Below are 57,485 nucleotides of genomic sequence, written 5' to 3' on the forward strand. Positions count from 1 at the left end.
CCGGCTCCGCTCATTATCAACCAAACCTACCAGACTTCAACAAAATCAGTCAAACTCAAAAACTTTGCGACAGAACCTCTTTGAGCACCTTGCCAATGCCGATCAGTGTCGCTGTATGCAGATCATGACCACAGGCATGCATTTTTCCTGTATGAAGGCTCGCAAAAGCAAGGCCGGTTTGCTCTTCAATTGGCAGCGCGTCCATATCAGCGCGGATAATCAAGGTCGGCCCCGGACGACCACCTTTAATTAAACCCACAACACCAGTGCGTCCAACGCCTGTCTGATGCTCAATGCCTAAGCTTTCAAGCTCCCGGGCAACAACACCGGCAGTTCGTTCGACATCAAAGCCGGTTTCGGGATGGGCGTGAATATCTCGACGTAGCTCAATGAGATGCGGTTCAATATTGGTAGTCAGCTCTTGTACGAAAGATGAAAGATCGTTCAGTATATTGGGATCAGATTGAGCAGTCATTGGTGCATCCGGTTAAATCAAGGTAGATTTGTTTAGGGTCACAGAACCCATTCATTTGGCGGGAATGGTGGGAGGCCAACCATTTGCATAGTCTTCTCATTTCAGATGTCATTCTCATCAAATTATTAGGTTCTGAGCTTAGTTACTGGTTGCGTGGACGTCTATGCGTTTGTTTCTCATTATTGTCTGTATGGTTGCTCTAAACAAAGAAGGCTTTTCCTTCATTCGAAGGACAAACCAAATTTTTAGCAAATAGTTTTTGAAGGCTATCAGCTGATGGTTGTGCATGACATTATTGTTGCGAAACCGAATCCTAATGTTGGAGGAATAGCAGATGCAGAGAATTACCATAACCATCGATGATGATCTTATGGAAGAGCTGGATACTTTGATTGCTATGAAAGGCTACGCCAATCGCTTTCCCCCAATGATGACTGTTGGCACATGCTTCCATCGTCCATTAAATCAGAGCTCGATTTACAGATAGGTGAAATCATATGCTTCAAGATGTTCGAGGACCGCTTGCGGAAAGGCTTGGCGATACCATTCGACTGCCGCCTCAACATCGCTGACATGGATCAAAATGGCGGATATGGCGCCATTCATGCAGGAACAGTCACGCTTGCCGGCATGGCAAGCATCGCCATGTCGATGATTTTCTGCACGGCTTCGCGCGAGTTGCCATCGCGGGCCTCAAAAGAAATGCTCTGCTGGATCATATGATAGAATTCGGTCATCTGCGCGATGTCAGTGCTTGCAGGCAGATCTCCTGCTGCAACGGCGCGGATCAGCCGCTGTGAAAGCCGTTCGTGATTGGTGCGACGGACGCTTTGCAAGAATTCTTTCACATTGGCATTTTCCGGTTTGCACTGAATGGAACTCACGCTGATCATGCAGCCACCTGCCGGACAGGCAAAAGCGCTGTCAGCACTGAGTTCAAGCCATTGGCGCATGCCATCCTGAATAGTGGGCGCTTTTTCAAGTGCATCGAAAGAGCCAGCGCCAATCGTGCGGCTATAATAATCCACGGCTTCACGAAACGCTTGCTCCTTATTGCCAAAGGCAGCATAAAAGCTTGGCGGCGTTATGTGGATTGCCGATGTGAAATCGTTGATCTGAGCGCATTCATAGCCCTTCGCCCAGAAGACTTTCATGACTTTTTCCAGCGCAGTGTCGCGGTCGAAACTGCGCGGACGCCCACGCGGAACCATTTTTCTCCCTTTCTATAGTCGTCCTTATATAATTTGCTTGACGCTTTGGCGCAAGGCGATATGAATTATATAGTCGTGATTATATAAATAGGATTCGTCCCATGAACGAAGTGTGTGATTCTGCCATTGCGGCGGAAGGGGTTTCTGCGTCCTCAACTCAAGCGCGTGAGATTCCGCTGGTGGTTTATTGCCTGACACTGGGCATTTTTGCGCTGACCACGTCCGAATTGATGATTTCCGGTATGATGCCTGCACTTCAGCAGGCTTTTGGACGTTCCGTTTCCGATATTGGCAATTTGATTTCGGTCTATGCGCTTGGAATGACAGTGGGTGGCCCGCTGGTCACCATCTTGTTTCTGGCGCTGAAAATTGAGAATAAGCGCGGTCTGCTTTTTCTGTTGGTTTTTTATGCGCTCGCACAAAGCATTGCGGCTTCGACCAGTAATTTCCATGTCATGCTGGTTGCGCGTGTGCTGACGGGCATGGCTGCGGCAACCAGTTTTGGTCTGATGCTGGCGATCACAGCGCAGCTTGTTATACCTGAATTGCGCGGACGTGCTTCTTCGCTGGTTTTTGCGGGCTTGATGCTTTGCACGGTGCTGGGTGTACCGCTTGCAACTTTAATCACCACCAGCTTTGGCTGGCGTTCGAGCTTCTGGGCGATTGTGGTGCTGATTCTTTTTTGTGCTCTGGTGATCGCAATCAAGATTGAGGCAAGGCCAAACAGCGCCGGCATAAATTTGTCTTCTGAACTCAATGAAATGCGGAAGCCGAGGCTCTGGGCGGCCTATGCAACCAGCGCTCTGGTGATTGGCGCATCATTCTCGGTTTATAGCTATCTGGCGCCGATCACTGTGCAACTATCAGGCTTTTCCGAAGCGCAACTGCCGTTTTTGCTGGCTGTCTATGGTGCCGCCAATATCGCTGGCAATTATGTCATCGGACGCTTTGCCGACCGTCACACGATTGCAACTATCTTTACCGGCATTCTGATCATGTTGGCGGCAATGCTTCTTTTTGCCCTATTTGCGGAATTAAAAACAGCAACAATTCTTGCAATCGTCATGATCGGTCTGACGGGTATCGCGCTTAATCCAGCCTTCATTGCCCGTGTGATGCGGATTGCACATCCGGGCGCACTGGTTAATGCCATGCATGCGTCGGTTATCAATATCGGCCTTGGTGTGGGGCCATGGGCTGGCGGCTACGCGCTTTCAGCGGGCTATAGTCTTTATGCCCCGCTCTGGGTGGGTGTCATCATGACACTTCTTGGTCTGCTCACCCTTGCGCCGCGTGTCTTGCGAAAAATGTGATCCTGTCATCTCCAAAGGCCGCATCATGGTGTGGCCTTACATTTTTTGATTTAACCTGCCTCACAATCGTGCCATCCATAGTCCCGGACATTTTGCGCCGTCAAAGGCCTTGAAAAGGGATAGACATGTTTCGTTGGGGTATTCTTTCCACCGCCAATATTGGCGTTACGCAGGTTATTCCTGCACTTTGTGCTTCGGACAATGGTGTGGTTCATGCTATCGCCAGCCGCGATAAGGCACGGGCCCGTGCTGTGGCAGACAGGTTCGGCGCACCACTGGCCTTTGGTTCCTATGAGGAACTTTTGGCAAGTGATGAGGTGGACGGCGTCTATATCCCTCTGCCGACCGCGCAGCATATTGAATGGACGCTGAAAGCAGCTCAGGCTGGCAAGCATGTGCTTTGCGAAAAGCCGATTGCACTGAAAGCCGATGATATTGATCAGCTGATTGCCGCACGCGACAAGCACAAGGTGACAATTGCTGAAGCCTTTATGGTCTTTTATCACCCGCAATGGATCAAGCTGCGTTGTCTTCTTGAAGAAGGTGCGATTGGAACGCTGCGCCATGTGCAGGGCGCATTCAGCTATTTCAATAATGATCCAGCCAATATGCGTAATCAGCCGGAACTGGGCGGCGGCGTATTGCCGGATATCGGTGTCTATCCCACGGTGGTGACGCGCATGGTGACTGGCAAGGAGCCATTATCGGTTCAGGCATCGGTTGAATATGACCCGAAATTCGGCACCGACCGTTATGCCAATGTATCAGCGCGATTCGATGGCTTTGATTTGAGCTTTTATGTTGCCACCCAGCTTGCCGGTCGCCAGACAATGGTTTTTCATGGCGATAAGGGCTTTATTGAAGTTCATGCACCTTTTAATACGGGCAAATATGGCCATGGCCGCATCACGCTTCATAATGCGGGGCATACGGAAGCTACAGAATGGTCATTCTCCGATACGGATCATTATAAGCTTCAGGCCGAAAATTTTGTGCGGGCCACCAAGGGAGAAGGCGTGATGCTGTTTTCTCTGGAAAACTCAAAAGCCAATCAGAAATTTATAGATGCGATTTATCGCGCAGGTAAAAGCGATGGTTTCGTGAGCGTCTGAGATCTCGAAAGTTTAACAGGCAGGAATCTTTCCCGCTTGCAGTTTGTGTCAGGCAGGAATCTTTCCCGCCTGCAATTTGTGTCAGGCAGGAATCTTTCCCGCCTGCAGTTTGTGTCAGGCAGGAATCTTTCCCGCCTGCAATTTGTATCAGGCAGGAATCTTTCATTGTGATGCGTCTTGTGACTTGCAGTGCAAAACTGCCTTTCTTATATACGCCTCGCACAGGGCTTTGATAAAAGGCCGGGTGGCTTGAAAAATGCTTCCCGACATCACACCTTGAAGCAGGCATTGTGAAACCGATAGGAACCGCTCGTGAAACGCTCGGTAGAGGTTTTGGCGGTTTGCTGAATGGAGAGAAATATGGCTAAAGTTATTGGTATCGATCTGGGAACGACCAACTCCTGCGTTGCTGTCATGGACGGGAAAAACGCGAAGGTCATTGAAAATGCAGAAGGTGCACGCACAACACCTTCGATTATCGCTTTTACCGATAGTGACGAACGTCTCGCTGGTCAGCCTGCGAAACGTCAGGCAGTCACCAATCCTGAAGGCACCCTGTTTGCAGTAAAGCGCCTGGTAGGCCGTCGCTTTGATGACCCGATGGTTACAAAGGACAAGGATCTTGTACCTTACAAGATCGTCAAGGGTGACAATGGCGATGCATGGGTTGAAACCCACGGCAAGAAATATTCTCCATCGCAGGTTTCGGCGATGATCCTTCAGAAAATGAAGGAAACCGCTGAATCCTATCTCGGTGAAACTGTTACCCAGGCTGTTATTACGGTCCCGGCATATTTTAACGATGCTCAGCGTCAGGCCACCAAGGATGCCGGCAAGATTGCTGGTCTTGAAGTTCTGCGCATCATCAACGAACCAACGGCTGCAGCGCTTGCTTACGGCCTCGACAAGAGCGAAGGCAAGACCATTGCTGTTTACGATCTTGGCGGCGGTACGTTTGACGTTTCTATTCTTGAAATCGGCGACGGCGTGTTTGAAGTGAAGTCGACCAATGGTGATACGTTCCTCGGCGGTGAAGACTTCGATATGCGTCTGGTCGAATATCTGGTTGCCGAGTTCAAGAAGGAACAGGGCATCGATCTGAAGAATGACAAGCTTGCCTTGCAGCGCCTCAAGGAAGCTGCTGAAAAGGCCAAGATTGAACTGTCTTCGGCACAGCAGACTGAAATCAACCTGCCATTTATCACGGCTGACCAGACTGGTCCCAAGCACCTTGCCATCAAGCTTTCGCGCTCGAAGTTCGAAAGCCTGGTCGATGATCTGGTGCAGCGTACGGTCGAGCCATGCAAGGCAGCGCTCAAGGATGCAGGCCTCAAGGCTGGCGACATTGATGAGGTTGTTCTGGTTGGCGGCATGACCCGTATGCCGAAGATTCAGGAAGCTGTTAAGGCTTTCTTCGGCAAGGAGCCACACAAGGGCGTTAACCCGGACGAAGTTGTTGCCATGGGTGCTGCCATTCAGGGCGGCGTTCTGCAGGGCGACGTCAAGGACGTTCTGCTGCTCGACGTTACTCCGCTTTCGCTCGGCATTGAAACGCTTGGTGGCGTGTTCACCCGCCTGATCGAACGTAACACCACGATCCCGACCAAGAAGTCGCAGACCTTCTCGACCGCTGAAGACAATCAGTCGGCTGTGACGATCCGCGTGTTCCAGGGCGAGCGTGAAATGGCTGCCGATAACAAGATTCTCGGCCAGTTTGACCTCGTAGGTATTCCGCCGGCACCACGCGGTGTTCCGCAGATCGAAGTGACCTTCGATATTGATGCGAATGGTATTGTGAACGTGTCTGCAAAAGACAAGGGCACAGGCAAGGAACATCAGATCCGTATTCAGGCATCGGGTGGTCTTTCGGATGCTGACATCGAAAAGATGGTCAAGGATGCGGAAGCCAATGCGGAAGCTGACAAGCAGCGCCGTGACGCAGTTGAAGCCAAGAACCAGGGCGAAAGCCTCCTTCATTCGTCTGAAAAGTCGCTGAAGGAATATGGTGACAAGGTCTCGGCTGAAGACAAGCAGGCCATTGAAAGTGCAATCGCAGCTCTCAAGACCGCGCTTGAAGGCGACGATGCTGAAGACATCAAGGCGAAGACGCAGGTGCTTGCCGAGGCTTCGATGAAGCTTGGTCAGGCCATGTATGAAGCAGCACAGGCCGCTGAAGAAGGTGGTGCTGACACTGCTGAGCAGGCTTCTTCCAATGACGATGTTGTCGATGCCGATTATGAAGAAATCGACGACGACAAGAAAAAGTCGTAAGCCTTGTCCGTAAATGCTCAAGCCCGGGTCATTCCCGGGCTTTTGCGGCCTTTCGGGACGGTTGCACCGGACGGACAAACCAGAGCGCATCCCGAAAAGCGGGAACCGGTTTTCGGGATAAAATGTGCTTAAAGACAAAAAGATAGTGCATTTTCAACGATTCAATCAAAACAGAAAATGCTCTGAAAATAGTCCAGCAGGCGAAACAATGTCTGCGCCAAATGGGACCGTGGAGCTGCAAATATTGCATGCGCTCCTGCCGTCGGGATAACGAACTATGAAGATCGATTATTACGAAGCTCTCGGTGTGGAGCGAACCGCAGACGAAAAGGTGCTTAAATCCGCCTTTCGTAAGCTTGCCATGGAATATCACCCGGATCGCAATCCGAATAACCCGGATGCAGAGCGCAAGTTTAAAGAAATTGGCGAAGCCTATGAAACACTGAAAGACCCGCAGAAGCGGGCCGCTTATGATCGTTATGGTCATGCTGCTTTTGAAAATGGCGACATGGGCAATGGTTTTGGCGGCGGTGGCTTTGGTGGTGCCGGTGGCTTCTCTGATATTTTTGAAGATATTTTTGGCGAAATGATGGGTGGCGGTCGCCGCCGTTCCAGTGGCGGGCGTGAACGCGGCGCCGATCTTCGCTACAATATGGAAGTCACTCTCGAGGAAGCTTTTTCCGGCAAGGCAGCGCAAATTCGCGTGCCGACATCCATCACCTGCGATGAATGTTCAGGCTCTGGCGCAAAGGCTGGTTCACAGCCAACAACCTGCACCATGTGTGGCGGCGCTGGCCGCGTGCGTGCGGCGCAGGGTTTCTTCTCGGTTGAGCGCACCTGCCCGACCTGTAATGGCCGTGGTCAGATCATCAAGGATCCTTGTGGCAAATGTCATGGTCAGGGCCGTGTTACGCAGGAGCGTTCGCTCTCTGTCAATATCCCGGCCGGTATCGAAGACGGCACGCGCATTCGTCTTGCAGGCGAAGGCGAAGCCGGAACGCGCGGCGGACCTTCGGGCGACCTTTATATCTTCCTGTCGGTTCAGCCCCATGAGTTCTTCCAGCGTGATGGCGCTGATCTTTATTGCAAGGTGCCGATTTCAATGACAACGGCAGCGCTGGGTGGGGATTTTGAAGTCTCTACGCTTGATGGAACCAAGACGCGCGTGAAAGTGCCGGAAGGAACGCAGAACGCCAGGCAGTTCCGCCTCAAGGGCAAGGGTATGCCGGTTTTGCGTCAGCAGGCTATGGGCGATCTTTATATCCAGATCGATATTGAGACACCGCAAAATCTTTCCAAGCGTCAGCGCGAATTGCTTGAAGAGTTTGAGACACTTTCGTCCAGGGAGAACAGCCCGAAATCGGCTGGTTTCTTCTCCCGGATGAAAGAGTTTTTTGAAGGTATTGGTGATTGATAAAAAGGGAGCTTTTAGCTCCCTTTTTTGTCTTTCTTGGCAATGTCGTCTTGCTTAAGTCATTTAAAGCGGCATAAACTTGTCAGATAACGACAATGGGAGCAATGAGAATGGCAGTGCAGCTCGGCAGGAAACTGGCCGCCAAGTTCGATGAGGAAATCCGTTTTTTCAAAGGATGGATAGACGGGCCGAAAGCGGTTGGTGCGATATTGCCGACAAGTTCGATTACGGCGCGTCGTATGGCGAGCGTTATTGATACGAAATCAGGCTTGCCTGTTCTTGAGCTTGGGCCGGGCACAGGTGTGATTACCAAAGCGATTCTTGCGCATGGGGTAAAGCCATCCGATCTTTATTCGATCGAATATTCTCCTGCTTTTGTCGAGCATCTTGATAAAGTCTATCCCGATGTGAATATCATCGAAGGCGATGTATTTGATCTTGATACGGCGCTTGGTACGATGAGGGATCAGCAATTTGACAGCATCGTTTCAGCTGTGCCCATGCTGAATTTTCCGATGCCAGGCCGCATTCAGCTGATGGAAGATCTTCTGTCGCGCATTCCTCGCGGTCGTCCGCTTATACAGATTACTTATGGTCCGCGTCCGCCGGTACCTGCTGGCAAAGGCAATTATACCGTCCAGCATTATGATTTTGTCGTGCGCAATGTTCCGCCTGCGCAGCTCTGGGTCTATCGTCGTCCGATCATCTGATCGTTGGAGTAAAAATGACTGTACGAATTCTTGTATTCGCGGGTTCGACCCGCAAGGGTGCCTTTTCGGGCCATATGGCAGATGCAGCCGAAAAAGAACTTGCAAAACAGGGTGCGGAGGTCACACGCATAACGCTTTCTGATTATCCGCTTCCCATCATGAACGAAGATCTGGAAGCCGAAGAGGGTATTCCGGAAAATGCTCTCAAGCTTGGCCGTCTCTTTGCTGAGCATGATGGGATGATGGTCTGTTCACCGGAATATAATGCATCAATTCCGCCACTTCTGAAAAACACGATTGACTGGGTCAGCCGTATTTCAAAAGATGGTGACAAGCCATTAAAGCCTTATGCGGGACTGACCGTAGGACTTTGCTCAACATCAAACGGTGCGTTCGCCGGGATGCGCGGGCTTTATCACTTGCGTGCTGTACTGATGGCAGTTGGCACACAGGTTATTACCGAGCAATGCTCGGTCAGTGGCGCTGCCGATGCTTTCAATGATGACAGCACACTCAAGAACGAACGGCAGGCACAGATGCTGAGCGCTGTTTGCAAAAGCCTGATTGCGCATTCGGCCAGATAGACTAGCTGTTTTATTGATATTCAATAATTTCAGGGCGCGGTATCTTTCGTACCGCGCCCTGTTGTGCGAATAAAATAAAAATCATAGCGGAGGTTTGCATGACGATGAAAGATTTGCGTGATCAGTTGATTGTGGGCCTTGACGTGCCAACCGTTAATGAAGCGGAAAAACTGGTCGAAGAACTGGGCGATGCGGTCACTTTCTACAAGATCGGCTATCAGCTTGTGTTTGCAGGCGGTCTTGATTTCGCAAAGAGTCTGATTGCTGCAAAGAAAAAAGTCTTTCTCGACATGAAGCTTCTCGACATTGACAATACCATCGCCAAGGGCGTGGAAAATGTTGCGAAGATGGGCGTTTCCATGCTCACGCTGCATGCTTATCCCAAGGCCATGCGCGCGGCTGTTCAGGCAGCTAAAGGCTCTGATCTTTGTCTGCTGGGTGTAACGGTTCTGACCTCGATGGATGACGCTGATCTTAAAGAAGCAGGCTATTTAGACACGCCCGAAGCACTGGTGCTCAAACGTGCGCAGCAGGCTCGTGACGCAGGCATGGGCGGGATCGTCGCTTCCGCTGCCGAAGCTTTTGCCATTCGCCAGGCTATCGGACCAGATATGGCAATTGTCACCCCCGGCATTCGTCCGGCGGGGGCTGAAAAGGGTGATCAGAAGCGCGTCATGACACCAGCCGATGCATTGAAAGCCGGTGCAAGCCATCTTGTCGTTGCGCGACCCATTGTCGGTGCTCCTGATCGCCGGGCTTCGGCACTTGCCATTCTCGAAGAAATGCGCACGGTTGGATAATCATTTCCAACGGTTGGATAATCATTTCCAGAGGAGGACAATATGACAAAAGCCTATTGGATCGCCCGTGTGGATGCCCGTGATACGGAGCGCTACAAGGATTATGTATCGACCGCCAAGCCGGCTTTCGAGCGTTACGGTGCAAAGTTTATCGCACGCGGTGGCAAGGCTGAGGCCGTTGAAGGGCCGGGCCGCGCACGTAATGTCATTATCGAATTTGAATCCATGCAGCATGCGCTTGATTGCTACAATTCGCCGGAATATCAGGCTGCAAAAGCCATCCGCCAGACTGTAGCGGATGGTGAAATCGTCATCGTTGAAGGTGTATAAGCATGTCTCCCAAAAGTGGGAACCGGTTTTGGGTTAAAGACATGCGAAAGAAAAAGAACTAAAGTTTGTTACGCTTTGGTTATAGCCGAACCGGCGGGTCGTGACGGCCGCTGACAGCCAGATCAAGCAGAATGACTTTGCCTGCATGCGGATCCGCATTGCGGGCACTTTCATTCATGCCTTCATGTGCACTCGTGACGATCAGCACCGATGCATCCGCACCGATAAAGGCCGGGCAGGTCGGCTGGGTCACGGGCAATTTAATCGAGCGGATCAGCCGTCCCTGCGGTGAATAGGCATTGAGTGCACTGCCACCCCAACAGGCGTTCCAAACTGTTCCGTCTGCATCCACCACTGAACCGTCAACGCCGCCATCTTCCACACGATGATGAAACACGCTCTTTTCCGATGTCGGCAGTCCTGTTTCGGGATCGGTATCCACCCGCCAGATAATGTTGCGGTCGGTATCCGCAAAATAGGCGATTTTTCCATCTGGCGAAAAGCAGATCGAATTGGTGATTGTGATACCAGAAAAAAGTTTCTTCAGTTGCCCCTCCCGATACCACCAGATCGACCCTGCATCTTTCTCGGCTTTCTTGCCCATGGTGCCGATCCAGAATGAGCCGGATGGATGCACACGTGCATCATTGGAGCGTGTCATATCATTATCGGCTTCGAGCGGGCGATGCAGGCTCAATCGTCCGCTGGTGCGTTCGCGTATAAAAAGCCCGTGTTCACTCACGATCAGTTGCCGCTCGCGATCAATCACTGCGAGCGCACTGGCTTTCATGCCAAGATCATGTGCACGGATTTCCCCGCTATCATCTCTTTCAATCAGCCTCTGGCCCAGAATATCGAACCACCAGCATTGACCCGTCAACGGGTCGTAGCCCGGGCCTTCGCCGAGTTCCGCTATATGATCTGCAAATAGGGTTGTCTTGACTGCGCTCACCTGCTCCTCCCAGCTTTGGTACCAACAGCATAATCAAGCTGGCCGATACGATCCAGCCGCAAATATTTATGTGATCAGAAAGTCCTATGTTGCAGTCAAATTCCGTTTTAAGTTCCGGTAACGAGAGCCCCGTGCACCCATCTGGGTGCGCAAAGGACGCTCTGTCAGTTTAGACTTGCTGCATAATTTACCTTAAGTGGATTCACGTTTAAGGATTATGCAGCAAGAATCGCGAGGAAATCATGTCACTAAAAGTCGCGGTCCAGATGGACCATATCAGCACCATCAATATTACCGGTGACACCACATTTGCCCTGTCGCTTGAAGCGCAGAAGCGTGGTCATGAGCTGTATCACTATACGCCGGACCGCCTTTCGATGCGCGATGGCGTTGTTTCGGCACGTCTGGAAAAGCTGGAAGTGCGCGATATCAAGGGTGATCATTTTACACTCGCTGAGCCAGTGCGCCGCAATATGCTGGATATGGATGTGGTGCTGCTGCGTCAGGATCCGCCTTTCGACATGAATTACATCACCAATACGCATCTTCTGGAGCGTATTCATCCAAAGACGCTGGTGGTGAATGACCCTGCATGGGTGCGCAACAGTCCTGAAAAGATTTTCGTCACCGAGTTTCCTGATCTGATGCCACAAACGCTGATCACCAAAGATCCGCAGGAAGTGATGGAATTCCGCCGTGAATTTGGTGACATCATTTTGAAGCCATTATACGGCAATGGTGGTGCGGGCGTGTTCCATCTGGCTGATGGTGATCGCAATCTGACTTCGCTGTTGGAAATGTTCGGCCAGCTTTTCAAGGAGCCGTTCATTGCCCAGCGTTATCTCAAAGACGTGCGTGCCGGCGACAAGCGCATCATTCTGATTGATGGTGAGCCGGTGGGCGCGATCAACCGCGTTCCTTCGGAAAGTGACGCACGTTCTAATATGCATGTTGGTGGCCGTGCTGAGAAGACGATTCTGACAGCGCGTGAGCGTGAAATCTGCGAGCGTATTGGACCATCGTTGAAAGAACGCGGTTTTATTCTTGTCGGTATTGACGTGATCGGCGATTATATGACCGAAATCAACGTGACCTCACCAACCGGTCTTCGCGAGATTGAGCGTTTTGACGGCACCAATATTGCGGCGCTGTTCTGGGATGCGGTTGAAGCCAGACGCAAATAAGCCACCTTGATTGCATCTATTGAAAATGCTTAAATCTTTTGGTTGTATTTAAGCATTTTCTCACGTTTGAGATGTGCTGCGTATCATGCGGGGGCATATGGTAGCGCGGGTGGGAACAGTTGCCTTTCAGGGCATAGAGGCGGTGCCTGTCGATGTGCAGGTAATGGTGGCCCCTGGCAAGATGGGCATGTCGATTGTCGGTCTGCCTGATAAGGCTGTGGCTGAAAGCCGGGAGCGGGTTCAGGCTGCGTTACATGCATCCGGGCTTTCCATGCCAACCAAGCGGGTGACAATCAATCTGGCACCGGCTGATCTGCCAAAAGAAGGGTCGCATTACGACCTGCCGATTGCCGTGGGGCTTATGGCTGCGATTGGCGCTATACCGGCGGATGCCATTCAATCCTATCTGGTGCTGGGAGAATTATCGCTCGACGGCACGATCACGGCTGTTGCAGGCGTTTTGCCCGCAGCCATCAGTGCCAATCGTGAAGATAAGGGGCTGATCTGCCCTTATGCCTGTGGCTCGGAAGCTGCATGGGCAGGCGCGGACATCGATATTCTCGCGCCGCGCAGTTTAATCGCGCTGGCCAATCATTTCAAAGGCACGCAGGTTCTGACGCCGCCTGAGCCGTCAATGCGGGTTTCAAGTGAAGTGCCGCTGGATCTGGCCGATATAAAAGGGCAGGAGACAGCAAAACGCGCATTGGAAATTGCTGCCGCTGGCAACCATAATCTACTGCTGGTTGGCCCGCCGGGATCGGGAAAATCCATGCTGGCGCAGCGCCTGCCGTCAATACTGCCAAAATTAAGCCCGCGTGAGCTGCTTGATGTTTCGATGATTGCATCTATCGCCGGTGAGCTTGCGGGCGGCAAACTCTCGGATCGCAGACCATTTCGTGCACCGCATCATTCTGCATCCATGGCTGCAATGGTTGGTGGTGGCTTTCGGGCAAAGCCGGGGGAAGTATCGCTTGCCCATAATGGCGTTTTGTTTCTGGATGAGTTTCCTGAATTTTCGCCACAGGTGCTTGATTCGCTCCGCCAGCCGCTGGAGACAGGCGAGTGCATGATTGCCCGTGTCAATCATCGCACCAGCTATCCGGCACGTTTTCAGTTGATTGCCGCCATGAACCCTTGCCGTTGCGGCATGGCGGGAGAGCCGGGGCATACATGTGCACGTGGACCACGTTGCCAGAGCGATTATCAGGCGCGGATTTCCGGCCCCTTGCTGGATCGTATTGATCTGCGTGTGGATATGCCTGCCGTCACTGCGCTTGATCTTATTCAGCCAGCCCAGTCTGAACGCAGTGAAAGCGTTGCCAGGCGGGTGGCGCGAGCGCGTGCAATACAAAGTGCTCGCTATACGGCTCTTGGGCTTGATGCATCAATGACCAATGCACATTGTTCGGCAAATCTGATTGAAGAGGTCGCAAAGCCTGATGCGGCGGGTATCAAATTGCTGCGCGATGCCAGTGAGCAGATGCGCTTTTCGGCCCGTGCCTATCATCGTATTTTGAAAGTAGCGCGCACACTGGCTGATCTTGACGGTATCGACCAGATCAGCCGAATACATCTCGCCGGCGCGATTTCCTATCGGATGGGTGCGGAAAGGCTGAGAGCTTCCGCCTGATCTTACTTCACAGAGCCGACCAGCAGATTGTCCGGGCTTTCGATAGAAACCCAGCGGCCAGTATTATTGGCAGCCTGACGCTTGAGAAATGTATATTCCGTATCATCCCAGCGAAGAACTTCGTCAGTCAGATTGTCGAGAACGAAATCGCCGCGGTCGGTGCGAACGCTAAGCACTGCATGGCCTTCGCCGTCTGGCTTGCGGACGACAGTGATCAACAGCGCAGTCATCGGAATACCGGCCTTTGCCAGTTCGCGCTGCTTGAGCAGAACATAGTCTTCACAATCACCAACGGTTGTTGGATAGGTCCAATATTCCTCAACGCCGTATATTTCCATATCGGTCATCGGCTTGATACGTTCATTGACGGCAAGATTTACTGTCTGGATCAGTTTCCAGTTGCTGTTGTTGAGCGATAATGAACGTGTATCACGGCTTATGATATTGCATTCAGCCGCTTCGCGTTTGCAAAATTCGTAATGTCCAATGGGCTGCGAGGTTAATTTGCCAGTCTGCATATAGGCACTTGATGCAGCCTGCGCATTGAAGCTCGATATCAGAGCAGCAATACCGATGCTGGCAGCAGCAATAATCTTCATGCCTGAGCGAACTACACAAAACATACTCAACGCCCTTTTCACAGCCCGAACAGGGCATTTGTTAACGAAAAGTTAAAGTATGAAATGTGGCTCAAGTCAATTCAGCTTGCCGCCTATTCGCCCAACATCTTAATTATTGGTTAACGCGGGTATTTTGCAATCAGTACATCTTTTGCGTGTATTCAAGCATGCAAAAAACCGCCATGGAAGCCCATAGCGGTTTTAGAAAATGCTATTGCTGATGGAGTTTAGAGCGGTGTGAAGCAGACATTTGTGTGCCCGGAATTGATAAAGCCGAGGCGCAGCGCAGCGCCTTTGGAGAGATCAAGGATGCGTCCCTTGATGAAGGGGCCGCGGTCATTGATGCGCACGACAAGCGATTTACCATTGCGTTGGTTCGTTACCTTAACCTTGGTACCGAGAGGCAGTGTTTTGTGTGCGGCAGTCAGTCCGGCTGGGTTCATACGTTCGCCCGATGCTGTGCGGGAAGTGAGCGCGTACCATGAAGCGCTGCCACAACGCGCAGCTTGCGCTTCCATTGCGTTGACTGAGAATAAACCAGTTGTCGCAACGGCGAGTATTGCCATACGGATTTTGAACTTCATCATGATTCCAGATAGTCGTTTCGCTGAGCCTTTGCAGTCATAGCTGATCAAGGCAGAAGCCAACTGGAATCTAAATGTGGCGATGGCGTGATGTTATTGAGAGTATAATGAGATGATTGGAGCGTCTGCCCAGGCGGAATATCATCCTATACTATTGGTTGTTTATTTAAATATTCAAGAAATCATAAAGAATATTTTTGAATTATATAGCGTTATTTATGTAAAGATGCTTATGATCAATCAGGATTTTGCAAAATGCTCGCTTGATCCATGTTTTAAATGTTTGGATGCAAGAAAAGCTGCTTTGCGCGGGTCTGATCCTTAGCCACGACAATGCAATTTCTATTTGTGCTCCAAGTTTTCTCAATTGGCTTCCAAGATAAAGAAATCTGGCTTTTGAGAGATAAAAAACAACTATTAGCTGTATTTTGATTGATAAAGTTTGGAGTCTTTTCTGTAACTTTTGTTGAAATCCGACGAGATGACGCGGTTTTGACCAATCATCCTATGCATGTAAAAGCCAGAATCCTGTTATAAATGCGCATCTTCAGAATGGATTATCATGCCCGACAAGACACCAAAGGATGATGTGGAAGCGCCAATAGCGCCAATAGCGCCGATCTCGGCGGGCAAGCGTATTCTTTATCTGTGTCTTGGTTTTCTGATGGTGGCGCTGGGTATCATTGGCGCCATTCTGCCGGTCATGCCTACTACGATTTTCATTATTCTGGCTGCATGGTTTTTTGCACGCTCGTCACCGAAATTCGAGGCACGTCTTTTGGCCGATCCACGTTTTGGTCCGATGATTATAAAATGGCGCGAGCGCGGAGCAATACCCCCAAGGGCCAAACTCTTTGCATGTCTTGGGATGACATTTGGCTATGCTATGTTCTGGTTGGGTGCGCAGCCCGGTCCTTTGCTTGCAATCGGTGTCGCAATTTTTATGGCTGGCTCTGCCCTATATGTTCTGTCACGACCAGATGAGTGATTTATAGATTAGCTATTTTGTATATGTGGGCACAAAATTGCCTGCATGAATGAATGACACAGAGCTGTAACACGACTGTCATATGATTGTTATATAGAGCGCGTAGATGGCTGCTGACGCTTTTACGTCATGTGTCTTTTACAACAGGGACTGGTACTCATGAACAAGTTGATTTCCTCGAGCGCAGCGCTGGCAATAGCAGCAGTATTGTCGGTTTCAGCCGCAAACGCACGCGAACAGATTCAGGTTTCCGGTTCTTCGACCGTTTTGCCTTATGCCAAGATTGTTGCTGAAACTTTTGGTGAAACCTATCCTAACTTCAAGACGCCGGTCATTGAATCGGGCGGCTCGGGTGCAGGTATCAAGGAATTCTGCAAGGGCGTTGGTGAAAACACCATCGATATTGCCAATGCATCGCGTGCCATGAAGGGCACAGAACTCAAATCCTGCATCGATGCAGGCGTCAAGGACGTTCAGGAAGTCCGTTTCGGTTATGACGGCATTGTCTTTGCGACGGACGTAAACGGCCCGGACTGGAAGCTTGCTCCGGTTGATCTTTACAAGGCGCTGGCTGCCAAGGTTATTGTTGACGGCAAGCTGGTAGAAAATCCAAATACCAAGTGGAATCAGGTCAATGCAGACCTGCCGGATTGGGATATTGCGGCTTATATCCCTGGCGAAAAGCACGGCACACGTGAAGTTTTCGAAGAAAAGCTGATGGCTGACGGTTGCAAGGAATCGGGCGCTCTTGAAGAAATCAAGAAGACCGGACTTGATGACAAGGCTGCGGCTGCTGCCTGTATTGCTGTTCGCAAGGACGGTAAGGCTGTTGATATTGATGGCGATTACAGTGAAACGCTGGCTCGCATTGACTCCAACAAGCAGGGCGTTGGTGTTTTCGGTCTCTATTTCTTTGAAAACAATGCCGACAAGCTGAAAGTTGCAACTGTTAATGGTGTAACGCCGTCGGCTGAAACTGTTGCATCGGGTGAATATCCTGTTTCGCGCCCACTGTTCTTTTATGTCAAAAAGGCACATGTTGGCGTCATTCCGGGCCTCAAGGAATATGTAGATTTCTTCCTGTCTGAACAGATGGTTGGCCCTGATGGTCCGCTTGCTGAATATGGTCTGGTTCCAGCTCCTGATGCAGAACGCGAAGCCCAGCGCACTTCCTTCACAGAAGGCAAGGTTCTGGCTGCTAAGTAAGTTTTGAACTGTGGAACGTGGGGATCATGCGCCCCACGTTCTTTCTCTTTGGCGCTGGTCATATAAGACAGGCGCATTCGCGTGGAAATAAGCTTGATGCATATTGTGTTTATAGGCTAATTCCACATTTTTTGGGGCAACCGGGGAAATTGAATGTCCTTCTTTCTGGTTCTCGTCAGTGTCATTGCAATCGGACTGATCGGTTTCTTTATTGGCCGACAGCGTGCCATAGCAATTGATAAGGCGCAGCCTGCCGAGTCTGTAGGCGCAAGCGCAGAGAAAATGCATTCTCGCCCGCTTTATCATGGCTGGTGGGTTTTCCTTGTTTCTGCATTGCCTGCGATCCTGTTTCTCGCAGTCTGGGCGGTCGGCACATCAGTTTATCTTGATCATACAGCAACCTCGCATATGCCTGTAGCGATTGAAGACGGATCATATTCCGAGCGCAGCCTGCAGCTTGGCATGATCCGAAACCTCTCAGATGGCTTGCAAAAGCTGACACCTGCTGAAATTGACGCTCTCCCGCAGACTTATAAGGAAGTGCGTGAAGTGCTTGGCTCGAAAGGCGTAGCACTTGCGACCGAAGGTCAGGACTATATGGTCCCGATTGCACTCTTCCTTGATAAGGCAAGCAAGGTTTCCCATACCGTTGGCAGTGCAATTGCTCTCGTTATTGCGGTTGCGGGTCTGATTTTCGGCCTGTCGGGTATCAAACGCCGCACGCGTGCCCGTAACAATGTCGAGCGTATTGTCCTGTGGGGGCTGATTGCTGCATCCGGCATCGCAATTCTTACAACCATTGGCATTGTATTTTCTGTCCTGTTCCAGACCGTGAGCTTCTTCCAGTCGATCGCACCGATGGACTTCTTCTTCGGTACAGTCTGGGATCCGCGTTTTGCAGCCGCAGGCTCTGGTGGCGAAGTTGGTCAGTTTGGTCTGATCCCGCTTCTGGCCGGTACTCTTTATATTGCTTTTGTCGCCATGCTGTTTGCGGTTCCGGTTGGGCTGTTTTCGGCAATTTACATGGCTGAATATGCATCGCCGCGCGTGCGCACAGTGGTCAAGCCGGTGCTGGAACTTCTGGCCGGTATTCCGACCATTGTTTATGGTTTCTTTGCGCTTGTAACGGTTGGTCCGTTTTTGCGTGATCTCTCCATGGCAATCGCTGGTGGCCAGGGTTTTATCATGGCGCAGAGCGTGTTGACCGCAGGCATCGTCATGGGTGTGATGCTGATCCCGTTTGTGTCATCGCTGTCTGATGACATTATCACGGCAGTACCCGGTTCATTGCGCGATGGCTCACTGGGTCTTGGTGCTACGCGCTCTGAGACAATCAAGCGGGTCGTCCTGCCCGCAGCCCTTCCGGGTATTGTTGGCGCACTTTTGATGACTGCCTCGCGTGCGATTGGTGAAACCATGATCGTGGTGCTTGCAGCCGGTGTTGCAGCCCGCCTTTCGGCCAATCCTTTTGAAGCGATGACGACAATCACTGTAAAAATCGTCAGCCAGCTTACAGGCGATCTTGAGTTTGATTCCCCGCAGACACTTGTTGCCTTCGCATTGGGTCTCACCCTTTTTGTGCTGACGCTGATCATGAACATCTTTGCGCTCTACATCGTTCGCAAGTACCGGGAGCAGTACGAATAATGACCGATTCAACCCTGAATGCTGGCACTGCGGTGGCAAAGCCTGAGCGTCGCGATATCGGTATCAAGCGTCGCTACGCTGCTGAACGCCGCTTCCGTTTCTATGGTATCATTGCCATTGCGATTGGTGTGTTCTTTCTTTGCGCACTTTTGTTCTCGGTCTTCTCCAAGGGCTATACGGCTTTCGGACAGACAACGATCTATCTGCCGGTCAAGCTTGACGCGCAGGTCATCGATCCGGGCAACAAGCTTGCAAGTGATCCGAATGTTCTGATCACCGCCAATTATCCGCTTCTGGTGCGCAATGCTCTGGCTGAAAAGCTTGGCGTTCCAACCACAGATCGTGCTGAAATGCGTGAAGTCGGGCGCTTCTTCTCTGATGGTGTTCGTGTTCAGCTTCGCCAGATGGTGATGGATAATCCGTCGCTGATTGGCACGACGCAGACGATCCCTGTTCTGGCGGCTGCGGATATTGATTCTGCCTATAAAGGCCAGATCGATATTTCGGTCCCTGAAGCAAATCGCAAGGTTTCAGATCGTCAGTTTTCCTGGATCAAGAAACTGACCGATGAAGGCATTATGAGCGAGGCCTTCAACTGGGGGCTGTTTACCAATGGTGCTTCCAGCCGGCCTGAAACTGCGGGGTTGGGTGTTGCGCTGGTCGGTTCGTTCTACATGATGATGATCGTTCTGGTTCTGGCATTGCCTATTGGTGTGGCAGCTTCCATCTATCTGGAAGAATATGCCAAGAAAAACCGCCTGACCGATCTGATTGAAGTCAATATCAACAATCTGGCTGCTGTTCCCTCGATTGTGTTTGGCCTGCTTGGTCTTGCCGTCTTCATCAACTTCTTCAATCTGCCGCGCTCCGCGTCGATTGTTGGTGGTCTGGTGCTGACGCTGATGACGCTTCCAACCATTATCATCGCAACACGCTCTGCCCTTCGCGCTGTTCCTCCATCGATCCGAGCGGCAGCACTTGGCCTTGGAGCATCAAAAACACAGATGGTCTTTCATCATGTGTTGCCGCTTGCAGCGCCCGGCATTCTGACCGGAACGATTATCGGTCTTGCGCAGGCACTGGGTGAAACCGCACCGCTGCTTCTGATCGGCATGGTGGCCTTTGTTGCCAATATGCCGGCAACACCGATGGATCCTGCCACGGCTTTGCCTGTGCAGATATTCATGTGGGCCAATGAAGCCGAACGTGCCTTTGTGGAACGGACATCAGGCGCTATTATTGTTTTGCTCCTGTTCCTTGCCGTCATGAACATCTTAGCAATTATTCTGCGCCGCCGCTTTGAGCGCCGCTGGTAAACGGGAGAGAAATGATGAATCTCATGACTGAACGATCTCTCGAAAAAGCCGTAGGAGAAAAAATGAACGCCGACGCCCCTTCCATCAAAATGCGTGGCGACAAGGTCTGTGTGTTCTATGGCGAAAAACAGGCTCTGTTTGAAGTTGATCTGGATGTGCCGGAAAAGATGGTTACAGCTTTGATCGGTCCTTCGGGTTGTGGCAAATCCACCTTCCTGCGTTCGCTTAATCGTATGAATGATACGATTGAAGGTTGCCGCATCACCGGCAATATCACGCTCGACAATGAGGATATCTACGATCCGAAGATCGACGTAGTTGAATTGCGTGCCCGTGTTGGCATGGTGTTCCAGAAGCCCAATCCGTTTCCGAAGTCGATTTTCGAGAACGTGGCTTATGGCCCGCGTATTCATGGCCTGGCACGCAACAAGACCGATCTGGAAGAAATCGTCGTCACAAGCTTGAAGAAGGCCAGCCTCTTTGAAGAAGTGAAGGATCGTCTGCATGATGCCGGCACTGGTCTTTCGGGTGGTCAGCAGCAGCGTTTATGCATTGCTCGCGCCATTGCGGTCAGCCCTGAAGTCATTCTGATGGATGAGCCTTGCTCGGCACTTGATCCGATTGCAACGGCCAAGGTTGAAGAACTGATCGATGAGCTGCGTCAGAATTACACGATCGTGATTGTCACCCACTCCATGCAGCAGGCGGCCCGTGTTTCACAGCGCACTGCCATGTTCCATCTGGGCAATCTGGTCGAGGTTGGCGACACGGATGTGATGTTCACTGCGCCAACCGAAAAGCGCACGCAGGACTATATCACGGGTCGTTTTGGCTAAACACTATTTCAGCAAAAGCAGGAATCGATTGTGGTTCTGCTTTCCGCGTTTTTAATCGGAGGTCTATTATGGCGTCTCAGCATACTGTTAGCGCATATGACGAAGAACTTCAGTTTCTGACCCACAAGATCGCCGAAATGGGCGGTCATGCCGAGCGCATGGTCGAGCAGTCGGTTGCAGCAATTGTTAATGCCGATAATGCATTGGCACAGCGTGTTATCTCCGACGATCTTATTCTGGATGCAAGTGAGCGCGAGATCGACGACAAGGCGGTGATGATCATTGCCAAGCGTCAGCCAATGGCTGTTGACCTGCGCGAAATCATTGGTTCGATCCGTATTTCGGCTGATCTTGAGCGCGTGGGCGATCTTGGCAAGAACATCGCCAAGCGTGTTGCTGCCGTCTCGGAATCGCGCCAGCCAGGCAAGCTTTATCGTGGGCTTGAGACGCTGGCTGAGCTGGCTTTGACACAGTTGAAAGATGTGCTCGATGCCTATGCAACGCGCTCCGTACAACAGATCAATGTTGTTCGTGATCGTGATGATGAAATCGATGCCATGTACACCTCGCTGTTTCGCGAGTTGCTCACCTATATGATGGAAGATCCGCGCAATATTTCAGCCTGTACGCATCTTCTGTTCTGCGCCAAGAATATTGAGCGCATAGGTGATCACGCAACCAATATTGCCGAGACGGTCTATTATATCGTCACCGGTCTGCAAATGCCTGCGGAACGTCCGAAAGAAGACCTGAGCCACGGTATTGTCGTGGACGAGGCACCTAAATCCTGATGATAATTTACGCCGTATTATTGCGGCGCAAATTCTGAATATATGTAAGAATAGCGCGGCGGCACGCGGTCGATTGGGGGCTTGTATCTACAGCTCGCTGCTTTTTGAATAGGAAATACTCCACATGTCACAGGCACCCAAAATTGCTGTGGTTGAAGATGAAGAAGCTCTGAGCGTGCTCCTGCGCTATAATCTCGAGGCAGAAGGCTATCATGTTGATGCGATCTTGCGCGGAGATGAAGCCGAAATTGCGCTTCGTGAGAATGTTCCCGACCTTCTTATTCTTGATTGGATGCTGCCGGGTGTTTCCGGGATAGAGCTTTGCCGTCGACTGCGCCAATGGCCGGAAACTGAACGCCTGCCGATCATCATGCTGACTGCACGCGGTGAGGAAAGCGAACGGGTTCGGGGTTTGAGCGTTGGTGCCGACGATTATGTGGTCAAACCGTTTTCAACACCGGAATTGCTGGCTCGTGTCAAAGCGATGCTACGCCGTGCCAATCCAAGTGTGCTCTCGCATGTGTTGAAAGTCGGTGATCTTGTGCTCGATCGTCAGCAGCATCGGGTATATCGCAAGGAAAAAGAAATCCGCTTAGGACCGACAGAATTCCGCTTGCTTGAATATTTCATGATGTCGCCGGGACGTGTTTTCTCGCGCAGCCAGCTGCTCGATGGCGTCTGGGGACCGGATATTTATGTCGATGATCGCACGGTTGATGTGCATGTCGGGCGCTTGCGCAAGGCAATCAATGTCGGTCGGGCGCCTGATCCTATCCGCACAGTACGCGGCGCCGGCTATTCCTTTGGGTAATTGCCGGCATCCCGTATCAAACATGAATTTATGCTCCGCCATTCGAGAAGAATGGCGGAGTTTTTATTGCTGGACGCGCTTTGAAAATACCGATTCGCAAAGTTTCAGCTTCGATTTGTTCCAAAATGGCTCGCATCACGTAATATTACATCGATCCGGGTAAAGTTGATCGCCTTTCATTCAGGGCGTGTAAAAAGGCGTTTTTGGGAAAATTTTTTAAATTAAAAATAGCATTTTGAAAAATTACAGGAAAAAGCAAATTAAGGCAGAGATGTGGCCTGTATTGGAGCGCTTTCTATCGCCTGAAATCAATAACTTACAAGAACCGTAGCAGTTTATTAAGGTTTTATTAATATATTTGAATGGTTTGCTGTCAAAATTAACCGCTTAATACAGATCTGTTTTGCTGCTGTAATGAGGGTGATGTGGTTTCAAAATTTGACCCATTGCCTTTTTTTGGCCTAAAAATTCAAAAAACATGATGAAGTTGAGTGACAGCAGAATTTTTGATTTCCGTTTTATTTGGCTTTGCATCGCAGCCTGCTTCCATAGAACCTGTTCAGGACGGAAGTGAGGTTGGATCAATTAAGGGTCGTAACTATGAGATTGAACCATTGATGTGCGCTGCTAAGTGGAAATTGCCTGTTATTGTCGGGCTGTTCGTTGCACCATTTTTGGTGACAGGTTGCACGACGACTGGTGGTTCCACCAAGGCTGAAAAGACCGTGGCAACGAGCAACGTCAAGACGGTCAAGGGTGTCAAGACTTTCACCTATACAGCCAGAGACCGCGAATGCCTTGAGCGTGCAATGTTCTTTGAATCAAATCGTTCAAGCCCCGATGGTTTGATGGCTGTGGGTACGGTTGTGATGAACCGTCTTGCATCGGGCAGCTATCCCAATACGATTTGCGGCGTTGTCGGTCAGAAGAACCAGTTTGCCCCCGGTGTTTTGACACGCAAGATGAATTCAAAGGCTCTGCCTGATGTTCAGGCTGCAGCTGATGCCGTTCTCAAGGGGAAACGTCATCCTTCCTTAAAGAATGCGATGTTCTTCCACACGGCGGGCCTCAAGTTCCCTTATAAAAACATGCATTATGTGCTGGTTGCCGGTGGAAATTCTTTTTACGAAAAGCGTGGTCGTGACGGTCAATTGCAGAACCCGGTTCCGCAGACACCTTACACTCTCGCTTATGTATCGACACCTCAGTCGCCTTCAGTGCCAGAGGGACCATTCTATAATGTGACCACGCAGCAGGATGTCACTGTAGCTCAGGCGCAGCCAACGGTGCAGGTTGCTTTGGCTGAAGCTGCGAAATCAACTCAAACGCAGCAAAATGACGGTACTGGCCCGCAGGCCCGTGGTGATCGTGTTGCAACGCTTCCTGTGAAGCCTGATGAAAAACCAGTGCTGACGCAGGTTGCAAGCTATCAACCCGCATTTGATGAAGCGTCTCCATCTGCCCAGAACGCATCTCTTGGCTACGTGGCCGATAAGAAGCATGTTGATGCAATTGGTGCGCTGCTTCTTGCGCAGGAACGCCCGGAAACACCGCTTTAAGCGGCGTTTTTACCGACTTTACAAGCTGTCCTGATATTCAAAGCGCATTTCGACTTGATATTTTCAAGCCGAAATGCGCTTTGAATTTAGTCATCATTCTTTTTTTGATATTTGTTGCGGTATCGTGCGGCGTTGCGTATTTCCCTGTTTGTGCGATGGGAAATCTCTAATTGTAAAAGGCAATTCGAATATTCCGTACTGCCTCTCGGGAATTGCAGGTCATCGCAGGTTTCCCTGTCCGAATCTATCGAAGTGATGGTGCATGCTGATAAAAGTAAAACGAGTATAGATATAAAAAATAGATTATTCATTTATTATTTCCTGAAATTGTATTAATAATAATGAAAAAAATAATAGTAAATATCTCACGGCAGTGAAATTCTTTCAACCAATAATGCCTGTGTGATTTATTTATTCAGAATAACCGGCACCGGCTGGTAAATAACCATTGGCCTTTCATAGAAGTCAGGCTGGTTTTGCCATGCACGACGATCTGCACGGCGGTCGAGATCAAGCCGCATCATGCAATTGGCAAAATTATCGGATTTTTGTTTAAAACCATAATTGCGGCAGGTTTCTTCATCGGCTGCACGGCGCTGTTCAGGTGTCATGGTCTGGCAGCTGGCAAGCAGGGTTGTCAAACCAAGGATAATCAGCACATTTTTCTTCATAACTGTTGCTTTCGTTGAGCAAAAATTTATTCGGCCGCACAATGAATATAGTGCAATTGCAGTAAAAATAGTGGTGAAATTATGCCTTCTGATACACTGCTACTGATTCTTTCAAAGGTGAGGCTTGCAGCCATATGGCACATGACATGAACACGCCCGTTATAGATCCGGTAAAACTCGAACGTCTGGCCGAAGTGGCCGTGCGGGTCGGTTTGCAATTGCGCGAAGGGCAGGACCTCGTCATCACAGCACCTGTTGTTGCTTTACCGCTTGTGCGGTTGATTGCCAAACATGCTTATAAGTCTGGTGCGGGTTTGGTGACGCCATTTTTCTCCGATGATGCGATTGCGCTGGCGCGTTATGAAAACGCATCTGATGCGAGCTTTGATCGTGCTGCTGACTGGCTCTATGAAGGCATGGCCAAGGCCTATGCCAATGGTGCGGCCCGTCTTGCAATTGCCGCTGATAACCCAATGCTTTTATCTGCACAGGACCCGGCAAAGGTTTCGCGCGCCAATCGTGCCAATTCCAAAGCCTACCAGCCGGCTCTGGAAAAGATTGCAGGCTTTGATATCAACTGGAACATCATTTCCTATCCGAACCCGGAATGGGCGAAACTGATGTTCCCCGAAGACACGGCAGATGTTGCAACCCGCAAGCTGGCTGATGCGATTTTTGCAGCCTCGCGTGTTGATGTCGATGATCCGGTTGGTGCATGGGCCGCACATAATGCAGCATTGCGCACCCGTACGCGCTATCTTAATGGCAAGGCTTACAGTGCCCTGCATTTCAAGGGACCGGGCACCGATCTGACCGTTGGTCTTGCCGATGGCCACAAATGGCACGGCGGCGCATCAACGGCCAAGAATGGCATTACATGCAATCCGAATATCCCGACCGAAGAAGTGTTTACAACACCGCATGCACTGCGCGTTGATGGCCATGTGTCGAGCACCAAGCCGCTGTCGCATCAAGGCACGCTGATTGATGACATCTCTGTCCGCTTTGAATCGGGCCGCATTGTTGAAGCCAGCGCCAGCCGTGGCGAAGAGGTTCTCAACAAGGTTCTGGATACAGATGAAGGCGCACGTCGTCTGGGCGAAGTGGCGCTGGTTCCGCATTCTTCACCAATCTCGCAGAGCGGACTTTTGTTTTACAATACCCTGTTTGATGAAAATGCTGCGAGCCATATCGCGCTCGGCCAGTGCTATTCGAAATGCTTTATCGATGGTGCAAAACTGACGCCGGAACAGATCAAAGCACAGGGTGGCAATTCGAGCCTGATCCATATCGACTGGATGATCGGTTCAGACAAGATTGACGTTGATGGTGTTAATGCCGATGGCAGCCGCGAGCCTGTCATGCGTGGCGGCGAATGGGCCAATTGATATAGAAAAGGCCGGGAATTTCCCGGCCTTTTCTTTACAGTCGCAGGACTATTCATTTTGGTGTTATGACGTGTCGAAAATGGTGGATTTCGAGAACCGGAGCGGAATGTACTTAAAGCTACATGAGCACCGGAAACGCAGAAAAACGCCATTTGCAGACCGTCAGAGCGTCAAAATCAGTTCTTTTCCTGAACATGGGCTTCCAGGAACCACAGTGCCTTATCGAGGCTGCGCGAAGCGGCAGTGAAAATATCTGCCGTGGTGTCATCACCGGCTTCATCCGCATCCTTGATAGACTGGCGCACGAGATTGGCCACGTCACCATAGCGCTCGATCAGCTCTGCCAGATGGTCGTGCACAGCATAAATATCGGTCGGATAGGCTTTGAGCTTGGTGTCTTTGGCGACAACCTGTGTTGTGCCATAGGCCGTTCCACCAAGCTGCACAGCGCGTTCAGCAATTGTGTCAGAGTGCTCGTCCAGCTCTGAACGGAACGTATCGAGCAATTCATGCACGGCAATGAACTGTGGACCTTTAAGGTTCCAGTGCGCCTGCTTGGTGATGAGGGCAAGATCAATGGTCGCAGCCAGATTTTCATTCAGCAGCGCGATCATTGTGGTCTTGGTATTGGAGGGAAGATCGTTGCGGGTTGCATGCATCGACTTCTTGGACATTTGATCCTCATATCCTTTATATGATCCGACTTAATGTAACAGTGATTGGTCATCACTGAGTGAAAGCAGATTCGCTTTCTGAAACCGTCCCGCCGGATCTCAATGTAAGGCCGGTTCGGACAGGGTAATTGAATTCCACCCCGCATCCAGCATTAAAACGCTCTGCATTGAGTTTTGTTCCTTTAAACTCCCGTAAATTTATTTCTTTTCATGGGTTTTACTTGTGGCACAACGATTTCTGATTTACCCGGTGGCTTATGAAGATACTTGCCCTTGATACCGCTTCTTCCTGGTGTGCTGCCGCAGTTTATGATTCCGGCACCGATATGGTTCTTGCCCAAATCAGCGAGAATATCGGAAAAGGTCATGCTGAAGTGCTGATGGACTATATAGAGCGGGCAATGGCTCAATCTGCTGTTGTCATGACTGAGCTTGATCGCGTGGCGGTCAATATTGGTCCGGGTTCATTTACCGGTGTGCGGATTGGAGTTTCGGCAGCACGCGGTTTTGCGCTGGCGCTTGAACGCCCGGCAATCGGGATCAGTGCTTTTGATGCGCTTGCCTGTGAAGTGGCCATCAGTCACCCCGGGCAGCCGGTTCTTGTGCTGTTTGAAGCGCATCGCGGTGAAATCTACGCGCAGGCTTTTGGTGCGGATATGCTTGCTATAACAGGCCCGATGGTACTCTCCCGTGATGAGGCGCTGGCGCTTGTCCGGCAGCAATCCTCAGAGACGGTACTGGCTGGTTCTGCCGCCGCTGCACTTAACGAGATTCTGGCCGGAACATTCAGCACGGCACAAACCGGACCCACGGGACGGATTGGCACTTTTGCCAAACTTGCAGCATTGCGTGAGCCGGGTGCTGCGCCAAAACCGCTTTATATGCGTGGACCGGATGTAAAACCCCAAACCGGTTTTGCGCTGCCGCGCAAGGTGGGCGGAGAATAGGATGCTGGGTTTTTTGCTACAGCACTTTGGCCGCAGACCGGTTTCGGTCGAGCCTCTTGATGTGCACGATAGCGCAGAAATCCAGCGTATCCATGCGCTTTCTTTTCACCATGGCTGGAGTTCGGATGATTTTCGCTCGCTGATTGCGCAGGATAATGTTTTTGGCTTTGTAGCCAGGCCTGATCGTCAGCCGGACAAGGCCTGTGGTTTTGTGCTGGCACGACTGGTTGCAGGTGAAGCGGAAATTCTCACGATTGCGGTTTCCGATAATGTGCGCAAACAAGGTGTGGGCCGCGCATTGATGGATGCGGTTTTGCGTTATCTCTATCAGGAACGGGCAGAAACGCTGTTTCTGGAAGTTGATGAAAGTAATGTGGCGGCATTGGCTCTCTATCGACGCATCGGTTTTAACAAGGTTGGCGATCGCCCGGCCTATTATGAGACAGAAAATGGTCGTTCTTCGGCTTTCATTTTGCGACGCGATCTGGTGAGGCCGCAATGATTGGTGCAATCCGCATCATTCTGGTCGTGGGCGCGATGGTTGCACTCAGCCTGTCGCTCATTCCGGTACAATATGTGTTTTTACGGCTTAAAAATACATGGAAGCGCCGTCTGCCGAATTTCTTTCACCGCATCATCGCACGATTGTTTGGTTTTCGCATCACGATTGTTGGCGAGATGGCGGAAGACAGACCGCTGCTGCTGGTCGCCAATCATACATCATGGAGCGATATTGTCGTTCTTTCGGCAGCGGGACAAGTGTCTTTCATTGCAAAGTCGGAAGTGAAAAACTGGCCGGTATTCGGCTTTTTTGCCGTGTTGCAACGCACGGTCTTTGTTGAGCGGGAGCGACGCGGCAAGACCGGCGAACAAACCTCCGACATTGCAAAACGTCTGGCCGATGGTGATGCGATGATTTTGTTCCCGGAGGGGACGACTTCTGATGGCAATCGGGTTTTGCCATTTAAAACTGCGCTTTTTGGAGCAGCACATGCAGCCATTCGTGAAGCGGGTGTTGAGCAAGTGCTCGTGCAGCCGGTCGCCATTGCCTATACTGGTGTGCATGGCATGGCGATGGGCCGCTATCATCGACCGATTGCCTCATGGCCGGGTGATGTTGAGTTAATGCCGCATCTCAAGGGGATTTTGAAAGAAGGCGCAATTGACGTTGAAATACGTTTCGGTGAGCCGATTGTGGTGACAGCCGAAACAGACCGCAAGGCGCTGGCCCGCAGCATGGAAAGCCGGGTGAGAGTATTGTTGCAGACCTCGCTTCTGGGACGTGAGATCGCGGAAGATTGACATTTGGTAAGTTTGTCGCCTTTCAAAGCGATGATAAAACCGCTAGATAGCCGTCTATGAGCGAAAACATGACCGATATTCAAAAAACATCAGATGGCAGCAACACACGTAAAGTGTTTGTAAAAACCTATGGCTGCCAGATGAATGTCTATGACAGTCAGCGCATGGCGGACAGCCTTGCGCAAGAAGGCTATGTCACGACTGACACGCCGGATGATGCCGATCTGGTGTTGCTCAATACGTGTCATATTCGCGAAAAAGCATCGGAAAAGCTTTATTCGGCGCTGGGTCGCCTGCGCAAGATGAAGGATAAGCGCGGACCGGATGGCAAGGAATTGACCATTGGCGTTGCCGGTTGCGTTGCACAGGCTGAAGGACAGGAAATTCTGCGCCGTGCGCCCAATGTCGATCTGGTTATCGGACCGCAGACCTATCATCGTCTGCCCAATGCGCTGGCGCGGGTACGTCGCGGCGAAAAGGTTGTCGAAACCGAATATGCGATCGAAGACAAATTCGAGCATCTGCCGGCGCCAAAGCGTGAAGAAACCCGCAAGCGTGGTGTTTCGGCTTTTCTGACCGTTCAGGAAGGCTGCGACAAGTTCTGCACTTTTTGTGTGGTGCCTTATACGCGCGGCTCTGAAGTCTCGCGCAGTGTTGCGCAGATTGTCGCTGAAGCCGAGCGGCTTGCTGATAGTGGCGTACGTGAACTGACCCTTCTGGGCCAGAACGTCAATGCATGGCATGGTGCGGGTGATGATGGCCGTGAATGGGGGCTTGGCGAATTGCTGTTCCGCCTTGCACGTATTCCCGGAGTGGCGCGTCTTCGCTATACAACCAGTCATCCGCGCGACATGGATGATGCTTTGATTGCAGCGCATCGCGATCTGCGTCAGCTGATGCCTTATCTGCATCTGCCGGTTCAGGCCGGGTCAGATCGTATTCTCAAAGCCATGAACCGCCGCCACAAGGCCGATGAATATATCCGTCTTGTCGAGCGTATCCGCGAAGTGCGCCCGGATATGGCGCTTTCGGGGGATTTCATTGTCGGTTTCCCCGGTGAAACCGATCAGGACTTTGAAGATACGATGCAATTGGTGCGCGACGTGCATTACGCGCAAGCCTATTCGTTCAAATATTCGCCACGCCCCGGAACGCCGGGTGCTGATCTGCCCGATCATGTGGAGGAGGCGGTCAAGGACGAGCGCTTGCAGCGCCTTCAGGCATTGCTCAATGAACAGCAATATGCCTTTCAGGATTCACTTGTTGGCCGCGAAATGGATGTGCTTCTGGAAAAGAAGGGTCGCTTTGAGCGCCAGATGGTTGGTCGTTCGCCATGGCTTTTGCCTGCGATCATCGATAATAATGATGATCAGGTCGGTGAAATTATCCGCGTAAAAATTACGGGGACTGGTACCAATAGTCTTATTGCGCAAAAGCTTGTCTAGGCGCATGATGCCATTGAAGCAGTAGTCGCGGTGCGTAGTCTTTGACCGAACATTCTGCTGGTACTGCGATTGCAATGCGTGAACCTTTGGGAGATGCGTTTGAGCGCTACGGAAAAACTTAAGCCTGCCAAGCCAACCGTCCATACGCAAACAAACACAATTTCAAGCCCGGCTGCGAGTTCTGCTAAAACTGCCACATCCGGGGCTTCCGATATGGCCCATATCGTCCTCACATTCGACAATAACCGGCTTGCCAGTGCGCTTTACGGTCAGTTCGATGAGAATCTGGCACGCATTGAGCAGAAGCTCGGCGTTGATGTGCGTTCGAAGGGCAATCAGCTTTCCATTCGCGGAGAGCCGACAGCGACCGAACAGGCGCGGCGTGCACTGGATAATCTCTATGAAACATTGCAGAAGGGCCATGAACTTGGACCATCCGATGTGGATGGCGCACTGCGCATGGCCATCGCTGCCGATGATCAGCTGACGCTGCCAACCCTTGAAAACAAGGGCAAGCTTTCATCGGCGCAGATTTCCACCCGCAAGAAGACGATCTTTGCCCGCACGCCGGTTCAGGACGCCTATATGCGTGCCTTGGAACGCTCGGAACTGGTTTTTGGTGTCGGGCCAGCCGGAACGGGCAAGACCTATCTGGCTGTTGCCCATGCAGCCATGTTGCTTGAGCGCGGTCTGGTCGAGCGGATCATTTTGTCGCGTCCGGCTGTTGAAGCAGGCGAACGTCTGGGCTTTTTGCCCGGTGATATGAAGGAGAAGGTCGATCCTTATCTGCGTCCGCTTTATGATGCGCTTTATGATATGATGCCTGCGGAAAAGGTCGAGCGGGCTATCACGGCTGGTGTGATCGAAATCGCACCGCTTGCTTTCATGCGTGGTCGCACATTGGCGCATTCCGCCGTTATTCTGGATGAAGCGCAGAACACGACATCGATGCAGATGAAGATGTTTTTGACCCGTCTTGGTGAAGGCTCGCGCATGATGGTCAATGGTGATCCAAGCCAGATCGATCTGCCACCCGGCCAGAAATCGGGTCTTGTTGAGGCGCTGCGTGTGCTGGAAGGTGTGGATTCAGTGGTCAAGGTGCGCTTTACCGAGAAAGATGTGGTGCGTCATCCACTGGTCGCTGCAATTGTCAGTGCTTATGACAATGATGCCAAAAAACATGCCAGATCAGAATAATTCAAAATTATTCTTGTATTGATGTAGAATAATGGCGATTTAAACTATTCCGTCCGTTTTTCAGCGGACGGCGCTTTTTTAACAACTGGAAGGATAGAGCGGCTGTTTCATGGCAAGCCGCAGCACAAGTGTCAGATAACGCGATCCAGATCGACATTATGATCGAGGCCGGCAACTGGCCGGAAGAAACAGCCCTTGAAGGGCTTGTGAGCCGCTCCGTCGAGGCGGCCTGGGATAATCTCCGGCTTGAACCCGCCAAGAGCGAGCTTAGTCTGGTTTTTACCGACGATGCCTCCATCCGTAAAATCAATGCCGAGTGGCGCAACAAAGACAAGGCGACCAATGTTCTGTCTTTTCCTGCTTATCCTGTGAAGGCTGGCGGGCAACCCGGTCCGATGCTTGGTGATATCATCATTGCGCGTGAAACGGTTGAGCGCGAGGCTCTCACAGAGGGCAAGCCGTTCGATAATCACCTCACCCATCTCGTGGTGCATGGATTCTTGCATCTTTTGGGTTACGATCACGAGACGGAAGAGGAGGCGGAAGAAATGGAACGCCGCGAGCGCGAAATCCTTCATGCTCTTGCCATCCCCGACCCTTATGCTGTATCCGATTTAAACGTTGAAACAGATTGATCATGGCTGACCACAACAATTCCTCAACCGCTGGCGATAGCCGAAGCGACACACAAGACACTGAGGGGCAAAGTACGCAGCGCTCACAATTGAGCGAAAAGCGTTCCCTTCTGGCAAATATTTTTCCCTTTATGCGTTCGCGCCATTCATCGTCCTTGCGTGAAGATCTGGCTGATGCGCTTTCAAGCACTGAAAGCGAGCAGGACTCGGTTTTTTCGCCTGAAGAAAAGGCGATGCTTAATAATATTCTGCGCCTGCGGGAAATTCGCGTTGAAGACGTGATGATTCCACGTGCCGATGTGGTGGCGATTGAAATTACCACCCCTCTTTGGCAAGCGCTGGAACTGTTTGAAAGCTCCGGCCATTCGCGCATGCCTGTTTATGCGGAAACACTGGATGATCCGCGCGGCATGATTCATATCCGCGATGTGCTCAATTATATTACACAGCAAGCCCGTCAGAAGACGGATGAGACGAGTGCTGCCAATTTTGACATGGGGCGTGTGGATCTCACGAAAACCATTGGTGAACTTGATCTCATGCGCAAGGTGCTGTTTGTCCCACCATCCATGATGGCGAGCGGATTGATGGCGCGAATGCAGGCGGCGCATATCCAGATGGCGCTGGTCATTGATGAATATGGCGGCACCGATGGGCTGGCATCGCTCGAAGACATTGTTGAAATGGTTGTTGGTGACATCGAAGACGAGCATGATGATGAAGACATCATGATCTCTGAGGAAGCCAACGGCGTGTTTGTTGTCGATGCACGCGCTGACCTTGAAGAGCTGGCCCAGAAGATTGGTCCTTCCTTTGAGGTGGGCGAGCATGGTGAGGATGTGGACACGGTTGGCGGTCTGATTTTTTCTGTGCTTGGACGTATTCCGGTGCGCGGCGAAGTGGTTCAGGCAATTCCGGGATATGAATTTCATGTGCTGGAGGTTGATCCGCGCCGTGTAAAACAGGTTCGTATCGTGCCATTGTCCGAAGCGGATAGCCACGGCCAGCGGCAGGGTGTAATGCTTCCATTAGAGGGTAATGATGGATCTCAAGTGATCAAAGAGGGCTGATGTTCGAGGGGCTTGCAGGGAAAATAGCGGCTTTGAGCGGCTGGCGGCGTGCGCTGGTCGCTTTTCTCAGCGGCGCATTCGCAACCCTGACGCAACCGCCCTTTGATATTTTCATAGCAGGCTTCATCGCATTTCCGTTTCTCGTCTGGCTGATTGATGGGGCTGTTCCAGATAGGGAAAAAGGGTCGCTTCGCCGCTTTTTCCCTGCCGGACTGATTGGCTGGTGGTTTGGCCTTGGTTATTTTGTGTCCGGTCTATGGTGGATCGGTGCTGCTCTTCTCGTTGATGCTGAACAATTTGCCTGGGCCATACCGCTCGCAGTGCTTGGTCTTCCGGCATTTCTGGCAATTTTCTACGGATTGGCCGCAATGGTTGCGCGGCTTTTCTGGTCTCCCGGAATCGGGCGTATCTTTGCAATGGCCCTTGGTTTTGGCTTTGCCGAATGGCTGCGAACATTTGCATTCACAGGATTTCCATGGAATGCGCTTGGCTATGCGCTGATGCCAACGCCGATGATGATGCAATCTGTCGAGATTGTAGGCCTTGTCGGAATGAGTGTGTTTGCAGCTTTCGTGTTTTCAGCCCCTGCGCTTTTGAGTGGCGGACGTTTTGCAAAGGCCGGCTTGGGACTGGCAATTGTTTTCGTTGCCGCGCATATTGGCTTCGGAGCATGGGTCTTGTCGAATGCGCCAGCGCTCGACACTGATCGGACGACGCTTTCGATGCGCATCGTGCAGCCTTCCATTTCCCAGAGCCTGAAATGGGACAATGACGAGCGGCGTGCGATATTCGATAAATTTATCGCCATGACCAAACAGCAACCGGCAGAGGGTGATCCAAAGCCGGATGTGGTGATCTGGCCCGAAACGGCCGTTCCCTATATTCTTTCATTGACACCGGATGCGCTTGAACGCATCGCCGAGGTGATTGATGATGATCAGGTGCTGTTAACTGGTGCGGTGCGTGAAGAACGCGTGCCGCGGCGTGATCCGCGCTATTATAATTCAATCCTGACGATTGATGGTGACGGCAAGATCATTGATTATACCGATAAGGTTCATCTGGTTCCGTTCGGAGAATATCTGCCATTCGAGCGGTTTCTTCGCAGTTTGGGTCTTCAGGAAGTTGTCGAGATGCCGGGTGGTTTTACTGCTGCCAAGGCGCGTCATGCAATCAATGTCATGGAAGGACAAACATTTCTTCCGCTGATTTGTTATGAGGCGATTTTCCCGGATGAACTCTCCTATACCGGGCGAAAGGTGACAGCGATTGTCAACGTCACCAATGATGCATGGTATGGCGATACGCCCGGACCTTATCAGCATTTTCGGCAGGCGCAGGTGCGTTCTGTCGAGCAGGGACTGCCCCTCGTTCGTTCTGCCAATAATGGTATATCTGCCGTTGTGGATGCTTATGGCCGAATCATCCAGAAATTGCCTCTGGACGCTGTAGGGGTGATTGATGCCTACTTGCCTGAAGAACGTGTCCCATTTTGGGGCACCGCGCCAACCGGCAAACATACTCTTGTGATTCTATTGGCACTATTCGCCATATGCGTGTGGTTGAGACTGTTTTTGCGCAAGCGTTTTCATTGACATGGCAATTTTGTTACGTTGTTATACCCGGGCGGTGACGGTTTCTTCTGAAAACCAGTCAGACTACCTCCCCACAATGATTTTTACCCCTGTTCATATGAACAGTACATGAATGAAAGCTCGCGGTCGCGAGGAGTGAAGTTGTATGATTGAGAATAAGAAGAAGCCCAACCCCATTGATGTGCATGTGGGCAGCCGCATTCGTCTTCGCCGCAATATGCTCGGCCTCAGTCAGGAAAAATTAGGCGAAAGCCTTGGCATTACTTTCCAGCAGATTCAGAAATATGAAAAAGGCACCAACCGCGTTGGTGCAAGTCGTCTTCAGGCAATTTCCTCAATTCTGAATGTTCCGGTTTCCTTCTTTTTCGAAGATGCACCGGGTTCAACGACAAATACACAGGCTGGTTTCGCTGAGGATAATGAAGCGACTTATGTCGTTGATTTTCTTAGTTCCAATGAAGGCGTTCAGCTTACCCGCGCATTCACCAAGATTTCAGATCCAAAAGTTCGCCGTAAGATCATCGATCTTGTGAAGTCGCTCGCTGCTGACAGCGAATAAAGCTGTTGTTGCCGGAACTGCGAACCGGGTTTGCAATCAAGGCCAGCGCTCAATAATGGTTATGTCCTGACCGAAACCCGGCAGGATATTCCATTCATAATGTTTATAAACCATATGCTGGAAAGATTTTTTTCCGGCATATGGTATCGTAACAAGAATATACATTGACGGTTTAATCCTAACTTCGCTAACACAATAATGTACCCGGACCATGATGAAACAGTCCCGGGCGCTACTGTGTTTCCATGACGGGCGTTGGTTCCGTTGGATTTTCAAGAGGGGTTACCCGTGTCGCGCAGTTCTTATCTCTTCACCAGCGAATCTGTGTCCGAAGGTCATCCGGACAAGGTTTGCGACCGTATTTCCGATGAAATCGTAGACATGATCTATAAGGAAGCACGCCGCACCGGCGTTGATCCCTGGTCTGTCCGTGTCGCGTGCGAAACGCTTGCCACGACCAATCGTGTAGTTATTGCCGGTGAAGTCCGTGTGCCTGAGACTTTCCTGAAGAAGAATAAGGATGGTTCAATTGCCTGTGACAAGGCAGGCCATCCTTTGATCAACCCGTCACGCTTCCGCTCGGCTGCCCGCAAGGCTATCCGTGAAATCGGTTATGAGCAGGATGGTTTTAACTGGCGTACGGTCAAGATTGACGTGCTTTTGCATCCGCAGTCAGCTGATATTGCCCAGGGCGTGGATAATGCAGCCGATCGTCAGGGCGAAGAGGGGGCGGGCGATCAGGGTATCATGTTCGGCTATGCCTGCCGTGAAACGCCTGATCTTATGCCTGCACCGATTTATTATTCGCACAAGATTCTCGAAAAGCTGGCAGAGGCCCGGCACAAAGGTGAAGGTGATCCGGGCAAGCTTGGCCCTGATGCCAAGAGCCAGGTCACAGTGCGCTATGAAAACGGCAAGGCTGCTGAAGTAACGCAAATCGTCCTTTCCACGCAGCATCTTGATGCAAGCTGGGATTCCAAAAAGGTTCGTTCCGTTGTCGAGCCTTATATCCGCGAAGCATTGGGTGATCTGCCGATTGCAGAAAATTGCAGCTGGTACATCAACCCGACCGGCAAGTTCGTGATCGGCGGACCGGATGGTGATGCGGGCCTGACAGGCCGCAAGATTATCGTGGACACCTATGGCGGTGCAGCGCCCCATGGTGGCGGTGCATTTTCCGGCAAGGATACGACCAAGGTCGATCGTTCCGCAGCCTATGCTGCGCGTTATCTCGCTAAAAATGTCGTTGCCGCCAATCTTGCAGACCGCTGCACGATCCAGCTTTCCTATGCTATCGGCGTCGCACAGCCGCTTTCAGTCTATGTGGACCTGCATGGTACCGGCAAAGTGGATGAAGCGGCTGTCGAGGACGCGTTGCGCAAGGTTATGGATCTTTCCCCAACCGGCATCCGCAAACATCTTGATCTTAACAAGCCTATCTATGCCAAGACTTCTTCTTATGGCCATTTTGGTCGCAAGGCGGGTCGGGATGGTTCTTTCTCATGGGAAAAGACCGATCTCACCAAGGCATTGAAGGCTGCGCTTTCAGTCTGAGCCTAAATGAATAATGAATCCCATCCTGTACGCGCGGCCGGAAATTTTTTTGGCCGTCGTCATGGCAAGCCACTGCGTCCGCATCAGAATAATCTGTTTGAGGATTTGCTGCCGCGTCTGAAACTTGATCTCGGCAGGTCCGCTCCACAGGACCTGCGGACATTGTTTGATGCGCCAGTTGAAAATGTGCGCATGGAAATCGGCTTCGGCGGTGGCGAGCATCTCTATCATGAGAGTGGGCGTTATCCGCTGACCGGTTTTATTGGTGTCGAGCCATTCGTCAACGGCATGGCCAAAATGCTGGCTGCCCTTCATGAAGCACCACGTACTAATCTTCGTTTATATGATGAGGATGCGACCGATCTTCTTGATTGGCTGCCTGATGCATCGCTTGCAGGCATTGATCTGTTCTATCCTGACCCATGGCACAAGCGTCGTCATTGGAAGCGTCGTTTTGTGAGTGATGCCAATCTCGACCGCTTCGCGCGTTTGTTGAAACCCGGCGCGAAATTCCGTTTTGCGTCAGATATTGAACATTATGTGAACTGGACATTGCAGCATTGCCGCAGACATCCGGCTTTCGAATGGCAGGCGCAAGGCCCGGATGACTGGAAAAATGCTTATGATGGCTGGCCGGGCACGCGTTATGAAGCCAAGGCTTTTCGCGAAGGTCGCACAGCGGCTTATCTTACATTTATCCGCAAGTGATCTATCTCCGATGCAGCTCTTGAAAAAATCAACACCGGCTGGTATATAAGTTTCAAATTCTTGGTCGTTTGAACAAGAGTGGGCCCTCCCGGACCCGCTCTTTTTTGTTACCTGCGACCCTGTAAAGAAGGTTTATCGAGTGAGCGAACACGAACAGGCAGTTGAAGCCGTAACCGCAGATGTCGTAACTGCAGATGCCGTAACTGCAGATGAGCGTATCATCCGCGAAACCGGCATCGATGCAAAAGTAGCATCCATTGTGGAACCGGTGATCAATACGCTGGGTTTCCGCCTTGTGCGTGTGCGCCTTTCCGGTCTCAATGGCCAGACATTGCAGATCATGGCAGAGCGTCCTGATGGCACGATGACGGTTGAAGATTGTGAACTGCTAAGCCGCACAGTGGCTCCTGTTCTGGATGTCGAAGACCCCATCAGCGGCAAGTATCATCTTGAAATTTCGTCGCCGGGCATTGACCGCCCGATGGTTCGCAAGTCTGATTTTACCGATTGGGCCGGGCATATTGCGAGGGTTGAAACGTCGATCGTGCACGAAGGACGCAAGAAATTTCGTGGCCGTATCGTGGTTGATGAAACGGCATCTGAAGATTCCATCGTGATCGAGAGTGATCAGATTTCTTATGGAAATGAACCTGTTGTCCGTATCCCGTTCGAGCTGATTTCAGATGCGCGTCTGGTCCTTACCGATGATCTGATCCGTGATGCGCTGCGCAAGGACAAGGCTCTGCGTGAAGGCCGCATTCCTAATGATAATCTGGGCGATGATCTGGGTGCTGACGAGAACGATAAGACGGAAGATGCTGGGTCAGCAAAAACTGAACCAGAAAAGAAATAAGTTTCAAAGTGAGTTTCAGGCATCCTCTTTCACAAGATGATCGGATGCGTCACCAAGGAGAGACCTATGGCAGTCAGTGCAAACAGGCTGGAACTTCTGCAGATCGCCGATGCGGTTGCACGCGAGAAGTCGATTGACCGGGAGATTGTTCTCTCGGCCATGGCCGATGCGATCCAGAAAGCCGCGCGTTCGCGCTACGGTCAGGAAAGCAATATCCGCGCCGACATCAATGCGAAATCCGGCGAGATCAAGCTTCAGCGTCTGCTTGAGGTGGTTGAAATCGTCGAGGATTATTCCACACAGATTTCGCTGTTTACTGCACGTGACCGCAATCCTGATGCACAGGTTGGTGATTTTATCGCCGATCAGTTGCCGCCAATGGATTTTGGCCGCATTGCTGCCCAGTCGGCCAAGCAGGTTATCGTGCAGAAGGTGCGCGAAGCCGAGCGTGACCGTCAGTATGACGAATTCAAGGATCGTGTTGGCGAAATCGTTAACGGCACCGTCAAGCGCGTTGAATATGGTAATGTGATCGTTGATCTTGGTCGTGGTGAAGCCATTGTGCGCCGTGACGAACTGATCCCGCGTGAGGCGTTCCGTTATGGTGATCGCATCCGCGCCTATGTTTACGATGTTCGTCGCGAACAGCGCGGTCCGCAGATTTTCCTCTCGCGCACCCATCCATCTTTCATGGCTAAGCTTTTCAACATGGAAGTGCCGGAAATCTACGACGGTATCATTGAAATCAAGTCGGTGGCCCGTGATCCGGGATCGCGTGCCAAGATCGCCGTTGTCTCGCGTGATGCATCGATTGATCCGGTTGGCGCCTGCGTTGGTATGCGTGGTTCGCGTGTGCAGGCGGTTGTTGCTGAATTGCAGGGCGAAAAGATCGATATTATTCCGTGGTCGCCGGATGCGGCTTCCTTCATCGTCAATGCGCTTCAGCCTGCTGAAGTTGCCAAGGTTGTTCTTGATGAAGATGCGGAACGTATTGAAGTTGTCGTTCCCAATGACCAATTATCATTGGCAATTGGTCGTCGCGGTCAGAATGTGCGTCTTGCTTCGCAGCTGACTGGCTGGGATATCGACATTCTGACTGAAGACGAAGAATCTGATCGCCGCCAGAAAGAGTTTGCCGAACGTTCGAACCTCTTCATGGAAGCACTCAATGTTGACGAAATGGTTGGTCAGGTTCTGGCATCGGAAGGCTTTGCCTCGGTTGAGGAAATTGCTTATGTTGAGCCGGGCGAAATCGCTTCCATCGACGGCTTTGATGATGAGACTGCCGGGGAAATTCAGGAACGCGCACGCGAATTTCTGGAACGTATTGAAACCGAGCAGGATGATCGTCGCAAGGAACTGGGCGTTGAAGATGAACTTCGCGAACTTCCGGGCCTGACCACTGCAATGCTTGTGGCTGTCGGTGAAGACGGTGTGAAGAATATCGAAGATTTTGCCGGTTATGCGGTTGACGATCTCGTCGGCTGGCGTGAACGCAAGGACGGTGAAACCATTAATCACAGTGGTATCCTGTCATCATTTGATGTTTCCCGCGTTGATGCCGAACAGATGATTCTGACTGCACGCCTGAAGGCTGGCTGGATCACCGAAGAAGAGTTGGTTGCGGTTGAAGCTGACGAAGCTGTAGAAGGTGGTGAAGAAGAAGCCGCGTCGTAAAAAATGGAGCCGCATCACTGTTGTCTGATGCAAATCGGGTGTAAATGATGCGGCTCTGCGCTCTTGTTAGAGTTTGATATTGTGATGTGGCGTTAGCTCTGCTAGGTCGCTGCCAGTTCTTTAATAAGTTCTGGACCAGTTTTGGACCAGTCCTGAAATTGAGTAAAAAGGCAGTTTATGGCAAAACCGGCATTGCGTGTGGAGCAGGATATGAATGACAGAACCTGTATCGTCACACGTGAAAGTGGTTCTGCGGATGATCTGATCCGTTTTGTGGCCGGGCCTGATGGTTCGGTTGTGCCTGATCTCAAGCGTAACCTGCCGGGCAGGGGCTGTTGGGTTAAGGCAGAACGGCGACTGGTGGATGAAGCCGTCAAGCGCAAGCTTTTTGCGCGGGCGCTGAAAGATGATGTAAAGCCACAGCAGGATCTTGGCGCACTGGTTGACCGGTTGCTGACGAAATCCGCGTTGGGCAGTCTTGCATTGGCGCGTAAATCCGGTGCTGTCGTGTCTGGTTCAACCAAGGTTGATCAGGCAATCCGCTCGGGTCAGGCGGCATTGGTTTTGCATGCGCAGGAAGCCGCTTCTGACGGTGTGCGCAAGCTTGATCAGGCCCGTCGCGTGGTCGTGCATATGGATGGCCCCGAAATTCCGGCCTTTTCTCTTTTCAAAGGAGAAGAAATGGATTTGGCATTTGGGGGTGGAAATGTGATACATGCAGCCGTACTCGACACAAAGGCAGCAGCCGGCGTCGTGCAAAGGTTGCTTTTATTACATAGATATCGGGGCGAAAGCGCATCGATTTGAAATGGTGATTTGAAACGGCGAGTTGAGATAGCAGTCCGATACTGCTGTGTGGTAAATTAGTAGAGCGGTTCTCTTGAAACCCGACGAGACGGGATCCGCTCTGGAGCATAACTGGATAATTGGCCTGATTGGTCTGACCCTATTATGCGCTGAAGTGGATGACCGGAGCATTATTCAAAATGATCTGATCGCGGTGAATGATGCTCGGGTAAAGCGGCTGCGGCTGCGAAGGAAACGGAAACGTAATGAGCGATAAAACTAACGACGATAAGACGCTGAGCGTCAATTCCAAGAAGACGCTGACTATCAAGCGGCCAGGGGTTGAGCAGAGCACCGTGCGCCAGAATTTCAGCCACGGTCGCACAAAGGCTGTCGTCGTTGAAACGAAAAAGCGTAAATTCTCACGGCCTGATGAGAAGCCTGAAGTGGAAGCTGCGGCACCAAAGCCTGCTGCTCCTGCTCCGGTTGCGCCTGCACCAGTTGCTGCGGCACCAACACCAACGCAAGCCCCAGCGTCAGCCCCAACCTCAGCCTCGGCGCCAGCACCATCTTCGGCTCCGGCAGCCCCGGTTGTCGCTGCGCCTGCTCCGGTAGCGGCAAAACCTGCGGCACCTGCAACACCGCCTGCTTCACAGTCGCCAAAACCTGCAGCGCCGAAACCTGCATCGGCAGCACCTGCACAGCGTCCGCAGACAGCACAGCAACAGCGCCCGGGCCAGCAGCAGTCTCGTGGTCAACAGCGTTCGGGCCAGCAGCAGCGTCCACGCCAGTCAGATCGTTCTGGCATGGTGCTCAATACTTTGTCCCGTTCTGAAATGGATGCCCGCCGCCGTGCACTGGAAGGTGCATTGGTTCGTGATGCGGAAGATCGTGCGCGCGCGGCAGAAGAAGCCAAGCGCCGCGCTGAGGAAGATGCCCGTCGTGCCAAGGAGCGTGAAGAATCCGCTCGCCGTCAGGCAGAGGAAGAAGCACGCATCAAGGCGGAAGCAGAAGCCAAGGCACGTGCCGCAGCAGAAGCTGCAAAGCGTGCGCCGCAAACGGATGCACGCACAGAGCGTCGTGATGATTCCCGTCCGGCATCGCAGGGTCGCCCGCAGCAATCTGGCCGTCCTCAGCAGGGCCAGCGTTCGGCGTCTCCTGCCATCGCAGACGTTATTCCAACAGCAAACAAGCCGCTGCCGCAAAGCCAGCAGCGCAAGCCGGGTGCAGGTCAGGACGATGATGACCGTCGTGGTCCCGCAGGTGCACGCCGTGGTGCTCCGGCAAAGCCTGAAGTGCGCACACCAAAGGTTGTCAAGGGTGAAGACGATCGCCGTCGTGGCAAGCTGACCATCTCCAGCAATCTGGAAGATGAAGGTCGTTCCCGCTCGCTGTCGGCAATGCGCCGTCGTCAGGAAAAGTTCAAGCGTTCGCAGATGCAGGAAACCCGCGAAAAGATTTCGCGTGAAGTGGTTATTCCTGAAACAATTACGCTTCAGGAACTTGCACAGCGTATGACTGAACGTTCAGTCGACATCATCAAATACCTGATGAAACAGGGCCAGATGATGAAGCCGGGCGATGTGATCGATGCCGATATGGCACAGCTGATCGCTGAAGAATTTGGTCATACGGTTAAGCGTGTTGCTGAATCGGACGTTGAAGAAGGTATTTTCGACGTTGTTGATAATGAAGGTGCATTCGTTTCGCGTCCTCCGGTCGTGACCATCATGGGTCACGTGGATCACGGTAAGACCTCGCTTCTTGATGCGATTCGTCAGGCCAATGTTGTTTCAGGTGAAGCCGGTGGCATCACACAGCATATCGGTGCTTATCAGGTCGAGCAGAACGGCCATAAGATTACCTTCATCGATACGCCGGGCCATGCTGCGTTTACTGCGATGCGTGCCCGTGGTGCCCAGGCAACCGATATTGCCATTCTGGTGGTTGCAGCTGACGACAGCGTCATGCCGCAGACGATTGAATCGATCAATCATGCCAAGGCAGCCAATGTTCCGATCATTGTTGCAATCAACAAGATCGACAAACCGGAAGCCGATGCGCAGAAGGTTCGTACTGCTCTGCTTCAGCACGATGTTTTTGTTGAATCCATGGGCGGTGAAGTGCTTGACGTTGAGGTTTCGGCCAAGAAGAAGCTGAACCTCGACAAGCTGCTTGAAGCCGTTCTGTTGCAGGCTGAAATCCTTGATCTCAAGGCAGATCCGCAACGTACCGCTGAAGGCGTTGTTATCGAAGCCCAGCTTGATCGTGGCCGTGGTTCGGTTGCAACCGTTCTGGTTCAGAAGGGGACATTGCATCCGGGCGATATTATTGCTGCCGGTAATGAATGGGGGCGCGTCCGCGCACTCGTCAATGACCATGGCAATCATGTCAAGGAAGCCGGTCCTGCAATGCCTGTTGAAATCCTTGGTCTTCAGGGCACACCTCAGGCTGGTGATCGCTTTGCGGTTGTTCAGAACGAAGCCAAGGCGCGTGAAATTGCTGAATATCGTCAGCGTCTCGCTCGTGACAAGGCTGTTGCCCGTCAGACTGGTCAGCGTGGCTCGCTTGAGCAGATGATGAGCCAGTTGCAGGTCAATGGCACCAAGGAATTCCCGCTTGTCATCAAGGGTGACGTGCAGGGTTCGGTCGAAGCGATTATTACCGCTCTCGATAAGCTGGGCACTGACGAAGTACGGGCTCGTATCGTTCATTCGGGTGCGGGTGGTATTACGGAAAGTGACGTGTCGCTGGCCGAAGCCTCCAATGCTGCAATCATCGGCTTCAACGTTCGTGCCAACAAGCAGGCGCGTGATGCTGCCGATCAGCAGGGTACTGAAATCCGCTACTACAACATCATTTACGATCTGATCGAAGATGTTAAGGCAGCGATGTCGGGTCTGTTGTCGCCGGAACGCCGTGAAACCTTCATTGGTAATGCCGAAATTCTTGAAGTCTTCAATATTACCAAGGTTGGTAAGGTTGCCGGTTGCCGTGTTGTTGATGGCAAGGTTGAGCGTGGTGCAGGTGTCCGCCTCATCCGTGACAACGTGGTTATCCATGAAGGCAAGCTCAAGACACTCAAGCGCTTCAAGGATGAAGTGGCGGAAGTGCCAATGGGTCAGGAATGCGGCATGGCATTTGAAAACTACGACGATATTCGCGCAGGCGATACGATCGAAGCGTTCCGCGTCGAACACATTACGCGCACGCTGTAATATCTTGTGCCGGACCGTCCCTGATTGGATGGTCCGGTTTTTCATTGCCCGGTTCCGAGGGTCTGACTCCCATCTGGATTGTGGTAGGTCGAGTTTATCATTTTGTAGTTGTTTTACCGCTCAGCCTTCATGGTTGTTGTCGGTCAATGGCTGTTTATCGAGGATAAAATTATGGCACGTTCTCCGGACCCGAAAGGATCGGGCGGTCTTTCGCAGCGCCAGCTTCGTGTAGGCGAGCAGGTTCGCCATGCTTTGGCACAAGTGCTCATGCGCGGTGAAATCCGCGATGATCTGATCGAGCGCACGGTAATTTCCGTGTCGGAAGTCCGCATGTCGCCTGATTTGAAAATCGCAACCTGTTTCATCACGCCGCTTGGCAACACAGATGCACAGGCGATTATCAAGGCGCTGGCGGCCAATGCGAAATTCATTCGTGGTCGCATTGCTCCAAGCTTGAGCCAGATGAAATACATGCCGGAATTCCGCTTCCGTGCAGATACGAGCTTTGACAATTTTTCAAAGATCGATGCGCTTTTGCGTTCGCCGGAAGTAGCGCGTGACCTTGGACGTGACAATGATGAAAACGGTGAAGCGGACGATGCTTCCCGCAATGGAGACGCATAAAGCATGGCAAGACGGGGCAAGAAAAAAGGCCGTCCGGTTTCTGGCTGGGTTATTTTTGACAAGCCAAAAGGTATGGGTTCGACGGAAGCTGTTTCAAAGATCAAGTGGCTTTTCAATGCTGAAAAAGCAGGACATGCAGGAACACTTGATCCGCTTGCATCCGGCATGTTGCCAATTGCACTGGGCGAAGCCACTAAGACCGTGCCTTATGTCATGGATGGCACCAAGGTTTATCGTTTTACTGTCAGCTGGGGTGAAGAGCGTTCGACGGATGATCTGGAGGGCGTTGCCACCCAAAACTCCGACAAGCGTCCATCACGCGCGGATATTGAAGCCCTGCTGCCAAATTATACCGGTGTTATCTCGCAGATTCCGCCGCAGTTCTCTGCCATCAAGATCGGGGGTGAACGCGCCTATGATCTGGCACGGGAAGGCGAAACGGTAGAAATTCCGGCCCGTGAAGTCGAGATTGATCGTCTTGAGATCGTCGATTTTGCCGATGAAAACCGTACCGAATTTGAAGTTGAGTGCTCCAAGGGCACCTATGTTCGCTCGCTTGCGCGTGATATGGGCCGCGATCTTGGCTGTTATGGGCATATTTCAGATTTGCGCCGCATTGAAGTGGCTCCCTTCACCGAAGAGGATCTGGTAACGCTGGCAGAGCTTGAAGAAGCATGGCCACCGCTGCCGCCGAAAAAGGAAGAAGGTGCTGAAGCGTCGGAAGCCGAGGTTGCAGAGCAGCCTGCGCCACGCCGCGACTTCTCGGCAATGGATGCATTGATCATCGAGACAGGAGCAGCACTTGATTGCCTGCCACAGGTTGCCCTGTCGGATGATCAGGCGCAGCGTGTTCGTCTTGGTAATCCGGTGATCATTCGTGGCCGTGATGCGCCGCTTGAAGCCGATGAGGCTTGTGTCACGACCCATGGTAAATTGCTGGCAATTGGCTATATCGAGCAGGGCCAGTTCAAGCCAAAGCGTGTGTTCACAACAGCAGCTTTCCAAAAATCGTAATTGATTTCTGGAAAGCACGATGTGTCGTTTCAATAGTTCAGGGCGTCCTTTGTGCGTCCTGAAGAACGCATGGCGCTCTGGTTAAATTAACTCAGATAATATCAGTGTTTATTTGATGCTGGTATTATTGCCAATTTTGCACTATATGCCCCATCAGCGATCTTATGAATTAATTGTCTGATCGTTTAAATGGCCCGCGCTGGACGACATCCCGGCCTGGGCGTCTCTTTTTCCTCTCATCAAGAAAGGGTGTACGATGTCGATTACTGCTGAGCGCAAGCAAGCTCTTATCAAGGAATACGCCACCAAGGAAGGCGATACCGGTTCTCCTGAAGTACAGGTTGCCGTTCTTTCCGAGCGTATTTCTAACCTTACAGATCATTTCAAGGGCCACAAGAATGACAATCATTCGCGTCGCGGCCTTTTGAAGCTGGTTTCGCAGCGTCGTCGTCTTCTTGACTATGTCAAGGGCATCGACCAGGCACGTTACCAGGCGCTGATTTCCCGTCTGGGCCTGCGCCGCTAACGTTAAAAATCGGGCGGCGCCTCAAAGCGTCGCCCGTTTGATTTAGAGCGCGTTTTTCAGATGCGCACTAAAGGAATACCTTAAGGCATTCTGAGAAGCGGATAGCCGCTTTCTAAAAGAGAATGCGATATTTCGGGCGAATGCCCGCTGGCATGAGACGGCGCACAGGGTGCTTACCGTCATGCTAACAGAGCCATAAGGCTCATGACCTGGACCAGTCATGGGGCAGGATTGCAGGTGGTTCGTGCCAGACAGCATTCTCAAACGAATGCTCAGACACGTGACGAACTTCCCGTTGTCTTGCCCGTGGCGTGTCCGCCAACCCGGACGATGTCTTCAGACGCTTTTGCGCGGCATCTCCAAACAAGGACTAGATATGTTCAACACACATAAAGTTGAAATCGAATGGGGCGGCCGTCCGCTGACACTCGAAACCGGCAAGATTGCACGTCAGGCTGATGGTGCCGTTCTGGCAACTTACGGTGAAACCGTTGTTCTGGCGACTGTTGTTTCTGCCAAGGAACCAAAGCCGGGTCAGGATTTTTTCCCGCTGACCGTCAACTATCAGGAAAAGACCTATGCTGCTGGCAAGATCCCTGGTGGTTTCTTCAAGCGTGAAGGTCGTCCGAGCGAAAACGAAACGCTTGTTTCGCGTCTGATCGACCGTCCGATCCGTCCGCTTTTTGTTGATGGTTACAAGAACGACACGCAGGTTGTTCTGACCGTTATTCAGCATGATCTCGAAAATAACCCGGACATTCTGTCGATGGTTGCGGCATCGGCTGCGCTGACTATTTCCGGCGTTCCTTTCATGGGACCGATTGGCGGTGCCCGCGTTGGTTATATCAACGGCGAATATGTGCTGAACCCGAACATTGACGAAATGCCGGAATCGAAGCTCGATCTGGTTGTTGCCGGTACTGCTGATGCAGTGCTGATGGTTGAATCGGAAGCGCAGGAACTGTCCGAAGAAGTCATGCTCGGCGCTGTTATGTTTGGTCAGAAGGGCTTCCAGCCAGTGATTGATGCGATCATCAAGCTTGCTGAAGTTGCCGCCAAGGAGCCGCGTGATTTCCAGCCGGAAGACCTGTCGGAACTCGAAGCCAAAATGCTCGCCATTGTCGAAAACGACCTGCGTGAAGCTTACAAGATCACTGAAAAGCAGGCTCGTTATGCGGCTGTTGACGCAGCCAAGGCCAAGGCGAAGGCACATTTCTTCCCTGAAGGTGTTGAAGAGCCGGAATATTCGGCTGAAAAATTCGCAACCGTATTCAAGAATCTTCAGGCCAAGATTGTTCGCTGGAACATTCTCGATACCGGCAGCCGTATTGATGGTCGTGACCTCTCGACGGTTCGCACAATTGTTTCGGAAGTTGGCCTTCTGCCACGTACCCATGGTTCGGCATTGTTTACCCGTGGTGAAACACAGGCAATCGTTGTTGCAACCCTTGGCACTGGCGAAGATGAACAGATGATCGATTCTCTGACGGGCACGTACAAGGAATCCTTCATGCTGCATTACAATTTCCCGCCATATTCGGTCGGTGAAACAGGCCGTATGGGTTCGCCGGGCCGTCGTGAAGTTGGCCATGGCAAGCTTGCATGGCGTGCAATCCACCCTGTGCTGCCTGCGGCCGAACAGTTCCCTTATACGATCCGTTCGGTTTCCGAAGTGACCGAATCCAATGGTTCGTCTTCGATGGCAACCGTTTGCGGCACATCGCTGGCTTTGATGGATGCAGGCGTTCCGATCATTCGTCCGGTGGCTGGTATTGCTATGGGGCTTATCAAGGAAGACGAGCGTTTCGCAGTTCTTTCTGATATTCTCGGTGATGAAGATCACCTCGGCGATATGGATTTCAAGGTAGCAGGTACCGAAAGCGGCATCACAGCCCTTCAGATGGACATCAAGATCGACGGTATTACCGAAGAGATCATGAAAGTTGCTCTGGAACAGGCCAAGGGTGGTCGCGTTCACATCCTGAACGAAATGGGCAAGGCTATTTCGACCTCGCGTGAAGAGCTTGGCGAATTTGCTCCACGCATTGAAGTCATGAATATTCCGACCGACAAGATCCGTGATGTTATCGGTTCAGGCGGTAAGGTTATTCGTGAAATCGTCGAAAAGACCGGCGCAAAGATCAACATCGAAGACGATGGTACGGTCAAGATTGCTTCGTCGAACGGTAAGGAAATCGAAGCCGCCAAGAAGTGGATTCATTCGATTGTTGCTGAACCGGAAGTTGGCGAAATCTACGAAGGTACGGTTGTCAAGACTGCTGACTTCGGCGCATTCGTAAACTTCTTTGGTCCACGCGATGGTCTGGTTCACATCTCGCAGTTGGCTTCTGACCGCGTTGCCAAGACCACTGATGTGGTTAAGGAAGGCCAGAAGGTCTGGGTCAAGCTGATGGGCTTTGACGAGCGCGGCAAGGTTCGCCTCTCGATGAAGGTTGTCGATCAGGAAACCGGCAAGGAAGCTGTTGCTGAAAAGAAGGCAGAAGCAGACGCTGAATAAGCGTTCTACGCTGCAAAAAATTAGAAAAAGCGCGCCGTTCTGGTGCGCTTTTTTTGTTGCGCGTAGAACAATTCAGGGCCATGGATGGGCCATGATGACACCAGCGCAACAAACACTCTTTCTCCCCTTCTATCAGGACATTCTGGATATGCCTGAAGAAGGGCAGTCTTTCCTCGCCTGTGGCTTGTCTGCCGATCGGCAGCTTGAGGATGAATGGAAACAGGCGCTGACATTCTTGCAGCCCTGGCGTCCTGACTGGCTGGCTCTCCATAAGGAAGGTTTTAAAGCAATCCCGCGATTGCCCACAGAATTGGACGTGGAGAGCAGTTTTTCCGGTGGGCTGCTTCTACTCGGAAAACATCGTGGACGCAATGAGGCGTGGTTTGCGGAGCTTCTGGCGCGTGTTGAGCCGGGCGGGTGGATTGTTGTCTCAGGTGACAAGAAGCTTGGCGTCGACAGTTTCCGCAAATGGGTCGGTAATATTGCTGAAATCAGTGACCGTCTGTCCAAGAATCATGCCGTTGCCTTCTGGCTGCAGCGCCCGGCCGATCTGACAAATGACTTCATCAATGCCTTGAAGCCGTTGGCGAGCAATATTGATGATGTGTTTCGCACAGAGCCGGGCATGTTCTCGCATGGGGCGATTGATAAAGGCTCGGCACTTCTGGTGCCGCATATGGAAAAGATCGTTTTTGGTCAGGTTGCTGATCTTGGCGCGGGCTGGGGCTATCTTGCAGCGCAGAGCCTGAAATATGCTGATCGTCTTAAGGGGATCGATCTGTTTGAGGCCGATTATGAAGCGCTTGAGGCCGCACGCAGCAATCTGGAAAGGCTTGGCGCATCTGTGCCGGTATCGTTTAACTGGTTTGATGTGACGAGCGAGAAACTAACCGGTATTTACGACACGGTGATCATGAATCCGCCATTTCACGAAGGGCGTGCGACAGAGGTATCGCTTGGTCAGACTTTTATCGCAGCCGCTGCTTCACGGCTGAAAAGCGGTGGACGTCTGCTGATGGTTGCAAACAGACAATTGCCCTATGAGGCAACGCTTAAAGGTCTGTTCAAGAATGTGACAGTTCTTGAAGAAGCTGATGGCTTCAAAATATTTGATGCAAAGAAGTGAAAAAAGCCGCCCCGAGGGCGGCTTTTTATAAGGCTTATTCGCCGCGTGTATCAGCCGAACTTTTCAGCTCTTCCAGCGTTGGCATTGAAACAATGTTATAGCCCGAATCCACATAATGGATTTCGCCGGTTACACCGCTTGAAAGATCAGACAGCAGGTAAACAGCCGATTTGCCCACATCATCAATATCAACAGTGCGGCGCAAGGGTGAATTACGGCGCTGATAGCTGAAAATGGCGCGTGCATCGCCAATGCCGGCACCAGCCAGCGTGCGTACAGGGCCAGCCGAGATCGCATTGACGCGGATACCCTGCGGGCCGTAATCGGCAGCAAGATAGCGAACCATGGCTTCAAGAGCGGCTTTCGCCACGCCCATGACATTGTAGTTGGGGATGGTGCGCGTTGAGCCGCCATAGGTCAGCGTCAGAATCGAGCCGCCGTCCTTCATCAGTTTTTCTGCACGCTGGGCCATTTCCGTGAAGGAATAGGCAGAGATCACCATGGTGCGGCTGAAATTTTCGCGCGTGGTGACGTCTGCGTAACGTCCCTTCAGCTCTGTCTTGTCCGAGAAACCGATGGCATGGACGATAAAATCAAGCTTTCCCCATTTTTGCTCGATTTCAGCGAATACGGCATCAACCGAAGCAATGTCTTCAACATCGCAAGGCAGCACCATATCCGATCCGACCTGTTCGGCCAGAGGCTTGACCCGCTTGCCGAGCGCATCACCTTGATAGGTGAATGCGAGTTCGGCACCCTGTGCTGCGAGTTGCCTGGAAATTCCCCAGGCGAGTGAGTGGTTGTTCGCGACCCCCATAATGAGGCCGCGTTTGCCTTGCATCAAACCTTGCATATTGTCCCTCTCCATCAGCTCTGATAGCGCTGGAACACCAGCGTTGCATTGGTGCCGCCAAATCCGAAAGAATTGGAAAGCACGGTATTGAGCTGAGCATTGTCGATGCGCTTGCGAACGATAGGCATATCCGCGAAGGCAGGATCCAGTTCTTCGATGTGAGCGCTTTCGCAGATGAAGTTATTTTCCATCATCAAAAGCGAGTAGATAGCTTCCTGAACACCCGTGGCGCCCAAAGAGTGACCCGTCAGCGACTTGGTTGCCGCAATTGGCGGGCAGGCATCGCCTGAACCAAACACCTGACGGATAGCCTCGATTTCAGGAGCATCGCCAGCAGGTGTCGAGGTGGCATGTGGGTTGATATAATCAATCTTGCCCTTGACGGTTGAAAGCGCCATTTTCATGCAGCGGATTGCACCTTCACCCGAAGGCGCAACCATGTCGTAGCCATCCGATGTAGCACCATATCCGACGATTTCGCCGTAAATTCTGGCACCGCGTGCAAGTGCTGTTTCAAGATCTTCCAGCACAAGAACGCCTGCGCCACCTGCAATAACAAAACCGTCGCGGTTTTTGTCGTAAGCGCGTGAAGCCGTTGACGGCGTGTCGTTATATTTCGACGACATGGCACCCATGGCGTCAAACAGCACGGACAATGTCCAGTCGAGGTCTTCACAGCCGCCCGCAAACATGCGGTCCTGCTTGCCATACTGGATCATTTCAAATGCATTGCCGATACAATGATTGGATGTCGCACAGGCAGACGAGATCGAGTAGTTGACGCCCTTGATCTTGAAAAAGGTTGCAAGCGTTGCCGATGCGGTTGAGCTCATGGCTTTGGGCACGGCAAAAGGACCAACGCGCTTTGGGCCTTTTTCACGGGTGATATCGGCAGAATCAACGATCGTGCGTGTTGAAGGACCGCCGGAACCCATGATGATGCCGGTACGATCATTGGAGATTTCCTCCTCCGAAAGACCAGCATCGGCAATGGCCTGATCCATGGCGACGTGATTCCATGCCGTACCACGGCCATGAAAACGCATGGCGCGACGGTCTACGAGCGCCTCGACATCGATTTTGGGCATGCCGTGCACCTGGCAGCGAAAACCAAGCTCGCTATATTCTTCAGCACGGGAAATGCCGGATCTGGCCTCACGCAAGGAGGTTGTGACCTCTTGCGTGTTGTTTCCAATCGAGGATACGATCCCCATACCCGTTACGACCACACGCCGCATCGCGTTCTCCTTTACACCTGTTCCGTGCGATCAACCCGTATGGGCTGACCCTTGTTCCCGGTTACATAGGTGCGATCTTCGCATGTTTTGAGCGCGTTCACATGAAAACTCGTTATTTTCTGCTTACGCGCCCGTGAATGATGGTTGAACTAAGCGCTGTCGCCATCCTTGGACAGGCCGACGCGCAGGTCGCTTGCCTTATAGATGGTTTCTCCATCAGCTTTCAGCCATCCATCGGCAGTGCCAAGAACAAGGCGGCCACGCATGACACGCTTGAAGTCGATACCATATTGCAGAAGTTTGGTATGCGGGCGAACCATGCCCTTGAACTTCACTTCGCCGGTGGAAAGCGCCATACCGCGGCCCGGCTCACCAAGCCAGCCGAGGAAGAAGCCTGTCAGCTGCCACATACCGTCGAGACCAAGGCAGCCCGGCATGATCGGATTGCCCTGAAAATGGCATGGGAAATACCAGTCGTCGGGGCTGACATCGTATTCGGCACGGATATAGCCCTTGTCGAACTCTCCGCCGGTTTCGGAAATTTCGGTGATGCGGTGCACCATCAGCATTGGCGGCAGGGGGAGCTGTGCATTACCGGGACCGAACAACTCGCCGCGTGCGCAGCTTAAGAGCTCTTCATACCCGTAGCTCGATTTCTGTTCTGCCATTACGCCTCCCTTGAGGGTTATTCTTGTGATGGCTCCTGCGTTTCAGGAACGATCAAGTTTCGTCAATTCGGGAACACCTCTATCATAGAGTGTTTCCATCAGTAAAATAGTGAGCGTGGTTTTCCAAAAAAAGGCGGAATAACCATGCCTATTGATACTTAATTCGCAACGGCATATATCAATGTCAGTAGGCAATGGGCAACAGCCCGTTTAATCTTTGACGAAATTGCTACAATCTTGTGACGGATCCAAGGGTGAATATGCAGAATTATCATGCCAGCCACTCGATGGTTTCAATGGAAGAACGCCTTCGCAGCGCGGGTTTGCGCCCGACGCGCCAGCGTGTTTCGCTTGCCAGCCTGATCTATGCGCAGGGTGATCGCCATCTTTCCGCTGAAGACCTTCATGAAGAAGCTGTCCTCGCAAATGTGCCGGTATCGCTTGCGACTGTTTACAATACGCTGCATCAGTTTACCGAAGCCGGTATGCTGCGCATCATTGCGGTTGAAGGTTCGAAGACCTATTTCGACACCAATATTTCCGATCACCAGCATTTTTTCCTCGAAGGTGAAAATGTCGTGTTCGATATTCCCCATGGTGAACGTGGGCAGCCGACGGTCTCCAATATGCCGGAAGCACCGGAAGGCATGGAAATCGTCAATGTTGACATCATAGTTCGCCTTCGTCGCAAGACACGCTAGGCTTTTTGGTAAAAAATTCTAAAAAGGCGGTCTTTTGGGGCCGCTTTTTTGTTGTGTATTGTCGTGCGAAATGATTCATCCTGCCCCTATCACCTGTGAAAGGCGCATTTGAACGGGGCTTTTGGGCAAGCATTCATGCGTCGATAATGATTTGACTGGAGAGATTCATGCGTAAGTTGATTATTGCTGCTACCGCTTTTGCCCTGTTTTCAACGGCCAGTGCTTTTGCTGAAAAGATAAGAATTGGTGTCACGCCCGGACCACATGCACAGATCATGGAGAAGGTGAAGGAAGTCGCCGCAACCAAGGGAATGGAAATCGATATTCAGGAGTTTTCTGATTATGTGATTCCCAATATGGCGTTGGCTGACAAGGCGCTTGAAGCCAATTCTTTCCAGCATCAGCCTTATCTTGATAATCAGGTGGCCGATCGCGGCTTTCCGATTGAAACAGTTGCGCAAACGGTCAATTTTCCGATGGGACTCTATTCAAGCAAGCTGAAAAATATTTCGGAGCTGGCTGATGGTGCAACCATTGCGATCCCGAACGATCCGACGAATGGCGGTCGCGCACTTCTGGTGCTGGCCGATAATGGCCTGATCAAGCTTGATGCATCAAAGGGCCTGAAGGTCACAACAATTGATGTGACAGAAAACCCGAAAAACCTGAAATTTGTAGAGCTGGATGCTGCGCAATTGCCGCGTTCGCTGGAAGATGTGCAAGCTGCGGTTATCAACACCAATTATGCTTTGGAAGCAGGTCTTGATCCGGCAGGTGACGCACTTGTCCGTGAGGGCGAAAAGGCGCCTTACGTCAATGTGCTGGTTGTGCGTTCAGAAGACAAGAATGCCGAATGGGTGAAAACGCTGATCAGCACTTATCACAGCCCTGAAGTGAAACAGTTTATCGCCGATACCTTCAAAGGCTCGGTGATTCCTGCCTGGTAAGAATGAAACCTGACCCTAATAATAAAAAGCGGCTTTCGAGCCGCTTTTTTGTAATCGTCAGTCAAAAACCTCGTCCGGGTAAACGCCCCAGAGTTCCGATTGTCTGATCCAGCCGCGTGTGCCCTGAATATCCATCCGGCACCACTGGCCATTGCATTCGCGTGCGGTGCCTATAACATTTGGTTCGACTTCTGCAGCAATTCCTGATGTTTCGCTCGGATCGCGATGCATGGCAATCATTGCACCCTGATCATTTTTAAGCCATGGCGCGGTGATTGCGGTACGTTTCCCCGACAGGAGTGACTGGTAGACCCAGCCCTCTGTGCCGTCGGCATCGCGAATACGGCGCCAGTTATCATATTCCTGAATGATCTCGACAGGCAGGCCGGATTTCATAAACAGCCAAGACACTGCATAATCGCGTCCCGGCCCGATGCGCAGATTAACGCGCGCTGGCTTGAGACTGACGAAGCGCGGGACTGGCAGACCGCTGGCACCAAGCGTTGTGCCTGCCGGCGTTTGAGCCATTGCAATATGGTTATGCGGTGCAATGACCAGCAGCAATGTCATGCTGCAAATTATGGTCATCAAAAAGCGTTGCGAAAGTACCCGGTACAATATTGACCTCTCGCCGTCCTGTCACTAGTGGCAATTCCAGCATATGGGAGTTGGCGTCTGAAACTGCTCAATGAATCAATTGCGCGGTCACCCGCGTCTGCCTGCCGCTCTCGCGGTTGTGTTTTTCTTTGTCTTTGCGGCGCCAGCTTGCTAGAGATGTGCAGCTGAAGCAAAATCGCATATTGCACCTTCTTGGTTAAGGAGGTCTCAACATGTTAAATGGCAAGGCAGTTTTCTGTGAAATCTGTAAGCCTTTACGGGTAGCTTTGCTCAAGGAATGGGGTGGAGATGTCGAACAAGAAAAAGCCACTGGTGGTATTGACCCGGAAACTGCCTGATCCGGTGGAAACCCGAATGCGGGAATTGTTTGACGCGCGTCTGAATATTGACGACCATCGCATGTCGCAGCCGGAAATTATTGCTGCGATGAAGGAAGCTGATGTTCTGGTGCCCTGTATCACCGATGTGATTGATGCAGCCGCCATTGAGCAGGCTGGCCCTGATCTCAAGCTTATCGCCAATTTTGGCAATGGCGTTGATAATATCGATGTTGCAGCGGCTGCAAAGCGTGGAATCACTGTCACCAACACGGCAAATGTGCTGACTGAGGATACCGCAGATATGACGCTGGCTCTTCTGCTGATGGTGCCGCGCCGTCTGGTTGAAGGTGCCAATGTGCTTAACGAGCGCAATGGCGAATGGCCGGGCTGGTCTCCGACATGGATGCTTGGACGTCGTATCTGGGGCAAACGCCTTGGTATCGTTGGCATGGGGCGAATCGGAACGGCTGTTGCACGTCGCGCCAAGGCTTTCGGGCTTTCGATCCATTACCACAATCGCAAACGGGTCAATGCGCAGCTTGAGGAAGAGCTGGAAGCGACCTATTGGGACAGTCTGGATCAGATGCTGGCCCGTATGGACATTATTTCGGTCAATTGCCCGTCAACGCCGGCAACTTTTCATCTGCTCTCGGCGCGTCGAATCGCTTTGATGCAGCCAACGGCCTATCTGGTCAACACATCACGCGGGCAGATTATCGATGAGAATGCGCTGGTCGATCTGATAGAGCAGGGCAAGATCGCCGGTGCTGGCCTTGATGTGTTTGAGAAGGAGCCGGCAACCAATCCGCGTCTGTTGTCATTGGCTGAAAAAGGCAAGGTTGTGCTGTTGCCGCATATGGGGTCAGCCACGATTGAAGGCCGCGTCGATATGGGCGACAAGGTGATTATCAATATCAGGGCATTTTTTGACGGGCATCGTCCGCCGGATCGCGTCTTGCCGAATCGTATCTGAATTATCTTTACGGCTATGGTCGTCTGATGCGTGTGGGCAGATCATAAAGATAGGCGATTCGTTTGATCGCATCTTTAAGTGGCTCAAGCGTTACTGTCATCGTGTGGCCGCTGGCGTGAAGCAGCATGTCAGGCGAGGCGCAGATCGCTACATGACCTTTCCAGAATATGAGATCGCCGCGTTGCAAATTGGAATAGCCGGCATCCGGTTCGATGATTTTACCGATTGAATTTTCCTGCATGTCCGAATCGCGCAGAACTGATCTGCCTGCAACCCACATCGAAAGCTGGACAAGACCAGAGCAGTCAATGCCAAAGCCTGATGTGCCGCCCCACAGATAGGGTGTATGCAGCAGCGTTTCTGCAATTTTGACAAAGTCGCCGGAAGATTCGCCCAGAGGCGCAAGATGTTTTGCAATCAGCGCTTCGCCGCTTTCAAGCAGGGCATATTCAGTGCCGCGCTTTTCAGACGTGCCGGTGATTCTCACGCGCGAACCAAGCGAAAGCGCCTGAGTGTGTGCAAAACGCAGATCATTGCCGGGATAGACGAATGTGCGCGGAACGATGACCATATGTGTTGGCTCGCCCATCGGCTTTTCCAGCGCAGCTGCTGAGACATAGCCGGTATAGCCATCGCGTTCAGCCTGAACCCAGCACCAGCCGTCCTGCTCTTCAAAAACACGTACAATATCGCCAAAGATAATCTGTGTTTGCGGCCCGCTGTCAGGACGCGGTTC

General features: G+C 51.8%; 56 protein-coding genes and 1 pseudogene (1 of these 57 running past the window's edge). 44 read left to right on the forward strand and 13 right to left on the reverse strand.

Annotated elements, in window-relative coordinates; genetic code table 11:
- Positions 1-55: 55 nt before the first annotated feature.
- Complete coding sequence (locus FHY56_RS08380) at positions 56-475, reverse strand: M20 metallopeptidase family protein (RefSeq protein WP_140904723.1); 420 nt, start codon at positions 473-475, stop codon at positions 56-58.
- A gap of 334 nt (positions 476-809) precedes the next feature.
- Between FHY56_RS08380 and FHY56_RS18165 the strand changes: the two are divergent.
- Positions 810-893 (forward strand): annotated as a pseudogene (locus FHY56_RS18165) (ribbon-helix-helix protein, CopG family); the annotation flags it as partial.
- 59 nt (positions 894-952) lie between these two features.
- Here FHY56_RS18165 and FHY56_RS18270 read toward each other — a convergent pair.
- Together FHY56_RS18270 and FHY56_RS08395 are read right to left on the reverse strand one after the other, a co-directional pair.
- Complete coding sequence (locus tag FHY56_RS18270; RefSeq protein WP_268898912.1) at positions 953-1,081, reverse strand: VOC family protein; 129 nt, start codon at positions 1,079-1,081, stop codon at positions 953-955.
- Positions 1,078-1,686: a TetR/AcrR family transcriptional regulator gene (locus FHY56_RS08395; protein WP_140904725.1), complete on the reverse strand. Its 609-nt coding sequence runs from the start codon at positions 1,684-1,686 to the stop codon at positions 1,078-1,080. Before FHY56_RS08395 ends, FHY56_RS18270 begins: the two co-directional genes overlap by 4 nt.
- Before the next feature lie 101 nt (positions 1,687-1,787).
- Here FHY56_RS08395 and FHY56_RS08400 point away from each other — a divergent pair, with 101 nt between their 5' ends.
- From FHY56_RS08400 to FHY56_RS08435, 8 genes are all read left to right on the forward strand, one after another.
- Complete coding sequence (locus tag FHY56_RS08400; protein ID WP_140904726.1) at positions 1,788-2,999, forward strand: MFS transporter; 1,212 nt, start codon at positions 1,788-1,790, stop codon at positions 2,997-2,999.
- Positions 3,000-3,124: 125 nt separating this feature from the next.
- Positions 3,125-4,111 carry a Gfo/Idh/MocA family protein gene (locus FHY56_RS08405; RefSeq protein WP_140904727.1) on the forward strand — a complete coding sequence of 329 codons (987 nt, stop codon included), beginning with the start codon at positions 3,125-3,127 and terminating at the stop codon, positions 4,109-4,111.
- Positions 4,112-4,471: 360 nt separating this feature from the next.
- A complete protein-coding gene (dnaK, locus tag FHY56_RS08410; RefSeq protein WP_140904728.1) occupies positions 4,472-6,382 on the forward strand; it encodes a molecular chaperone DnaK in 1,911 nt (636 codons plus the stop codon).
- Between the two features lie 277 nt (positions 6,383-6,659).
- On the forward strand, positions 6,660-7,796 hold the full coding sequence (gene dnaJ, locus FHY56_RS08415) for a molecular chaperone DnaJ (RefSeq protein ID WP_140904729.1): 1,137 nt from the start codon (positions 6,660-6,662) through the stop codon (positions 7,794-7,796).
- 110 nt (positions 7,797-7,906) lie between these two features.
- Positions 7,907-8,506 carry a phospholipid N-methyltransferase PmtA gene (gene pmtA / locus FHY56_RS08420; protein ID WP_140904730.1) on the forward strand — a complete coding sequence of 200 codons (600 nt, stop codon included), beginning with the start codon at positions 7,907-7,909 and terminating at the stop codon, positions 8,504-8,506.
- A 14-nt stretch (positions 8,507-8,520) separates the two neighbouring features.
- Positions 8,521-9,090 carry an NADPH-dependent FMN reductase gene (locus tag FHY56_RS08425; RefSeq protein WP_140904731.1) on the forward strand — a complete coding sequence of 190 codons (570 nt, stop codon included), beginning with the start codon at positions 8,521-8,523 and terminating at the stop codon, positions 9,088-9,090.
- 98 nt (positions 9,091-9,188) lie between these two features.
- Positions 9,189-9,890, forward strand: a complete 702-nt coding sequence (gene pyrF, locus FHY56_RS08430; RefSeq protein ID WP_140904732.1) for an orotidine-5'-phosphate decarboxylase — start codon at positions 9,189-9,191, stop codon at positions 9,888-9,890.
- A 42-nt stretch (positions 9,891-9,932) separates the two neighbouring features.
- A complete protein-coding gene (locus tag FHY56_RS08435) occupies positions 9,933-10,220 on the forward strand; it encodes a DUF1330 domain-containing protein (protein ID WP_140904733.1) in 288 nt (95 codons plus the stop codon).
- Between the two features lie 79 nt (positions 10,221-10,299).
- Here FHY56_RS08435 and FHY56_RS08440 read toward each other — a convergent pair whose 3' ends face one another.
- The gene (locus tag FHY56_RS08440) at positions 10,300-11,172 is read right to left on the reverse strand and encodes an SMP-30/gluconolactonase/LRE family protein (RefSeq protein WP_140904734.1); all 873 of its coding nucleotides are present in this window, start codon (positions 11,170-11,172) and stop codon (positions 10,300-10,302) included.
- 242 nt (positions 11,173-11,414) lie between these two features.
- On the opposite strand from FHY56_RS08440, the gene gshB reads away from it, so the two are divergent.
- Both gshB and FHY56_RS08450 read left to right on the forward strand, forming a co-directional pair.
- On the forward strand, positions 11,415-12,356 hold the full coding sequence (gene gshB / locus FHY56_RS08445) for a glutathione synthase (protein ID WP_140904735.1): 942 nt from the start codon (positions 11,415-11,417) through the stop codon (positions 12,354-12,356).
- Positions 12,357-12,453: 97 nt separating this feature from the next.
- Positions 12,454-13,986 (forward strand): YifB family Mg chelatase-like AAA ATPase, encoded by a 1,533-nt coding sequence (locus FHY56_RS08450; RefSeq protein WP_140905017.1) that lies wholly within the window; start codon positions 12,454-12,456, stop codon positions 13,984-13,986.
- Positions 13,987-13,988: 2 nt separating this feature from the next.
- Here the strand turns inward: FHY56_RS08450 and FHY56_RS08455 are convergent, their stop codons facing one another.
- Both FHY56_RS08455 and FHY56_RS08460 read right to left on the reverse strand, forming a co-directional pair.
- Positions 13,989-14,609 carry a transglutaminase-like cysteine peptidase gene (locus FHY56_RS08455; protein ID WP_140904736.1) on the reverse strand — a complete coding sequence of 207 codons (621 nt, stop codon included), beginning with the start codon at positions 14,607-14,609 and terminating at the stop codon, positions 13,989-13,991.
- Between the two features lie 224 nt (positions 14,610-14,833).
- Positions 14,834-15,190 (reverse strand): septal ring lytic transglycosylase RlpA family protein, encoded by a 357-nt coding sequence (locus FHY56_RS08460; RefSeq protein WP_140905018.1) that lies wholly within the window; start codon positions 15,188-15,190, stop codon positions 14,834-14,836.
- Positions 15,191-15,752: 562 nt separating this feature from the next.
- Here FHY56_RS08460 and FHY56_RS08465 point away from each other — a divergent pair.
- The 8 genes from FHY56_RS08465 to FHY56_RS08500 all read left to right on the forward strand — a co-directional run bounded on the left by FHY56_RS08465 (position 15,753) and on the right by FHY56_RS08500 (position 24,344).
- Positions 15,753-16,178, forward strand: a complete 426-nt coding sequence (locus FHY56_RS08465; protein ID WP_140904737.1) for a YbaN family protein — start codon at positions 15,753-15,755, stop codon at positions 16,176-16,178.
- 159 nt (positions 16,179-16,337) lie between these two features.
- Positions 16,338-17,384 (forward strand): PstS family phosphate ABC transporter substrate-binding protein, encoded by a 1,047-nt coding sequence (locus tag FHY56_RS08470; protein ID WP_140904738.1) that lies wholly within the window; start codon positions 16,338-16,340, stop codon positions 17,382-17,384.
- Between the two features lie 153 nt (positions 17,385-17,537).
- Complete coding sequence (gene pstC, locus FHY56_RS08475) at positions 17,538-19,031, forward strand: phosphate ABC transporter permease subunit PstC (RefSeq protein WP_140904739.1); 1,494 nt, start codon at positions 17,538-17,540, stop codon at positions 19,029-19,031.
- Positions 19,031-20,347 (forward strand): phosphate ABC transporter permease PstA, encoded by a 1,317-nt coding sequence (pstA, locus tag FHY56_RS08480; protein ID WP_140904740.1) that lies wholly within the window; start codon positions 19,031-19,033, stop codon positions 20,345-20,347. Before pstC ends, pstA begins: the two co-directional genes overlap by 1 nt.
- Before the next feature lie 62 nt (positions 20,348-20,409).
- Entirely contained in the window at positions 20,410-21,183 is a 774-nt protein-coding gene (gene pstB, locus FHY56_RS08485) for a phosphate ABC transporter ATP-binding protein PstB (protein WP_235889452.1), read from the forward strand.
- Between the two features lie 68 nt (positions 21,184-21,251).
- The gene (gene phoU / locus FHY56_RS08490) at positions 21,252-21,974 is read left to right on the forward strand and encodes a phosphate signaling complex protein PhoU (protein ID WP_140904742.1); all 723 of its coding nucleotides are present in this window, start codon (positions 21,252-21,254) and stop codon (positions 21,972-21,974) included.
- 124 nt (positions 21,975-22,098) lie between these two features.
- The gene (gene phoB, locus FHY56_RS08495) at positions 22,099-22,785 is read left to right on the forward strand and encodes a phosphate regulon transcriptional regulator PhoB (protein ID WP_140904743.1); all 687 of its coding nucleotides are present in this window, start codon (positions 22,099-22,101) and stop codon (positions 22,783-22,785) included.
- A 617-nt stretch (positions 22,786-23,402) separates the two neighbouring features.
- Complete coding sequence (locus FHY56_RS08500; RefSeq protein WP_168927603.1) at positions 23,403-24,344, forward strand: cell wall hydrolase; 942 nt, start codon at positions 23,403-23,405, stop codon at positions 24,342-24,344.
- A gap of 407 nt (positions 24,345-24,751) precedes the next feature.
- Here the strand turns inward: FHY56_RS08500 and FHY56_RS08505 are convergent, their stop codons facing one another.
- Positions 24,752-25,015, reverse strand: a complete 264-nt coding sequence (locus FHY56_RS08505) for a hypothetical protein (protein ID WP_140904744.1) — start codon at positions 25,013-25,015, stop codon at positions 24,752-24,754.
- 134 nt (positions 25,016-25,149) lie between these two features.
- Between FHY56_RS08505 and FHY56_RS08510 the strand changes: the two genes are divergently transcribed.
- Positions 25,150-26,403, forward strand: a complete 1,254-nt coding sequence (locus FHY56_RS08510; RefSeq protein WP_140904745.1) for an aminopeptidase — start codon at positions 25,150-25,152, stop codon at positions 26,401-26,403.
- Positions 26,404-26,579: 176 nt separating this feature from the next.
- Here the strand turns inward: FHY56_RS08510 and dps are convergent, their stop codons facing one another.
- Positions 26,580-27,077, reverse strand: coding sequence for a DNA starvation/stationary phase protection protein Dps (gene dps, locus FHY56_RS08515; RefSeq protein WP_140904746.1), 498 nt, complete (start codon positions 27,075-27,077; stop codon positions 26,580-26,582).
- A 257-nt stretch (positions 27,078-27,334) separates the two neighbouring features.
- On the opposite strand from dps, the gene tsaB reads away from it, so the two are divergent.
- From tsaB to FHY56_RS08615, 20 genes are all read left to right on the forward strand, one after another.
- Complete coding sequence (tsaB, locus tag FHY56_RS08520; protein WP_140904747.1) at positions 27,335-28,024, forward strand: tRNA (adenosine(37)-N6)-threonylcarbamoyltransferase complex dimerization subunit type 1 TsaB; 690 nt, start codon at positions 27,335-27,337, stop codon at positions 28,022-28,024.
- A gap of 1 nt (position 28,025) precedes the next feature.
- On the forward strand, positions 28,026-28,526 hold the full coding sequence (gene rimI / locus FHY56_RS08525) for a ribosomal protein S18-alanine N-acetyltransferase (RefSeq protein ID WP_140904748.1): 501 nt from the start codon (positions 28,026-28,028) through the stop codon (positions 28,524-28,526).
- Positions 28,523-29,326 (forward strand): lyso-ornithine lipid O-acyltransferase, encoded by an 804-nt coding sequence (locus FHY56_RS08530; RefSeq protein WP_140904749.1) that lies wholly within the window; start codon positions 28,523-28,525, stop codon positions 29,324-29,326. Before rimI ends, FHY56_RS08530 begins: the two co-directional genes overlap by 4 nt.
- Positions 29,327-29,382: 56 nt before the next feature.
- A complete protein-coding gene (gene miaB / locus FHY56_RS08535) occupies positions 29,383-30,771 on the forward strand; it encodes a tRNA (N6-isopentenyl adenosine(37)-C2)-methylthiotransferase MiaB (RefSeq protein WP_140904750.1) in 1,389 nt (462 codons plus the stop codon).
- Between the two features lie 99 nt (positions 30,772-30,870).
- The gene (locus tag FHY56_RS08540; protein ID WP_193556771.1) at positions 30,871-31,968 is read left to right on the forward strand and encodes a PhoH family protein; all 1,098 of its coding nucleotides are present in this window, start codon (positions 30,871-30,873) and stop codon (positions 31,966-31,968) included.
- A gap of 128 nt (positions 31,969-32,096) precedes the next feature.
- On the forward strand, positions 32,097-32,603 hold the full coding sequence (ybeY, locus tag FHY56_RS08545) for an rRNA maturation RNase YbeY (protein ID WP_140904751.1): 507 nt from the start codon (positions 32,097-32,099) through the stop codon (positions 32,601-32,603).
- A gap of 2 nt (positions 32,604-32,605) precedes the next feature.
- Positions 32,606-33,673, forward strand: coding sequence for a hemolysin family protein (locus FHY56_RS08550; RefSeq protein ID WP_235889453.1), 1,068 nt, complete (start codon positions 32,606-32,608; stop codon positions 33,671-33,673).
- Positions 33,673-35,268 (forward strand): apolipoprotein N-acyltransferase, encoded by a 1,596-nt coding sequence (lnt, locus tag FHY56_RS08555; protein ID WP_140904752.1) that lies wholly within the window; start codon positions 33,673-33,675, stop codon positions 35,266-35,268. The genes FHY56_RS08550 and lnt overlap by 1 nt, the downstream gene beginning before the upstream one ends.
- Positions 35,269-35,413: 145 nt before the next feature.
- Positions 35,414-35,827 carry a helix-turn-helix domain-containing protein gene (locus FHY56_RS08560; protein ID WP_140904753.1) on the forward strand — a complete coding sequence of 138 codons (414 nt, stop codon included), beginning with the start codon at positions 35,414-35,416 and terminating at the stop codon, positions 35,825-35,827.
- 288 nt (positions 35,828-36,115) lie between these two features.
- Positions 36,116-37,381 carry a methionine adenosyltransferase gene (metK, locus tag FHY56_RS08565; RefSeq protein WP_140904754.1) on the forward strand — a complete coding sequence of 422 codons (1,266 nt, stop codon included), beginning with the start codon at positions 36,116-36,118 and terminating at the stop codon, positions 37,379-37,381.
- A gap of 6 nt (positions 37,382-37,387) precedes the next feature.
- Positions 37,388-38,089, forward strand: a complete 702-nt coding sequence (gene trmB, locus FHY56_RS08570; protein WP_140904755.1) for a tRNA (guanine(46)-N(7))-methyltransferase TrmB — start codon at positions 37,388-37,390, stop codon at positions 38,087-38,089.
- Positions 38,090-38,306: 217 nt separating this feature from the next.
- A complete protein-coding gene (gene rimP, locus FHY56_RS08575; RefSeq protein ID WP_235889464.1) occupies positions 38,307-38,942 on the forward strand; it encodes a ribosome maturation factor RimP in 636 nt (211 codons plus the stop codon).
- Positions 38,943-39,008: 66 nt separating this feature from the next.
- Positions 39,009-40,619, forward strand: a complete 1,611-nt coding sequence (gene nusA / locus FHY56_RS08580; RefSeq protein ID WP_140904757.1) for a transcription termination factor NusA — start codon at positions 39,009-39,011, stop codon at positions 40,617-40,619.
- 177 nt (positions 40,620-40,796) lie between these two features.
- Positions 40,797-41,426 carry an RNA-binding protein gene (locus tag FHY56_RS08585; RefSeq protein WP_140904758.1) on the forward strand — a complete coding sequence of 210 codons (630 nt, stop codon included), beginning with the start codon at positions 40,797-40,799 and terminating at the stop codon, positions 41,424-41,426.
- Between the two features lie 245 nt (positions 41,427-41,671).
- Positions 41,672-44,623 carry a translation initiation factor IF-2 gene (gene infB / locus FHY56_RS08590; RefSeq protein WP_140904759.1) on the forward strand — a complete coding sequence of 984 codons (2,952 nt, stop codon included), beginning with the start codon at positions 41,672-41,674 and terminating at the stop codon, positions 44,621-44,623.
- 171 nt (positions 44,624-44,794) lie between these two features.
- A complete protein-coding gene (gene rbfA / locus FHY56_RS08595; RefSeq protein ID WP_140904760.1) occupies positions 44,795-45,247 on the forward strand; it encodes a 30S ribosome-binding factor RbfA in 453 nt (150 codons plus the stop codon).
- A gap of 3 nt (positions 45,248-45,250) precedes the next feature.
- Positions 45,251-46,261: a tRNA pseudouridine(55) synthase TruB gene (gene truB / locus FHY56_RS08600; RefSeq protein ID WP_140904761.1), complete on the forward strand. Its 1,011-nt coding sequence runs from the start codon at positions 45,251-45,253 to the stop codon at positions 46,259-46,261.
- A gap of 256 nt (positions 46,262-46,517) precedes the next feature.
- Positions 46,518-46,787, forward strand: coding sequence for a 30S ribosomal protein S15 (gene rpsO / locus FHY56_RS08605; protein ID WP_140904762.1), 270 nt, complete (start codon positions 46,518-46,520; stop codon positions 46,785-46,787).
- 376 nt (positions 46,788-47,163) lie between these two features.
- Positions 47,164-49,305 (forward strand): polyribonucleotide nucleotidyltransferase, encoded by a 2,142-nt coding sequence (gene pnp / locus FHY56_RS08610; RefSeq protein ID WP_140904763.1) that lies wholly within the window; start codon positions 47,164-47,166, stop codon positions 49,303-49,305.
- Positions 49,306-49,396: 91 nt separating this feature from the next.
- On the forward strand, positions 49,397-50,431 hold the full coding sequence (locus FHY56_RS08615; protein WP_140904764.1) for a class I SAM-dependent methyltransferase: 1,035 nt from the start codon (positions 49,397-49,399) through the stop codon (positions 50,429-50,431).
- A 34-nt stretch (positions 50,432-50,465) separates the two neighbouring features.
- Here the strand turns inward: FHY56_RS08615 and fabI are convergent, their stop codons facing one another.
- The 3 genes from fabI to fabA all read right to left on the reverse strand — a co-directional run bounded on the left by fabI (position 50,466) and on the right by fabA (position 53,190).
- Positions 50,466-51,284, reverse strand: a complete 819-nt coding sequence (gene fabI / locus FHY56_RS08620; protein ID WP_140904765.1) for an enoyl-ACP reductase FabI — start codon at positions 51,282-51,284, stop codon at positions 50,466-50,468.
- Between the two features lie 14 nt (positions 51,285-51,298).
- Entirely contained in the window at positions 51,299-52,522 is a 1,224-nt protein-coding gene (gene fabB / locus FHY56_RS08625) for a beta-ketoacyl-ACP synthase I (protein WP_140904766.1), read from the reverse strand.
- 149 nt (positions 52,523-52,671) lie between these two features.
- Positions 52,672-53,190 (reverse strand): 3-hydroxyacyl-[acyl-carrier-protein] dehydratase FabA, encoded by a 519-nt coding sequence (gene fabA, locus FHY56_RS08630; protein ID WP_024898331.1) that lies wholly within the window; start codon positions 53,188-53,190, stop codon positions 52,672-52,674.
- A 260-nt stretch (positions 53,191-53,450) separates the two neighbouring features.
- Between fabA and irrA the strand changes: the two genes are divergently transcribed.
- Both irrA and FHY56_RS08640 read left to right on the forward strand, forming a co-directional pair.
- Positions 53,451-53,891 (forward strand): iron response transcriptional regulator IrrA, encoded by a 441-nt coding sequence (gene irrA / locus FHY56_RS08635; protein WP_140904767.1) that lies wholly within the window; start codon positions 53,451-53,453, stop codon positions 53,889-53,891.
- A 167-nt stretch (positions 53,892-54,058) separates the two neighbouring features.
- Entirely contained in the window at positions 54,059-54,838 is a 780-nt protein-coding gene (locus tag FHY56_RS08640; protein WP_140904768.1) for a MetQ/NlpA family ABC transporter substrate-binding protein, read from the forward strand.
- Positions 54,839-54,895: 57 nt separating this feature from the next.
- Here FHY56_RS08640 and FHY56_RS08645 read toward each other — a convergent pair whose 3' ends face one another.
- Entirely contained in the window at positions 54,896-55,456 is a 561-nt protein-coding gene (locus FHY56_RS08645) for an SH3 domain-containing protein (RefSeq protein WP_168927601.1), read from the reverse strand.
- A 212-nt stretch (positions 55,457-55,668) separates the two neighbouring features.
- On the opposite strand from FHY56_RS08645, the gene FHY56_RS18275 reads away from it, so the two are divergent.
- Together FHY56_RS18275 and FHY56_RS08650 are read left to right on the forward strand one after the other, a co-directional pair.
- On the forward strand, positions 55,669-55,794 hold the full coding sequence (locus FHY56_RS18275; RefSeq protein WP_268898908.1) for a hypothetical protein: 126 nt from the start codon (positions 55,669-55,671) through the stop codon (positions 55,792-55,794).
- Positions 55,745-56,749, forward strand: a complete 1,005-nt coding sequence (locus FHY56_RS08650; protein ID WP_140904770.1) for a 2-hydroxyacid dehydrogenase — start codon at positions 55,745-55,747, stop codon at positions 56,747-56,749. Before FHY56_RS18275 ends, FHY56_RS08650 begins: the two co-directional genes overlap by 50 nt.
- Before the next feature lie 13 nt (positions 56,750-56,762).
- Here the strand turns inward: FHY56_RS08650 and FHY56_RS08655 are convergent, their stop codons facing one another.
- On the reverse strand, positions 56,763-57,485 hold the 3' portion of the coding sequence (locus FHY56_RS08655; RefSeq protein ID WP_193556775.1) for a C40 family peptidase. Its footprint extends 132 nt past the window's final position; only the last 723 of its 855 coding nucleotides appear in the window; its start codon lies beyond the right edge, outside the window — the gene reads right to left on this strand; its stop codon occupies positions 56,763-56,765.

It is taken from the genome of Brucella gallinifaecis, assembly GCF_006476605.1.
Classification (GTDB): Bacteria; Pseudomonadota; Alphaproteobacteria; order Rhizobiales; family Rhizobiaceae; genus Brucella; species Brucella gallinifaecis.

Coding starts and splice junctions, on each gene's coding strand:
- tsaB (WP_140904747.1), top strand. CDS start 27,335: ATGAAGATACTTGCCCTTGATACCGCTTCTTCCTGGTGTGCTGCCGCA.
- FHY56_RS08470 (WP_140904738.1), top strand. CDS start 16,338: ATGAACAAGTTGATTTCCTCGAGCGCAGCGCTGGCAATAGCAGCAGTA.
- FHY56_RS08460 (WP_140905018.1), bottom strand. CDS start 15,190: ATGAAGTTCAAAATCCGTATGGCAATACTCGCCGTTGCGACAACTGGT.
- gshB (WP_140904735.1), top strand. CDS start 11,415: ATGTCACTAAAAGTCGCGGTCCAGATGGACCATATCAGCACCATCAAT.
- rbfA (WP_140904760.1), top strand. CDS start 44,795: ATGGCACGTTCTCCGGACCCGAAAGGATCGGGCGGTCTTTCGCAGCGC.
- pyrF (WP_140904732.1), top strand. CDS start 9,189: ATGACGATGAAAGATTTGCGTGATCAGTTGATTGTGGGCCTTGACGTG.
- FHY56_RS08500 (WP_168927603.1), top strand. CDS start 23,403: ATGTGCGCTGCTAAGTGGAAATTGCCTGTTATTGTCGGGCTGTTCGTT.
- FHY56_RS08450 (WP_140905017.1), top strand. CDS start 12,454: ATGGTAGCGCGGGTGGGAACAGTTGCCTTTCAGGGCATAGAGGCGGTG.
- trmB (WP_140904755.1), top strand. CDS start 37,388: ATGAATAATGAATCCCATCCTGTACGCGCGGCCGGAAATTTTTTTGGC.
- fabB (WP_140904766.1), bottom strand. CDS start 52,522: ATGCGGCGTGTGGTCGTAACGGGTATGGGGATCGTATCCTCGATTGGA.
- miaB (WP_140904750.1), top strand. CDS start 29,383: ATGAGCGAAAACATGACCGATATTCAAAAAACATCAGATGGCAGCAAC.
- pmtA (WP_140904730.1), top strand. CDS start 7,907: ATGGCAGTGCAGCTCGGCAGGAAACTGGCCGCCAAGTTCGATGAGGAA.
- FHY56_RS08455 (WP_140904736.1), bottom strand. CDS start 14,609: ATGTTTTGTGTAGTTCGCTCAGGCATGAAGATTATTGCTGCTGCCAGC.
- infB (WP_140904759.1), top strand. CDS start 41,672: ATGAGCGATAAAACTAACGACGATAAGACGCTGAGCGTCAATTCCAAG.
- pstA (WP_140904740.1), top strand. CDS start 19,031: ATGACCGATTCAACCCTGAATGCTGGCACTGCGGTGGCAAAGCCTGAG.
- FHY56_RS08435 (WP_140904733.1), top strand. CDS start 9,933: ATGACAAAAGCCTATTGGATCGCCCGTGTGGATGCCCGTGATACGGAG.
- FHY56_RS08380 (WP_140904723.1), bottom strand. CDS start 475: ATGACTGCTCAATCTGATCCCAATATACTGAACGATCTTTCATCTTTC.
- rimI (WP_140904748.1), top strand. CDS start 28,026: ATGCTGGGTTTTTTGCTACAGCACTTTGGCCGCAGACCGGTTTCGGTC.
- FHY56_RS08585 (WP_140904758.1), top strand. CDS start 40,797: ATGGCAAAACCGGCATTGCGTGTGGAGCAGGATATGAATGACAGAACC.
- irrA (WP_140904767.1), top strand. CDS start 53,451: ATGCAGAATTATCATGCCAGCCACTCGATGGTTTCAATGGAAGAACGC.
- dps (WP_140904746.1), bottom strand. CDS start 27,077: ATGTCCAAGAAGTCGATGCATGCAACCCGCAACGATCTTCCCTCCAAT.
- FHY56_RS08550 (WP_235889453.1), top strand. CDS start 32,606: ATGGCTGACCACAACAATTCCTCAACCGCTGGCGATAGCCGAAGCGAC.
- FHY56_RS08650 (WP_140904770.1), top strand. CDS start 55,745: ATGTCGAACAAGAAAAAGCCACTGGTGGTATTGACCCGGAAACTGCCT.
- phoB (WP_140904743.1), top strand. CDS start 22,099: ATGTCACAGGCACCCAAAATTGCTGTGGTTGAAGATGAAGAAGCTCTG.
- rpsO (WP_140904762.1), top strand. CDS start 46,518: ATGTCGATTACTGCTGAGCGCAAGCAAGCTCTTATCAAGGAATACGCC.
- pstC (WP_140904739.1), top strand. CDS start 17,538: ATGTCCTTCTTTCTGGTTCTCGTCAGTGTCATTGCAATCGGACTGATC.
- pstB (WP_235889452.1), top strand. CDS start 20,410: ATGAACGCCGACGCCCCTTCCATCAAAATGCGTGGCGACAAGGTCTGT.
- nusA (WP_140904757.1), top strand. CDS start 39,009: ATGGCAGTCAGTGCAAACAGGCTGGAACTTCTGCAGATCGCCGATGCG.
- fabI (WP_140904765.1), bottom strand. CDS start 51,284: ATGCAAGGTTTGATGCAAGGCAAACGCGGCCTCATTATGGGGGTCGCG.
- dnaJ (WP_140904729.1), top strand. CDS start 6,660: ATGAAGATCGATTATTACGAAGCTCTCGGTGTGGAGCGAACCGCAGAC.
- dnaK (WP_140904728.1), top strand. CDS start 4,472: ATGGCTAAAGTTATTGGTATCGATCTGGGAACGACCAACTCCTGCGTT.
- pnp (WP_140904763.1), top strand. CDS start 47,164: ATGTTCAACACACATAAAGTTGAAATCGAATGGGGCGGCCGTCCGCTG.
- FHY56_RS08395 (WP_140904725.1), bottom strand. CDS start 1,686: ATGGTTCCGCGTGGGCGTCCGCGCAGTTTCGACCGCGACACTGCGCTG.
- FHY56_RS18275 (WP_268898908.1), top strand. CDS start 55,669: ATGTTAAATGGCAAGGCAGTTTTCTGTGAAATCTGTAAGCCTTTACGG.
- FHY56_RS08560 (WP_140904753.1), top strand. CDS start 35,414: ATGATTGAGAATAAGAAGAAGCCCAACCCCATTGATGTGCATGTGGGC.
- FHY56_RS08465 (WP_140904737.1), top strand. CDS start 15,753: ATGCCCGACAAGACACCAAAGGATGATGTGGAAGCGCCAATAGCGCCA.
- FHY56_RS08615 (WP_140904764.1), top strand. CDS start 49,397: ATGATGACACCAGCGCAACAAACACTCTTTCTCCCCTTCTATCAGGAC.
- FHY56_RS08400 (WP_140904726.1), top strand. CDS start 1,788: ATGAACGAAGTGTGTGATTCTGCCATTGCGGCGGAAGGGGTTTCTGCG.
- FHY56_RS18270 (WP_268898912.1), bottom strand. CDS start 1,081: ATGAATGGCGCCATATCCGCCATTTTGATCCATGTCAGCGATGTTGAG.
- truB (WP_140904761.1), top strand. CDS start 45,251: ATGGCAAGACGGGGCAAGAAAAAAGGCCGTCCGGTTTCTGGCTGGGTT.
- FHY56_RS08505 (WP_140904744.1), bottom strand. CDS start 25,015: ATGAAGAAAAATGTGCTGATTATCCTTGGTTTGACAACCCTGCTTGCC.
- fabA (WP_024898331.1), bottom strand. CDS start 53,190: ATGGCAGAACAGAAATCGAGCTACGGGTATGAAGAGCTCTTAAGCTGC.
- FHY56_RS08640 (WP_140904768.1), top strand. CDS start 54,059: ATGCGTAAGTTGATTATTGCTGCTACCGCTTTTGCCCTGTTTTCAACG.
- FHY56_RS08530 (WP_140904749.1), top strand. CDS start 28,523: ATGATTGGTGCAATCCGCATCATTCTGGTCGTGGGCGCGATGGTTGCA.
- lnt (WP_140904752.1), top strand. CDS start 33,673: ATGTTCGAGGGGCTTGCAGGGAAAATAGCGGCTTTGAGCGGCTGGCGG.
- phoU (WP_140904742.1), top strand. CDS start 21,252: ATGGCGTCTCAGCATACTGTTAGCGCATATGACGAAGAACTTCAGTTT.
- FHY56_RS08510 (WP_140904745.1), top strand. CDS start 25,150: ATGGCACATGACATGAACACGCCCGTTATAGATCCGGTAAAACTCGAA.
- FHY56_RS08425 (WP_140904731.1), top strand. CDS start 8,521: ATGACTGTACGAATTCTTGTATTCGCGGGTTCGACCCGCAAGGGTGCC.
- FHY56_RS08405 (WP_140904727.1), top strand. CDS start 3,125: ATGTTTCGTTGGGGTATTCTTTCCACCGCCAATATTGGCGTTACGCAG.